Source organism: Pseudomonas sp. CCC4.1, from assembly GCF_035019225.1.
GTDB classification, from domain to species: Bacteria; Pseudomonadota; Gammaproteobacteria; order Pseudomonadales; family Pseudomonadaceae; genus Aquipseudomonas; species Aquipseudomonas bubulae.
In genome coordinates this window covers 115,344-171,979 of sequence record NZ_JASJWL010000001.1, presented here as the reverse complement: position 1 = coordinate 171,979, position 56,636 = coordinate 115,344, and the positions used below count along the sequence as shown (strand labels likewise).

General features: G+C 57.7%; 54 protein-coding genes and 2 pseudogenes (2 of these 56 cut by a window edge). 23 read left to right on the top strand and 33 right to left on the bottom strand.

What is annotated here, in order from left to right:
- Positions 1–1,066, top strand: the 3' portion of a protein-coding gene (locus tag QN377_RS00750; RefSeq protein ID WP_322212854.1) for a dienelactone hydrolase. The gene continues 5 nt to the left of window position 1, outside the view; 1,066 of the gene's 1,071 nt are visible here — the last part of the coding sequence; its start codon lies off the left edge, out of view; the stop codon is at positions 1,064–1,066.
- 2 nt (positions 1,067–1,068) lie between these two features.
- Here QN377_RS00750 and QN377_RS00745 read toward each other — a convergent pair whose 3' ends face one another.
- From QN377_RS00745 to QN377_RS00720, 6 genes and pseudogenes are all read right to left on the bottom strand, one after another.
- Positions 1,069–1,458, bottom strand: coding sequence for a tail fiber domain-containing protein (locus QN377_RS00745; protein ID WP_095000160.1), 390 nt, complete (start codon positions 1,456–1,458; stop codon positions 1,069–1,071).
- Between the two features lie 147 nt (positions 1,459–1,605).
- Positions 1,606–2,793, bottom strand: coding sequence for an MFS transporter (locus QN377_RS00740; RefSeq protein WP_095000161.1), 1,188 nt, complete (start codon positions 2,791–2,793; stop codon positions 1,606–1,608).
- Between the two features lie 231 nt (positions 2,794–3,024).
- On the bottom strand, positions 3,025–4,611 hold the full coding sequence (locus tag QN377_RS00735; protein WP_029611422.1) for an ABC-F family ATPase: 1,587 nt from the start codon (positions 4,609–4,611) through the stop codon (positions 3,025–3,027).
- Between the two features lie 20 nt (positions 4,612–4,631).
- A pseudogene (locus QN377_RS00730) lies at positions 4,632–4,850 on the bottom strand (hypothetical protein); the annotation flags it as partial.
- Between the two features lie 470 nt (positions 4,851–5,320).
- On the bottom strand, positions 5,321–5,488 hold the full coding sequence (locus QN377_RS00725) for a hypothetical protein (RefSeq protein ID WP_165446468.1): 168 nt from the start codon (positions 5,486–5,488) through the stop codon (positions 5,321–5,323).
- Between the two features lie 178 nt (positions 5,489–5,666).
- Entirely contained in the window at positions 5,667–6,638 is a 972-nt protein-coding gene (locus QN377_RS00720) for a LysR family transcriptional regulator (RefSeq protein ID WP_095018540.1), read from the bottom strand.
- Positions 6,639–6,764: 126 nt separating this feature from the next.
- On the opposite strand from QN377_RS00720, the gene QN377_RS00715 reads away from it, so the two are divergent.
- The 6 genes from QN377_RS00715 to QN377_RS00690 all read left to right on the top strand — a co-directional run bounded on the left by QN377_RS00715 (position 6,765) and on the right by QN377_RS00690 (position 10,923).
- Positions 6,765–7,040: a DUF2798 domain-containing protein gene (locus QN377_RS00715; protein WP_095000163.1), complete on the top strand. Its 276-nt coding sequence runs from the start codon at positions 6,765–6,767 to the stop codon at positions 7,038–7,040.
- A gap of 142 nt (positions 7,041–7,182) precedes the next feature.
- Positions 7,183–8,223 carry a zinc-dependent alcohol dehydrogenase family protein gene (locus tag QN377_RS00710; protein WP_095000164.1) on the top strand — a complete coding sequence of 347 codons (1,041 nt, stop codon included), beginning with the start codon at positions 7,183–7,185 and terminating at the stop codon, positions 8,221–8,223.
- A 78-nt stretch (positions 8,224–8,301) separates the two neighbouring features.
- Positions 8,302–8,616: an acid-activated periplasmic chaperone HdeA gene (gene hdeA, locus QN377_RS00705; RefSeq protein ID WP_095000165.1), complete on the top strand. Its 315-nt coding sequence runs from the start codon at positions 8,302–8,304 to the stop codon at positions 8,614–8,616.
- A gap of 246 nt (positions 8,617–8,862) precedes the next feature.
- Positions 8,863–9,321, top strand: coding sequence for a hypothetical protein (locus tag QN377_RS00700; protein WP_232527584.1), 459 nt, complete (start codon positions 8,863–8,865; stop codon positions 9,319–9,321).
- Between the two features lie 81 nt (positions 9,322–9,402).
- Complete coding sequence (locus QN377_RS00695) at positions 9,403–9,645, top strand: hypothetical protein (RefSeq protein ID WP_322212856.1); 243 nt, start codon at positions 9,403–9,405, stop codon at positions 9,643–9,645.
- Between the two features lie 180 nt (positions 9,646–9,825).
- Positions 9,826–10,923 (top strand): PQQ-dependent sugar dehydrogenase, encoded by a 1,098-nt coding sequence (locus tag QN377_RS00690; protein WP_416194596.1) that lies wholly within the window; start codon positions 9,826–9,828, stop codon positions 10,921–10,923.
- A 114-nt stretch (positions 10,924–11,037) separates the two neighbouring features.
- Here the strand turns inward: QN377_RS00690 and eco are convergent, their stop codons facing one another.
- Complete coding sequence (gene eco / locus QN377_RS00685; RefSeq protein WP_095000169.1) at positions 11,038–11,520, bottom strand: serine protease inhibitor ecotin; 483 nt, start codon at positions 11,518–11,520, stop codon at positions 11,038–11,040.
- Between the two features lie 197 nt (positions 11,521–11,717).
- Here eco and pgm point away from each other — a divergent pair, with 197 nt between their 5' ends.
- Positions 11,718–13,358 carry a phosphoglucomutase (alpha-D-glucose-1,6-bisphosphate-dependent) gene (gene pgm / locus QN377_RS00680; RefSeq protein WP_095000170.1) on the top strand — a complete coding sequence of 547 codons (1,641 nt, stop codon included), beginning with the start codon at positions 11,718–11,720 and terminating at the stop codon, positions 13,356–13,358.
- A gap of 61 nt (positions 13,359–13,419) precedes the next feature.
- Here the strand turns inward: pgm and QN377_RS00675 are convergent, their stop codons facing one another.
- The 4 genes from QN377_RS00675 to QN377_RS00660 form a co-directional block, all read right to left on the bottom strand.
- Positions 13,420–15,297, bottom strand: a complete 1,878-nt coding sequence (locus QN377_RS00675; protein ID WP_322212860.1) for a DUF3857 domain-containing transglutaminase family protein — start codon at positions 15,295–15,297, stop codon at positions 13,420–13,422.
- Between the two features lie 173 nt (positions 15,298–15,470).
- Positions 15,471–15,944 carry a YbaK/EbsC family protein gene (locus tag QN377_RS00670; protein WP_095019903.1) on the bottom strand — a complete coding sequence of 158 codons (474 nt, stop codon included), beginning with the start codon at positions 15,942–15,944 and terminating at the stop codon, positions 15,471–15,473.
- A gap of 80 nt (positions 15,945–16,024) precedes the next feature.
- Entirely contained in the window at positions 16,025–17,035 is a 1,011-nt protein-coding gene (locus tag QN377_RS00665) for a zinc-dependent alcohol dehydrogenase family protein (RefSeq protein WP_095024649.1), read from the bottom strand.
- 54 nt (positions 17,036–17,089) lie between these two features.
- Positions 17,090–17,386 carry an ArsR/SmtB family transcription factor gene (locus QN377_RS00660; protein ID WP_019822791.1) on the bottom strand — a complete coding sequence of 99 codons (297 nt, stop codon included), beginning with the start codon at positions 17,384–17,386 and terminating at the stop codon, positions 17,090–17,092.
- Positions 17,387–17,636: 250 nt separating this feature from the next.
- On the opposite strand from QN377_RS00660, the gene hemB reads away from it, so the two are divergent.
- Complete coding sequence (hemB, locus tag QN377_RS00655) at positions 17,637–18,611, top strand: porphobilinogen synthase (protein WP_095000174.1); 975 nt, start codon at positions 17,637–17,639, stop codon at positions 18,609–18,611.
- 81 nt (positions 18,612–18,692) lie between these two features.
- Positions 18,693–19,469, top strand: coding sequence for a 5'/3'-nucleotidase SurE (gene surE, locus QN377_RS00650; protein WP_095000175.1), 777 nt, complete (start codon positions 18,693–18,695; stop codon positions 19,467–19,469).
- On the opposite strand, the gene QN377_RS00645 is transcribed toward surE, so the two are convergent.
- Positions 19,466–20,401, bottom strand: a complete 936-nt coding sequence (locus QN377_RS00645; protein ID WP_095024650.1) for a LysR family transcriptional regulator — start codon at positions 20,399–20,401, stop codon at positions 19,466–19,468. The genes surE and QN377_RS00645 overlap by 4 nt on opposite strands.
- Before the next feature lie 349 nt (positions 20,402–20,750).
- Here QN377_RS00645 and QN377_RS00640 point away from each other — a divergent pair, with 349 nt between their 5' ends.
- A complete protein-coding gene (locus QN377_RS00640) occupies positions 20,751–22,049 on the top strand; it encodes a Wzz/FepE/Etk N-terminal domain-containing protein (protein ID WP_095000177.1) in 1,299 nt (432 codons plus the stop codon).
- On the opposite strand, the gene modC is transcribed toward QN377_RS00640, so the two are convergent.
- The 6 genes from modC to QN377_RS00610 form a co-directional block, all read right to left on the bottom strand.
- Entirely contained in the window at positions 22,024–23,112 is a 1,089-nt protein-coding gene (gene modC, locus QN377_RS00635; RefSeq protein WP_095018545.1) for a molybdenum ABC transporter ATP-binding protein, read from the bottom strand. The two genes, QN377_RS00640 and modC, sit on opposite strands and share 26 nt — an antisense overlap.
- A 2-nt stretch (positions 23,113–23,114) precedes the next feature.
- Positions 23,115–23,795, bottom strand: a complete 681-nt coding sequence (modB, locus tag QN377_RS00630; RefSeq protein WP_322212865.1) for a molybdate ABC transporter permease subunit — start codon at positions 23,793–23,795, stop codon at positions 23,115–23,117.
- Positions 23,796–24,563, bottom strand: coding sequence for a molybdate ABC transporter substrate-binding protein (gene modA / locus QN377_RS00625; RefSeq protein ID WP_095018546.1), 768 nt, complete (start codon positions 24,561–24,563; stop codon positions 23,796–23,798).
- A gap of 124 nt (positions 24,564–24,687) precedes the next feature.
- Positions 24,688–25,338, bottom strand: a complete 651-nt coding sequence (gene alkB / locus QN377_RS00620) for a DNA oxidative demethylase AlkB (RefSeq protein WP_095018547.1) — start codon at positions 25,336–25,338, stop codon at positions 24,688–24,690.
- Positions 25,339–25,341: 3 nt separating this feature from the next.
- Positions 25,342–25,509 (bottom strand): hypothetical protein, encoded by a 168-nt coding sequence (locus tag QN377_RS00615; RefSeq protein WP_095000182.1) that lies wholly within the window; start codon positions 25,507–25,509, stop codon positions 25,342–25,344.
- A 19-nt stretch (positions 25,510–25,528) separates the two neighbouring features.
- Entirely contained in the window at positions 25,529–25,831 is a 303-nt protein-coding gene (locus QN377_RS00610) for a DUF1883 domain-containing protein (protein ID WP_048379727.1), read from the bottom strand.
- Positions 25,832–26,040: 209 nt separating this feature from the next.
- Here QN377_RS00610 and QN377_RS00605 point away from each other — a divergent pair, with 209 nt between their 5' ends.
- From QN377_RS00605 to QN377_RS00595, 3 genes are all read left to right on the top strand, one after another.
- Complete coding sequence (locus QN377_RS00605) at positions 26,041–26,394, top strand: hypothetical protein (RefSeq protein ID WP_095000183.1); 354 nt, start codon at positions 26,041–26,043, stop codon at positions 26,392–26,394.
- Positions 26,395–26,576: 182 nt separating this feature from the next.
- Entirely contained in the window at positions 26,577–27,227 is a 651-nt protein-coding gene (locus QN377_RS00600; RefSeq protein ID WP_271350445.1) for a c-type cytochrome, read from the top strand.
- Positions 27,224–28,147 carry a c-type cytochrome gene (locus QN377_RS00595; protein WP_095019133.1) on the top strand — a complete coding sequence of 308 codons (924 nt, stop codon included), beginning with the start codon at positions 27,224–27,226 and terminating at the stop codon, positions 28,145–28,147. The genes QN377_RS00600 and QN377_RS00595 overlap by 4 nt, the downstream gene beginning before the upstream one ends.
- Before the next feature lie 40 nt (positions 28,148–28,187).
- Here QN377_RS00595 and QN377_RS00590 read toward each other — a convergent pair whose 3' ends face one another.
- Positions 28,188–28,469, bottom strand: a complete 282-nt coding sequence (locus tag QN377_RS00590) for a hypothetical protein (RefSeq protein WP_095000186.1) — start codon at positions 28,467–28,469, stop codon at positions 28,188–28,190.
- Between the two features lie 31 nt (positions 28,470–28,500).
- Entirely contained in the window at positions 28,501–28,683 is a 183-nt protein-coding gene (locus tag QN377_RS00585) for a hypothetical protein (RefSeq protein ID WP_095000187.1), read from the bottom strand.
- 225 nt (positions 28,684–28,908) lie between these two features.
- On the opposite strand from QN377_RS00585, the gene galU reads away from it, so the two are divergent.
- Both galU and gorA read left to right on the top strand, forming a co-directional pair.
- Positions 28,909–29,748: a UTP--glucose-1-phosphate uridylyltransferase GalU gene (gene galU, locus QN377_RS00580; protein WP_016780941.1), complete on the top strand. Its 840-nt coding sequence runs from the start codon at positions 28,909–28,911 to the stop codon at positions 29,746–29,748.
- Between the two features lie 134 nt (positions 29,749–29,882).
- Positions 29,883–31,241, top strand: coding sequence for a glutathione-disulfide reductase (gene gorA, locus QN377_RS00575; RefSeq protein WP_095000188.1), 1,359 nt, complete (start codon positions 29,883–29,885; stop codon positions 31,239–31,241).
- 107 nt (positions 31,242–31,348) lie between these two features.
- On the opposite strand, the gene bcsC is transcribed toward gorA, so the two are convergent.
- Genes bcsC through bcsE form a run of 9 tightly spaced genes read right to left on the bottom strand, consistent with a single transcriptional unit; the run spans position 31,349 to position 45,206 of the window.
- Positions 31,349–34,879 (bottom strand): cellulose synthase complex outer membrane protein BcsC, encoded by a 3,531-nt coding sequence (bcsC, locus tag QN377_RS00570; RefSeq protein WP_322212872.1) that lies wholly within the window; start codon positions 34,877–34,879, stop codon positions 31,349–31,351.
- Positions 34,867–35,979: a cellulose synthase complex periplasmic endoglucanase BcsZ gene (gene bcsZ, locus QN377_RS00565; RefSeq protein ID WP_095019135.1), complete on the bottom strand. Its 1,113-nt coding sequence runs from the start codon at positions 35,977–35,979 to the stop codon at positions 34,867–34,869. The genes bcsC and bcsZ overlap by 13 nt, the downstream gene beginning before the upstream one ends.
- Positions 35,980–35,983: 4 nt before the next feature.
- The gene (gene bcsB, locus QN377_RS00560; RefSeq protein ID WP_095000191.1) at positions 35,984–38,311 is read right to left on the bottom strand and encodes a cellulose biosynthesis cyclic di-GMP-binding regulatory protein BcsB; all 2,328 of its coding nucleotides are present in this window, start codon (positions 38,309–38,311) and stop codon (positions 35,984–35,986) included.
- Entirely contained in the window at positions 38,308–40,908 is a 2,601-nt protein-coding gene (gene bcsA / locus QN377_RS00555) for a UDP-forming cellulose synthase catalytic subunit (RefSeq protein ID WP_095000192.1), read from the bottom strand. The genes bcsB and bcsA overlap by 4 nt, the downstream gene beginning before the upstream one ends.
- Positions 40,793–41,626 carry a cellulose biosynthesis protein BcsQ gene (gene bcsQ / locus QN377_RS00550; protein ID WP_322212875.1) on the bottom strand — a complete coding sequence of 278 codons (834 nt, stop codon included), beginning with the start codon at positions 41,624–41,626 and terminating at the stop codon, positions 40,793–40,795. The genes bcsA and bcsQ overlap by 116 nt, the downstream gene beginning before the upstream one ends.
- On the bottom strand, positions 41,623–41,859 hold the full coding sequence (gene bcsR / locus QN377_RS00545; protein ID WP_095000194.1) for a cellulose biosynthesis protein BcsR: 237 nt from the start codon (positions 41,857–41,859) through the stop codon (positions 41,623–41,625). The genes bcsQ and bcsR overlap by 4 nt, the downstream gene beginning before the upstream one ends.
- On the bottom strand, positions 41,829–43,475 hold the full coding sequence (gene bcsG, locus QN377_RS00540; protein WP_322212877.1) for a cellulose biosynthesis protein BcsG: 1,647 nt from the start codon (positions 43,473–43,475) through the stop codon (positions 41,829–41,831). Before bcsG ends, bcsR begins: the two co-directional genes overlap by 31 nt.
- Positions 43,462–43,662, bottom strand: a complete 201-nt coding sequence (gene bcsF / locus QN377_RS00535; protein WP_095000196.1) for a cellulose biosynthesis protein BcsF — start codon at positions 43,660–43,662, stop codon at positions 43,462–43,464. Before bcsF ends, bcsG begins: the two co-directional genes overlap by 14 nt.
- Positions 43,659–45,206: a cellulose biosynthesis protein BcsE gene (bcsE, locus tag QN377_RS00530; RefSeq protein WP_095019137.1), complete on the bottom strand. Its 1,548-nt coding sequence runs from the start codon at positions 45,204–45,206 to the stop codon at positions 43,659–43,661. The genes bcsF and bcsE overlap by 4 nt, the downstream gene beginning before the upstream one ends.
- Before the next feature lie 517 nt (positions 45,207–45,723).
- On the opposite strand from bcsE, the gene QN377_RS00525 reads away from it, so the two are divergent.
- Both QN377_RS00525 and QN377_RS00520 read left to right on the top strand, forming a co-directional pair.
- On the top strand, positions 45,724–45,960 hold the full coding sequence (locus QN377_RS00525) for a YdcH family protein (RefSeq protein WP_095000197.1): 237 nt from the start codon (positions 45,724–45,726) through the stop codon (positions 45,958–45,960).
- A gap of 26 nt (positions 45,961–45,986) precedes the next feature.
- The gene (locus QN377_RS00520; RefSeq protein ID WP_095038784.1) at positions 45,987–46,283 is read left to right on the top strand and encodes a putative quinol monooxygenase; all 297 of its coding nucleotides are present in this window, start codon (positions 45,987–45,989) and stop codon (positions 46,281–46,283) included.
- A gap of 66 nt (positions 46,284–46,349) precedes the next feature.
- On the opposite strand, the gene QN377_RS00515 is transcribed toward QN377_RS00520, so the two are convergent.
- A complete protein-coding gene (locus tag QN377_RS00515) occupies positions 46,350–48,122 on the bottom strand; it encodes an acyl-CoA dehydrogenase C-terminal domain-containing protein (protein ID WP_218723464.1) in 1,773 nt (590 codons plus the stop codon).
- A gap of 139 nt (positions 48,123–48,261) precedes the next feature.
- Positions 48,262–49,884, bottom strand: coding sequence for an acyl-CoA synthetase (locus QN377_RS00510; protein WP_095000200.1), 1,623 nt, complete (start codon positions 49,882–49,884; stop codon positions 48,262–48,264).
- 180 nt (positions 49,885–50,064) lie between these two features.
- Between QN377_RS00510 and QN377_RS00505 the strand changes: the two genes are divergently transcribed.
- On the top strand, positions 50,065–51,870 hold the full coding sequence (locus QN377_RS00505) for a PAS domain-containing sensor histidine kinase (RefSeq protein ID WP_095038787.1): 1,806 nt from the start codon (positions 50,065–50,067) through the stop codon (positions 51,868–51,870).
- A gap of 2 nt (positions 51,871–51,872) precedes the next feature.
- Entirely contained in the window at positions 51,873–52,508 is a 636-nt protein-coding gene (locus tag QN377_RS00500) for a response regulator transcription factor (protein WP_095000202.1), read from the top strand.
- Here the strand turns inward: QN377_RS00500 and QN377_RS00495 are convergent.
- Positions 52,495–53,897: pseudogene (locus tag QN377_RS00495) on the bottom strand (PLP-dependent aminotransferase family protein). The gene QN377_RS00500 and the pseudogene QN377_RS00495 sit on opposite strands and share 14 nt — an antisense overlap.
- A gap of 129 nt (positions 53,898–54,026) precedes the next feature.
- Here QN377_RS00495 and QN377_RS00490 point away from each other — a divergent pair.
- The gene (locus tag QN377_RS00490) at positions 54,027–54,665 is read left to right on the top strand and encodes a LysE family translocator (RefSeq protein ID WP_095000204.1); all 639 of its coding nucleotides are present in this window, start codon (positions 54,027–54,029) and stop codon (positions 54,663–54,665) included.
- A 21-nt stretch (positions 54,666–54,686) separates the two neighbouring features.
- Here QN377_RS00490 and QN377_RS00485 read toward each other — a convergent pair whose 3' ends face one another.
- On the bottom strand, positions 54,687–55,163 hold the full coding sequence (locus QN377_RS00485; protein WP_095019143.1) for a hemerythrin domain-containing protein: 477 nt from the start codon (positions 55,161–55,163) through the stop codon (positions 54,687–54,689).
- A gap of 269 nt (positions 55,164–55,432) precedes the next feature.
- Between QN377_RS00485 and QN377_RS00480 the strand changes: the two genes are divergently transcribed.
- Positions 55,433–56,401: a site-specific integrase gene (locus QN377_RS00480; RefSeq protein ID WP_178110299.1), complete on the top strand. Its 969-nt coding sequence runs from the start codon at positions 55,433–55,435 to the stop codon at positions 56,399–56,401.
- 83 nt (positions 56,402–56,484) lie between these two features.
- Positions 56,485–56,636, top strand: partial view of a PLDc N-terminal domain-containing protein gene (locus QN377_RS00475; protein ID WP_095000205.1) — the 5' portion only. Its footprint extends 46 nt past the window's final position; 152 of the gene's 198 nt are visible here — the first part of the coding sequence; the start codon lies at positions 56,485–56,487; its stop codon lies beyond the right edge, outside the window.

Here is a 56,636-nt window from a genome sequence, read left to right as displayed (position 1 = left end):
GCGTCTGTGTGCGGTACTGGTGTTGTTGATCGCAGGTTGCCCTGTCATGGTGCAAGCTGAGCCCGTATACCCCTGGAGCGTGGGTTTTCATCGCCTGAGCTTTCTCGATCCGCTGGACGATCAGCCCATGCGCGCCATTGCCTTTTATCCTTCCACGGATCCCGAAGGCGTCAGCAAGATGGGCAGCTACGAAGTGCAAGCCACCGAAGACGCGAAAATCGCCATGGGCCGTTATCCGCTGCTGATGCTGTCCCATGGAAACACCGGCACGCCACTGGCGTTGCATGACCTGGCCACCTCATTGGCGCGCAAGGGGTTTGTAGTAGTCGCCGTGCTGCACCCTGGCGACAATTACAAGGATCACAGCCGTCTGGGCACACTGAGTAACCTTTATGGGCGGCCGATGCAAATATCTGCTGCGATCAGCGCGACTCTGGCCGATCACGGTTTGTCACCCTATGTGCAAGACGATCAAGCAGGGGTCATCGGTTACTCGGCAGGGGGCGAAACGGCGTTGATCCTGGCCGGCGCCCAGCCTGACCTGGATCGACTGCGCCGCTATTGCCTGGAACGCCCTGAAGACCGTGATGCCTGTACTACCAAGGGCGAGTTGATCGCCGATCGTGATGACTTGGTAGCTGTCTCGGACCCTCGCGTAAAAGCCCTGTTGCTGATGGCGCCTTTGAGCCTGATGTTCGGCCGGCAAACCCTGGCTGATGTGAATGTGCCTGTGCTGCTGTACAGCGGTGACAACGATCAGTTGGTGTTTCCCGATAAGAATGCCGATGCCCTGGCGCGCAAGCTGCCCGTGGAACCTGAGTTCAAGATGATCCCCGGTGCCGGGCACTTCGTCTTCATGGCGCCCTGCAGCGACGAGCAAATGGCGGTTATGCCCGGTTTATGCACGGATGCTCAAGGGGTTGATCGAGAAGACATCCATCGTGACCTGATTTATGAGGCGGGGAGGTTTTTCAGCAAGGTCCTGGAACCTGCAGCACAGGGCAGAACCGCTTCAACCGACCACCAGACTTGCCCTGTTGGCCGGTTGGGCGCTCGCCACTGTTAGTTCTATTTTTGCGCGGCTTCAAGTTGTTTGATACGCGCATCCATTTCGCGCACTGATTCGATCAGGGGGGCGACAAGTTTCTCGTAGTCGACGCGTAACTGATTGTTATCCTCGCGCACCAACTGCGGATAAACTTTTTGTACGTTTTGGGCAAGAACGCCGATATCTTTACGGCCACCGTCCTTCCAGTCGAAAGTTACGCCCTGAATTTGCAGTAACGTGTCAGTGGCATTTTTCATTGGCTGAATATTGGTTTTAAGGTTCGCATCACTGAACGGGCAGCACGGCCATCCCGGCGGGAAGTCATAAAAATCTTTGGACTCCGCGTGGGCTGTTGCTTGCAGGCCCATGAACAAAAAAGGTACTGCCATTATCGTTAGATACTTTTTCATATGATACTCTGCAGTGTTATCCAAAATAATTGGTATTACAGCGCAGAAAATAATATCCCTAAGTGCTCTTCGCACAATGATGGCTAAACGATTTAACTTTTTCCGATTATTACTGAGCGTAATCAGTTCGCCATGTCAGAAGAAGTTTTAACGCGTTTTTCGGTTTGACAACCAAACGCTCAACAGTAATCCCAGAATGCACATCACCGCTGCACTGAAGAATATCCACGGGTACCCCATGTTCAGCGCAATAACCCCCATGATCGGCCCCGCGATGGCCAGTGCCAGGTCAAAAAACACGGCATAGGCACTTAACCCGGCGCCGCGGCTGGAAACAGGCACTTGCTTGACCGCTTCGACACCCAGGGCCGGGTACACCAGGGACAAGCCAAAGCCGGTCAACCCTGCCCCTGCCAGGGCAAATGCGGTGCTGGGTGCCAGCCACAGCATGACCAGCCCCAGCGTTTCGATGCTCATGCAGGCAATCGCCACGTTGTAGCCACCAAAGCGGCTGATGCTGTTGGTAAAGATCAGGCGGCCCAGGATAAAACACACACCAAATACTGACAGGCAATACGCAGCCCCGTCCCAGCCCTGGTCAATATAAAACAGGGTGATAAAGGTGGTCAGCGTGCCATAGCCAATAGAGGCCAGGGTCAGGCTGATGCCATAGGGAGCAATCAGGCCAAACACTGACCAAAAGGGCAGGCGCACGCCAGCGACCGCCGGGATTGCCGGTTTTTTGCGAATCAGCCCCAAGGCTGCCAGCGCCAGCAGCAACAGGGTTACACCCAGCATGGCAAAGCCCAGCCGGTCGACCATCACCACGCCCAGAGGCGCGCCAATGGCGATCGCGCCATAGGACGCAATGCCATTCCAGCCGATAGCCCTGGCGGTATGTTGAGATCCCACCTGGGCAATGCCCCAGGTGATGGTGCCGACACCGATCAGGCCCTGGGCAATGCCGAGAAATACCCGGCCGACAATCAAAACGCCCAGGCTCAGCAGTGGCCAGTCTTGCAGCGCTACGGCCAGGGACGTGAGCACGCCGCTGATGGCGATGCCGGTCAAGCCATACACGATGGCGGGCTTGGTGCCGATGCTGTCGACCAGTCGCCCGGCTGAGGGGCGGCTCAGCAGGGTGGCCAGATACTGCGACGCAATGGCCAGCCCTGCGACGATCGCACTGAAGCCCAGTTGGTCATGCACATAGCTCGGCAAAACGGCTATCGGCAAGCCAATACAGATAAAGGCAATAAAGGTGTAGAACACGATCGACAGGATCTGCAGGGTGATCGACAGGGAGCTTGCAGGGGAAGGGTGTTGCGCGGGCATTAGCGGGGAGTCCGGCTGGCGATCGGTAACCGACATGATGGCGCGGCCCCGGGATAAAAGAAAGCAGGCTAACGGTAATATTGGCCCACGCACACAGCCTGTGGGAGCGGGCTTGCTCGCGATAAAGGCGCTGCGCTGTATCAGGCCTCACGCGAGTGGCTAAAGGCCAGAAACGAAAAACCCCATCACCAGGACGGGGTTTTCGTTATAGCTGATCAGGCAGTGCCTGAATCAGAACGTAACGCCCTGGCTGCGCAGGTAGTCATCGTAGGTGCCGCTGAAGTCGATCACGCCGCTTGGGCTCAGCTCGATAATACGAGTGGCCAGGGAGGATACGAACTCACGGTCATGGCTGACGAATACCAGGGTGCCCGGGTAGTTCTCGAGTGCCAGGTTCAGCGCCTCGATGGATTCCATGTCCAAGTGGTTGGTCGGTTCGTCCATGACCAGCACGTTGGCCTTTTGCAGGATCAACTTGCCGAACAGCATGCGACCTTGCTCACCACCGGAAATAACCTTGACCGACTTGAGGATGTCATCGTTGGAAAACAGCATGCGGCCCAAAGTACCGCGCACCATTTGTTCGCCCTGGGTCCATTGGCCCATCCAGTCGAACAGGGTCATGTCGTCTTCGAAATCGTGAGCGTGATCCTGGGCGTAGTAGCCCAGTTCGGCGGCTTCAGTCCACTTCACCGTACCGGCATCCGGGGTCAGTTCGTTGACCAGGGTGCGCAGCAGGGTGGTTTTGCCAATACCGTTCGGGCCAATGATCGCAACGCGCTCGCCGGCTTCAACGGTGAAGCTGAAGTCCTTGAACAGAGTCTTGCCATCAAAGCCTTTGGCCATTTGCTCGACAATCACAGCCTGACGGTGCAGCTTCTTGTTCTGCTCGAAGCGAATGAACGGGCTGACACGGCTCGAAGGCTTGACCTCGGCCAGGGTGATCTTGTCGATTGCCTTGGCGCGGGAGCTGGCCTGCTTGGATTTCGAGGCGTTGGCCGAGAAGCGGCTGACGAACGCTTGCAGTTCGTTGATCTGCGCTTTCTTCTTGGCGTTTTCCGACAGCAGTTGCTCGCGCGACTGGGTCGCGACGGTCATGTACTCATCATAGTTGCCCGGGAACAGACGCAACTCGCCGTAGTCCAGGTCAGCCATGTGGGTGCACACGCTGTTCAGGAAGTGACGGTCGTGGGAGATGATGATCATCAGGCTGTTGCGCTGGGTCAGAATGTTTTCCAGCCAGCGGATGGTGTTGATATCCAGGTGGTTGGTGGGTTCGTCGAGCAGCAGTACTTCAGGATCGGAGAACAGCGCCTGAGCCAGCAATACGCGCAGTTTCCAGCCTGGCGACACTTCGCTCATCGGGCCGAAATGCTGCTCGATACCGATACCCAGGCCCAGCAACAGCTCGCCGGCACGGGATTCGGCGGTGTAACCGTCCATTTCAGCGAACTCGGTTTCGAGTTCGGCTACGGCCATGCCGTCTTCTTCAGTCATTTCCGGCAGCGAATAAATGCGATCGCGCTCGGCCTTGACCTTCCACAGCTCTTCGTGACCCATGATCACGGTATCGATCACGGTGAATTCTTCGTAGGCGAACTGGTCCTGGCGCAATTTACCCAGACGCACGTTCGGCTCCAGCATGACCTGGCCGCCGGACGGCTCAAGGTCATCACCGAGGATCTTCATGAAGGTGGACTTGCCGCAACCGTTGGCACCGATCAGGCCGTAGCGGTTGCCAGCGCCAAATTTTACTGAAACGTTCTCGAATAGCGGCTTTGCGCCGAACTGCATCGTGATATTTGCTGTGGAGATCAATTACTTTACCTATCAATAGCTTAGAGTTCGCTGGTTTCAGCCGGTACCCATATGGGACCAATTTGGAGCTTTTCCAGCTCGCTCCAATCTGAGCTTGAGTCGAACCAATGCGCATACGTTGACAGCAACATTTGGACGCTATGGCCAAGCTGCTGGGAAATGAAGGCGGGATTCAAACCGGACATTGAGCGTATTGTCTCATAGGTATGGCTACAGTTGTATGGCACCGGGCATCTGATTCAGTGTGTTTGCTGGCTGACTGCACAAAACCCTGGTTTGGTATGACAGGTACCTCTCTTTGAAGCGCAAGCGGCCCAAGGATTTCGCCTGGCCCGTGAGAAGCCTGCTTTTAATGGAGGCTATGAGAAGCCGTCAGCGGCAAATACGAATTTGCATAGGGTTTTTTTGCAGGCCAATCTGCCGGTATTTCCGCGTATGGCCTACAGGGTTGCCCTGTAGAAAGCCGATGTGAATGAGCGGCGCATCTTGCGAAAGGCCCATATTCAATCATGGTGGGCAGCGTCACTCATAGGGTGCTTTGTGCACACCTTGGAACTGCAAGCCCCGGTAGTCGGGCGAAGTTCGTGCAGAGGTCAATCATTCAAAGAGACAATGAATGCCTTTGATTTGTAGGGATGAACAATTTAAAAGCCACGCCCTGAATTGCAGTGTTAGTAAGCAATGCTGCAAGTTTATAAAGTGGGCAGCATCAGCGGCTGATGCGGATTTTTTTACGGGTGAGTTCACACATAAAGGTCCCCGTATCGCCGCGCAGTACGTACAAGGTCGCTCGGTAGAAGGCCGAAGGCCGCGTGCAGTGCAGGTCGCGCATCTTGCGATAAGCCCATTTCCAGCCGCGCTTAGTTACAGCACTCATCTTATTCATCCTTGAAAGATTTTATATTTTGAGTGTATCAGCACTTTTGGATAAATGGACTACTCCGTATGAGGGTGTTTTTCTGGCAAGGAATGTCGCCATGCTCAAGTTTTAGCTGCACTAAATTGTTTCGAATGTATTAAATTTAGATGGTCATCTAAACGAGTTTTGCACTTTTTTAGTGCGCAGCTGAAAGTGAGTGCAAGTTGGCGGTTGTTATTGGGATGGTGGCACTAAGCCATCTCTTGTCCAGGTTCTCCGTCAAATAATCCATGAACGCTTTGACCTTGGCCGTCAGGGCAGAGCGATCCTGTACGCAGGCATAAATATCCAGTGGCTCGACGCAGGACTGGCTTGAGTCGTGACTGTGTTTGAGCAGTGCAATCAGCCGGCCTGAATCGACATGGGGGGCAGCCACGAACTCTGCCAGGCGGGCAATCCCGGCACCGTAAATGGCCATTTGGGTCAGTGCGTCGATATCGTCACTGATAGCCGTGAAGTTCAGCGCTACATAGTAATGCTCCCCCTCGCGGAAAAACCCCCAGCGCAACAAGCGCCCGTCAAGCGGGTAGCGAAAGGCCAGGCAGGCATGCCTCTGAAGATCTTCAGGGCTGCGCGGGATACCGGCCCGCTCCAGATAGGCAGGGGAGGCGCACACCACAAAAGGTACTGAAGCGATCTTTCGCGCAACAATGCCTTCTTCCAGCTGCGGCTTGATCCGCAGGCTCAGGTCAATGCCGTCCTGGATATGGTTTATTTTGCCGTCAGTGGTGCACAGTTCAAGGCGCAGGCGCGGGTGGCGTGCCGCAAAACCGGCAATCAAGGGAGCCATTACATGGCGGCCGAACGCGGAGGTCGATGCAATGCACAAACGCCCTTGCAGTTCTGTCTCGCCAGCGCTGATGGCCATTTGTGCAGACTCAAGGTCTGCAGCGACGCGTCTGACTCTTGCGTAGTACAACGCACCGCTTTCTGTCAGCGCCATACTGCGCGTGGTGCGGTGCAGCAACCGAGCGCCAAGGTGCTCCTCCAGGCGGTTGATGGTCTGGCTGACGGCGGCGGCACTGAGCCCCAGATTTTTTGCCGCGCCCACGATGGACCCTGTTTCGACCACTTTAATAAAGCTGGCAATCGCCGCGAGCAGATTCATGAGGGGCTCTACAGGTTATTCGTAAGATTTTCTTTATAAAGTAAGTGCTCTAGAACGTCTAGTTGACCGTTTTTGATCTTGCTAAGGTGCGTCATCTCTTTATTACATGCTCAAAAAAGGCCTTTTATGACCTCCAAAACATCCAGCGCCGTACTTTCGTCGAAGCGCATGAAGCTCTCCGCGCGGGCTACGCCTTATGTCTTTGCTTTCTACATGTCGACGATCATGGCCTTTCTGATGTCGTTGGTAATCACCGCAGCCAACTCCGGCATTGAGGAAGATTACCTGAGCAATGCGCTGCATGCTTATCAGCTGGCAATGCCGGTTGCGTTCCTGTGCATCCTGGTGGTGCGGCCCATTGTAGTGAAACTGGTGTCATTTACCGTGCACCCGCACCGTTAGTCCGAAAACCCTTTTTGTGACCTGTGGCAAGGGCGCAGCAGAAAAAGGCTGCTTAACTGCATCAGTGATTTTGGCGGCTGCCAGACAGGGGGACCTGAGTGGCAGCCACGGATGATTTTTGATCAGGTAAAGGAAGGCCATCATGAAAGCGCTCACCTACCAGGGGCCCGGCGAAAAAGCCTGGGCCGAGATCCCCGATCCGGTCATCGACAAGCCGACCGATGCCATTGTGCGCATCCTGCACACCACCATTTGCGGCACCGACCTGCACATTCTCAAAGGCGATGTTCCCGAAGTGACCCGCGGCACGGTTTTGGGGCATGAAGGTGTGGGGGTGGTTGAAGCGGTCGGCTCGGCCGTGCGCAATTTCAAGCCCGGCGATCATGTATTGATATCCTGCATCACCTCGTGTGGCAGCTGCGCCAATTGTCGACGTCAGATGTATTCCCACTGTGCGGATGGCGGCTGGATTCTGGGGCACTTGATTAACGGAACCCAGGCCGAAAAAGTACGCATTCCCCACGCAGATAACAGTCTGTACCCGGTTCCCGCCGGGGCTGATGAAGAAGCCCTGGTGATGCTCAGTGACATCTTGCCCACCGGTTTTGAAATTGGCGTGCTCGCGGGCAAGGTCAAGCCCGGCGACAGTGTAGTGATCGTGGGGGCAGGGCCGGTTGGTATGGCAGCGCTGTTGACCGCGCAATTTTACTCGCCGGCCCAATTGATCATGGTGGATGGTGATACAAACCGGCTTGAGGTCGCCAAGCGTTTTGGGGCCACGGATATCATCGATATCAATACGCAAAACGCGGTTGAACGTATTTTTGAGCTGACCCATGGCGTCGGGGTGGATGTTGCGATTGAAGCGGTGGGTATTCCTGCCTCGTTTGACACCTGCCAATCAGTGATAGCCCCGGGCGGCAGCATCGCCAACGTGGGCGTACATGGCAAAAGTGTCGAGTTGCACCTTGAAAAATTGTGGATCCAGAACGTCACCATTTCAACCGGGCTGGTCAATACCAATACCACCCCTCTGCTCCTGAAAACCGTGCAGTCCGGAAAAATCGATGCGGGCAAGCTGATTACGCACCGCTTTGCGCTCACAGACATCCTCCAGGCTTACGAGGTGTTCGGGAACGCAGCCAAGGAGAAGGCAATGAAGGTGATTCTGTCGCAACAATAGACAGATACACCATCCACTACTATGTTGTTTGCGGCAGAACTAATGTTACTTAATCGTTGATAATAGGGATATTGGCATATGAAAAAGCACATTTTGTTAGTTGGCGTTGTGGGTTTGGCGGCACTTTCCACACTTGCACAAGCTGAAACCAAACAACCCGTCGCAAAATGGACGTGCGCGGATTTCCTGGCCGTGGATGAGAGCTTCCAGCCGACCGCCGTTGGCCTGGGCGAAGCCATCAACAAACAGGGCAAAGTTGAAGATGCGGTGCTGGATGTAGACGGTATCGCCAAAATCACTCCTTTGGTGGTGACGGCCTGCAAGGAAACCCCTAAAGAATCCTTCGTCTCCAAGCTCAAGGCTGAGTGGGCAAAAGTCAAAAAAGACGTTTAACCCAAACCCGGCCTGTACTTCACGCGAGTACAGGCCTCTGCGGTGCAATCCTGGCCCGTATGCGGCCAATAACCTCCTCGCCGTTGTGAATTTCCTGCGCTGTAACCCCTCTACATAAAGACAGGCCTGCCTTACTGGTCAAAAGGGCGTAGTAGACTAGGCTTTTTTTATCTCTATCTGTCGGGGAACCCTATGTTAATCAAGTCATTAGCTGAGCTTGACCGTATTCGTGACGAGTGCCGTTCCATGGTCACCAAGCGCTCGGCCGTCTCGGCAGGTGCGGCTGCGATCCCCATCCCGGGGCTTGATATCGGTACGGATGTCGCGTTGCTGGTTGAAATGCTGCCGGCCATCAACAGCAAGTTCGGCCTTACCCCACATCAGATCGAACAGATGGACTCACGTTCCAAGCGTCTGATCGTGGTGGCTGTCAGTGGTATTGGCAGTGAAGTGATCGGCAAATTCATCAGCCGTACGCTGGTCATGTCCCTGGTCCGCAAGATGGGCACCAAAGTGGCGACCAAATCCGTGGTTCGCTTTGTCCCTTTTGTGGGGCAGGCCGTGGCGGCAACCATCAGTTTTGGTGTGATGAAACTGGTGGGCAATGGCCATATCGAAGATTGTTATCAGGTTTGCCGCGAGGCATTGCTGGCGCAAGCCAGAGACTCGACGGTGATTGTGATCGGCCCTGAAACCGATAGCTGACACGTTTTGTACACCTTGCAATCGAACCTGTTACGCGCAGGGCCCTCAAAGGTTCAAGGTCGATCAAAAACGGAGGGCGTGATGAACACGTTCAGAACCAGTTTTGCATTCCTGCTGCTGGGGGGTGTACTCGCCACCCAGCTACAGGCGCAACCCCTTTCAGAACCTTTGCCGGCTCAGTATCAGCAGCTGGCGCAAAACACCCCGATCACCAACACCCCGCCGGTTAACAACCCCATCCGCCGTATCAACCCCAACAGCCGTCAGGGCACCGGTGCTTCCGTGCCGGGGGCAAGTGGCCCGGGTATTGCGCCTGCGGTGTAGCCCAAGGGCATTGATAGCGGCAAAATAGGCAATGGTTACCCGCGTAACCCGCCAGTGCCACCGACAATCAAGCCGACCGCACCCTCGTTGCAGCCGCGGGACAAACCTTAAACGAACAAGGAATAGTTGATGTTGAGAAAAACCCTGCTGGCCACAATGTGTGCCACTTCGCTGCTCGGTATGGCGTTCACGGCCCATGCCGATGGGCAGAATACGTTTGTTTCCGAGTCCGGGGCCGTTACCGTCACGCCGGTGGTCGAAGGGCTCGATCATCCCTGGGCACTGGCCTTTTTGCCCGACAGGCAAGGCATGCTGATTACCGAGCGGGCGGGCAATCTGCGAGTTGTGAGCCCTGACGGTAAATTGTCCGCACCGCTTTCAGGTGTGCCGCAAGTGTGGGCCAAGGGGCAGGGTGGCCTGCTCGATTTGGTGTTGTCGCCCAGCTTCGGTGAAGACCGGTTGGTGTATCTGTCGTACGCCGAAGGTGGTGCAGACGGCAAGGCCGGTACCACGGTGGGCCGTGGGCGCTTGTCGGATGATTTGACCCGATTGAGCAACTTTGAAGTGATCTTTCGCCAGCAGCCGAAGCTCTCTACCGGTAACCACTTCGGCTCACGGCTGGTGTTCGATCGCGATGGCTACTTGTTTATCGCCCTTGGGGAAAACAACCAGCGTCCGACCTCACAGGATCTGGACAAGCTGCAAGGTAAGATTGCGCGCATTTACCCTGATGGGCGTGTGCCCAAGGACAACCCTTTCACAGGGCAGCAGGGGGTAAGGCCGGAAATCTGGTCATACGGCCATCGCAATCAGCAAGGCGCGGCGCTGAATCCCTGGACCGGGACCCTGTGGACCCACGAACACGGGCCAAAGGGGGGCGACGAAATCAACCTGATCGAGCGCGGTAAAAACTACGGTTGGCCGCTGGCAACCCACGGGATTGACTACTCTTCCAAGCCGATTCCAGAAGCTCAGGGCAAAATCGTGGAAGGCACTGTGGTTCCGCACCACATATGGGAAAAATCCCCGGGTATCAGCGGCATGGCTTTTTATGATTCAGATCGCTTCAAACCCTGGCAGCACAGTCTGTTTATTGGCGCCCTGGCAGACAAGGACCTGATACGCCTGCAACTGAGCGGTGACAAGGTGGTGCATGAAGAGCGCATGCTCGGCGATCTCAATGCCCGTATCCGCGATGTGCGCCAAGGCCCTGATGGCTATTTATATGTATTGACCGATGAGGATGACGGCGTGCTGTATCGCGTGGGGTTGCAATAACACTCATCAATGTGGGAGCGGGCTTGCCCGCGATGGCATCAACGCGGTCTGACCGTTCAGCCGCGTCGTCTGCATCGCAGGCAAGCCCGCTCTCACAATGAAAAATAAAAGCGCTTACTCGCTCACAGCCTGCTTGATCTGCTTGGAGGCCGACCAGATACGGTAGCGCACTTCAATATCCTTGGGCACATACACCACGATCGGCAGTTTGCTGTTGTAACGCAGCATAAAGCCTTCACCGACCACCGGCACAAACTCGGGGTGCGCCTTGCCTTCAGGGCAAGCCATCATTGTGCTCATGGGCCCGCTGACCTTGTTCAGGCGATACATCGGGTAGCCCCAACCCTTGAGGGTTTTTTCTTCCAGCTTACCGCCAAGACGCTGCTGGTTGCAGTCAACCTGCAGGGTCTTGCCCGCGATGATCTGTACCTTGTAGTCGTCTTCATTCTTTTGCTTGGGCAAATGAATGACCTGACGGCTAAAGCCTGCTTCGGCTTTTGGATAGGGAGCGACATCTTCCAGTTTGGCGGCGTTGGCCACGCTGCACAGCGTACTCAAAGACAGTAATACGGCTGCGCTGATCACCAGTGATTTCATGGTGCTTTCCTTATTTCAGAGCTAAAAATATACCTACAGTTGAATTAAACAACCTGCCCGGGATCAACTTCAGACAACTAACAGTCGATTAAAGTGCCCGTTCGGCCACCGGGTACGGATAGATTACTTCGCACCAGGGTCGAACAGCCAGTAAACTGCTTTTTTTCCTGCGAATCATTAATTTACCGAGGTTTTGCATGACACTCAGTCCTCTTGCGGGCAAGCCGGCCCCGGCTCAGTTGCTGGTCGATATTCCGCGACTGGTGACCGCTTATTACACCGGTCAACCCGATGCAGCCATTACGACCCAGCGTGTCGCCTTTGGTACTTCAGGGCACCGCGGCAGTTCATTTGAACTGAGCTTCAATGAGTGGCATGTACTTGCTATCAGCCAGGCCATTTGCCTGTATCGTCAAATGAAGGGAATCAACGGGCCGCTGTTTGTCGGTATCGACACCCATGCGCTGTCTACCCCTGCCGGCGCCAGTGCTCTGGAAGTATTTGCCGCCAATGGCGTCGAAACCATGATAGCCGCTGACGACGAATACACCCCGACGCCAGCGATTTCCCACGCAATCATTTGCTACAACCGTGGCCGCACCAGCGGGCTGGCTGATGGCGTGGTGATTACGCCTTCACACAATCCGCCAGAAAGCGGCGGTTTCAAGTACAACCCGCCCAATGGCGGCCCGGCTGATACCGATGTCACCAAGTGGATTGAAGCCAAGGCCAATGAACTGCTCGCGGCCCGGCTGGCCGGGGTCAAGCGCATAAGCTACGAGCAGGCCCTTAAAGCCAGCACTACCCATCGTCATGATTACTTGAATACCTATGTTGCCGATCTGAAAAACGTGATCGACATGGACACCCTGCGCGGCGCCAATCTGCGCCTGGGCGTAGATCCGCTGGGTGGCGCAGGTGTGCGCTACTGGTCGGCGATCGGCGAACACTACGGCCTTGATCTGGACGTGGTGAACACCTCGGTCGACCCGACGTTCCGCTTTATGTGCGTGGACTGGGATGGCCGGATCCGCATGGACCCGTCTTCCAGCTACGCCATGCAGGGCCTGATCGGCCTGAAAGAACGCTTTGACGTGGCGTTTGCCTGTGACCCGGATCACGACCGTCACGGCATTGTTACGCCATCGGGCGGTCTTTTGGCCCCGAACAACTACCTGGCTGTGTCCATCGACTACCTGTTCCGCAACCGGCCGCAATGGCGCGCCGATGCCGCCGTGGGCAAAACCGTGGTTAGCAGCGGCTTGATTGACCGGGTAGCCGCGCGTCTGGATCGTCGCCTGTATGAAGTGCCGGTAGGCTTCAAGTGGTTTGCCGATGGTCTGTTTGAAGGCTCGCTGGGGTTTGGCGGCGAAGAAAGTGCCGGCGCCTCGTTCCTGCGTCTGGACGGCAGCGTCTGGTCGACCGACAAGGACGGCCTGATTCCGTCGTTGCTGGCTGCTGAAATGACGGCGCGTACCGGTCGCGACCCTTCCCAGCTGTACCAGAAAATGACCGAAGAGCTGGGCCAGCCATTCTCCACCCGTGTCGATGCCAAGGCCACCCCGCAGCAAAAAGCGCTGTTGGGCAAGCTGTCGCCCGGGCAGGTCAAGTCGACCACGCTGGCAGGTGAGCCGATCACTCAAATCCTCAGCCATGCACCGGGCAACAATCAGGCCATCGGCGGGCTCAAGGTCATGACTGAAAACGGCTGGTTTGCTGCACGCCCTTCGGGCACTGAAGATATCTACAAGATCTACGCCGAGAGCTTTATCGGCGACGAGCACCTCAGCCGTCTGGTTGAGGAAGCGCAGGTACTGGTCGATACCGCCATCGCCTAAGCCAATAAAAAGCCCGACCCCGCAATGGGGTCGGGCTTTTTTGTGGCTCAGCGCAAAGCACTCAGCTGCGGGTGACCAGTTGCACCACTTGCTGCATGTTTTCGTTGCAGGCACGGGCTTGCTGGAGCATTGCTTCGAATGGCGCGCTCATGATTTCGTCATGGCTCAACCAGCTGTGCTTTTGCGTCATGGAGTACAGGTAACGGTACTCCTCTTTGCTGCGCTTGCTGCTCAGCTCCATATCAAACCACGGCGAGTTCACCTTGCAGGTCTTGATCTCCTTGCCAACCTCGGCCCCTGACAGGGTGATGTCGTAGGTGACTGTCTCCGGATCGGCCATGTACAAATCCGCCAGCTGACCGGTGCGGCGATAGTTCATCAGGCTGTCCCAGCGCTCGCTCGCAAAGGCGGGTTTGTATACCTGCTGCCCGGAGAGGTTTTCCAGTGGCCGAAGGTTGGTCAGCGTGGCCTGCACCTTGTATCGCTCGGGTACGACAAAGCCGGTTTTCTCGCGACTGATCTTGCAGTCGCCGATTTCCTTGCCGAAATGGTTGCACAGGTTCAGGTCGGTGGCACTGACCCCGGAGTCTGTGTCGGCGTAGCTGAGCTGCATCAGCGTCATTTGCCCCATCTGTACTTCAGCCGTGGTGCGGGCCTGGCCATCGCGATTGAAGTGTTCGAACTTCTTCACGCCCATGCTCAGGCTCGGCTGTTCTTCCGGAATATGATCCTGGTACACCTTGCCTTCGGCATCGATGACCAGTGCCCAGCGATTCTGGATATCGGGCATGCTGCGCCCCGGCATAAACACCGGGTTGGTAGGGTCCAGCCACCAGACCTGACCGTTGACTTGAGCCTTGACGATGGCGTGATTGGCTGCGCCTGTGCCAGGCAGCAACAGACCAAGCGGGTTGCTGCCACGGCTGACCCAGGCGGTTTGCGCGTTTATGTCGCTGGCCTTCAACATCGCAGTCAGCAATACGGACAGGTCTTTGCAATCGCCGTAACCGCGCTCTTCGATCTCGCTCAAGGTAAAGGTAAAGGGTACATAGCCACGATCTGTGGCTCGCCAGTCACCCATATAACGGTATTGCTCGTGGATGTACTGCATCACGCCTGACACTCGCCCGGCGGCAGGCAAACCCATGAGGCCCGAAACAACCTTGGCGGCGCCCGCAGGCAGGCTGGCGCCGAGGATTTGCTGATACCGCGCGGCGAGGTTGCCGAAGTGATCCTGCACCTGGCTGGAACTGGCGATTTCAACCCGTGGCATCTGGCGGATATAGGCGTTGCCGGCTTCGTTGATGTAGTTCACGAAGCGCGGTTTTTGCTGCTCGATCACCAGGGTCTTGTTGTCGGAAGAGGGGTTGAAGGTAAAGTCCTCCATCAACTCACTGCGCCAGACCATCGGCTGCTCAGCGGTGAACGTGCTTTTGAAGGCATCCGAGCGCACGGGGGCAGGGCCGAACATCATCGGGTAGTGGAAGTGCTCCATCAGCGGTTTCGCCACCGTATGCTCACGCACGGTGTACATGATACGGGTGCCGATGCGCAGGTTGGGGAAAGCGATCGATGTTTGCCGCGCTCGCTGAAAACCCTGGTCGGGGTTGGGGGCCATGCGCGTATCGATTTGCGAGGGGGCCAGCGCGACCGGTTTGCCACCGGGTTGTGTCGACTGGGCGTCAATGATCTCCAGCCGATCCGTTTCGGGGAAGCTGAAGTCGATGCGCGACAGCATCTCGCGGCCATTGTTGGTCAGGATGGTATAGCGGTACGTGGTAGTGCAGTCGGTGCTGGTGTCTTTGTTGAAATGGCAGTTTTTTGCTGTTTCGCCAGCCAGAGCAGCCTCTGACGCCGGTTGCAATGCCGCGTAAGACGGCAGGCTGACGATCCCCAGTGTTGCGCAAATCAATGATTTGCTGAAAGTAAAGCGGTGCATGAGCGCCTCAGGTCGTTCCCTTGAAACAGCACCCTGCGACGTTTTAGTTATGTTGATAGACGGTTGCAGGATGCTGCGCGAACAGCGGATGATAATCGATCGCAACTGTATTTTCTACATTGTCAGACAATCAACCTCGCGCAGATGCCCGTTCCAGAGCCTTTTCCTGGAATTCAGGCGGCAGGTAGGGGCTGACACACATCGACCCATTTCGCGTTAACCAGATCCGCCATGCGTGTCGGGCAAATTTTCACCGCCGTATGCGTGGCCCCGGCTGCAGGCATGACTTCGCTAAAGCTTTGCAGGGAAATATCGCAGTACACGGCAAGATCGGTGGCCAAGCCGAATGGGCAAACACCCCCCACCGGATGGCTGGTCAAGGCAACGACGGTTTCGGCATCGAGCATTTTGGCTTTGCTGCCCAGGGCATCCTTGATTTTTTTGTTATCGATACGTGCATCGCCGCGGGCCACCAGCAGAACGTTGCGTTCGCCGACGCGAAAGGCCAGGGTTTTGGCGATTTGACCAGGTTCCACCCCATGGGCCTCGGCCGCCAGAGCGACCGTCGCGGTGCTGGTGGCCAATTCGATAATGTGCAGGTCAGGGGCGTTGGCGTGAAAAAATGCGCGTACGGATTCAAGGCTCATCAGACTCGGCTCTCTGGGCAAAAGCCTGAATCTAGAGAAGCCGATGACGCACTGTCAATGCGCCATCGGCGATGTCGCGGTTAGATGTCCAGAATGATCTTGCCGAAATGCTGGTTGGTTTCCTGGTACTTGAAAGCCTCGACAATGTCCGTCAGGGGGAAGTGGCGATCTATTACAGGGCGCATGCCGTTGGCATTGATGGCGCGAATCATGTCTTGCTGCTGGCTGCGGCTACCGACCAGCACGCCTTGCAGGCGGGCTTGCTTGACCAGCATCGGGACAAAGTTCATTGCGCCGCTAACGCCGCTGAGGATGCCGATGATCGAGATATGCCCGCCCACACGGATGGCAATCATCGACTGTTCAAGTGTCGCAGGGCCGCCGACTTCAATAATGTGGTCAACACCGCGCCCGCCGGTGAGGGCCAGGGCGGTTTCACCCCAGTGGGTGTCCTTGCGGTAGTTGATCACGTGGTCTGCGCCCAGCGCTTTGAGGCGCTCCAGTTTTTCATCGCTGGAGGAGGTGGCAATGACCGTTGCACCGGCCATCTTGGCGAACTGCAGGGCGAAAATCGAAACACCGCCGGTGCCTTGCACCAATACCGTGTCGCCCGGCTTGAGCGAATCGTCGGCCATCAATGCGCGCCATGCGGTCAGGCCGGCTGTAGTCAGGGTTGACGCTTCGGCATGGCTCCAGCGGGTGGGTGCCAGGGTGAAGGACGTGGCTTTGGCGGTTACCTGCTCGCGGGCATAACCGTCGATGCCATCACCGGGTACGGTAACAAAACCTTCAACCAGAGGGGTGCCGTCGATCCAGTCCGGGAAGAAGGTGCTGACCACCGAATCTCCCACCTTGAATTCGCTGACATCGGCGCCAACGGCAATTACTTCGCCTGCGCCATCGGCCATGGGGATGCGATTTTCGCTCGGACCCCACATGCCGCTTACGACAGCAAAATCATGGTAGTTCAGTGAGTTGGCGTGCAAACGTACAGTGATTTCGCCGTTCCCGGGGGCGCGCGCTTCACTGCTGCCAACCACTACATTGTCATAACCGCCGCCAGGTTGGACGAAAATCGCTTTGGTGCTCATGGGGCTTCCTCATATTTTTACATTGCGCGAAATAACGAAATGTATAATTAAAAATTACAACTCGATTTTCAGCCTAGCCGCAAAGTCATCGATCGCCTGTTCATTGCGTCGGTAGTAGGTCCACTTGCCGATGCGGGTGGTCAGGACGAAGCCGGCGCGCTGCAAGATAGCCAAATGCGCCGAAGCAGTAGAAGGCGACAACCCGGCCTTGTGCTGCAGATGGGTCACGCACACGCCGATGGCAGGATCACCGTGATCCTGAGGCGGGAAATTGCTGAGCGGGTCTTTGAGCCACTCCATCATTTGCATGCGAGTGTCATTGCCCAGGGCTTTGAGCTGTTCGAGTATCATGGTCGGCAATGTTACGCTTTTTAACGAAATGTTCAAGCATATGACCGATTGCCCTGGCCTGTGCGCGGGCTTGCTCGCGATACAGGTAATGAGGTGTAGCTGTCAGCCCCGGCATTTCCCTCAAGAAACACCCCGCGACCACCGGCCGCAGGCCGGGCGGATGTTTTGCAATTGCAGGATCAATCCTGTATTTGTTGCGCCATTGAGCCAAGGCTCGTCTGTTTTTTGAATCTGCCCATCAGGAACCATGATGCCTAACCAGTTCCCCGCTGTACGTCCGCGCCGCCTGCGCCGCTCCCAGACCCTTCGCGACATGTTTCAGGAAACCGAATTCAGCCTGAATGATCTGGTGCTGCCGATTTTTGTCGAAGAAGAAATCGACGATTTTGTGCCGATCACCAGCATGCCCGGTGTGATGCGTATTCCCGAGTCAAAACTGGCCGGTGAAATCGAGCGTTACGCCCGTGCGGGTATCAAGTCGGTGATGCTGTTCGGTGTTTCCCATCATCTGGACGCAACCGGCAGCGATGCCATGCGTGAAGATGGCCTGGTGTCGCGCATGGTGCGTATCAGCAAGGATGCCGCGCCGGACATGGTGGTGATGAGCGACACCTGCTTTTGTGAATACACCTCCCACGGCCATTGCGGCGTGATGCATGACCACGGCGTCGACAACGACGCGACCCTGATCAACCTGGGCAAGCAGGCAGTTGCCGCTGCAGCGGCCGGTGCCGACTTTATCTCGCCATCAGCGGCCATGGACGGCCAGGTGCAGGCCATCCGCAGCGCCCTGGACGGTGCAGGGTTTACCGACACCTCGATCATGGCGTACTCCACCAAGTTTGCCTCGGCCCTCTATGGCCCGTTCCGTGAAGCTGGGGGCAGCGCGCTCAAGGGCGACCGCAAGTCTTATCAGATGAACCCGATGAACCGCCGTGAAGCAATCCGTGAGTCATTGCTGGACGAGCAGGAAGGCGCAGATGTGCTGATGGTCAAGCCTGCCGGTGCCTATCTGGACATTATTCGCGATATCCGCCAGGCCTCGCATCTGCCATTGGCGGCTTACCAGGTGAGCGGCGAATACGCGATGATCAAATTTGGCGCCCAGGCCGGGGCCATCGACGAGGCCCGCGTCGTTCGCGAGAGCCTTGGGTCGATCAAGCGTGCCGGTGCCGACATGATCCTGACTTATTTCGCGATGGATCTGGCCCTGCAGGGAATTTAAGGGATAGTTGCAAGCTGCAAGCATCAAGCTAGTTTTATCTGATAGCTTGCAGCTGCTTCATCCCACTCAAGGAGCCCCCTCATGCCAGACGCTCGACTCGAACGAATCTTGATCACCAACGACGACGGGATCGACGCTCCAGGCCTTGCAGTGCTGGAAGCGGTGGCCCGTGAGTTGGCGGACGAAGTGTGGGTCGTGGCGCCTGACCATGACCAGAGCGGTATATCCACGGCAATCAGTATTCACCACCCCTTGCGCGTCACAAAACGTGGCGAGCGGCGTTTTTCGGTTTCAGGAACACCGGCAGACTGTGTCGCGATGGCCTTGCAGCAGTTGTTGGATAAACCCCCGCAGCTGTTGCTCTCCGGCATCAACAAAGGTGCCAACCTTGGGGTTGAAACCCTGTTTTCAGGAACCGTGGGTGCTGCCATGACGGGCTTGTTGATGGGCGTTCCATCCATCGCCTTGAGCCAGTACTTTACCCGCCGCAGCTCGGTACGCTGGGAAACGGCCCGTGCACTGGCCCCTGGTGTTATCCGGCAACTATTGGGCAAGGGCTGGGAGCAGTCGGCGTGCCTGAACATCAACTTCCCTGACGTGCCTGCCGATGAGGCCGGCCCGATCCAGATCACCCGCCAGGGCGCCGGTCGCATGGACGGGGTGGAAGCCATCGAGCGTACCGACTTTCGCGAAGCCAAGTATTACTGGCTCAGCATCACTCGCCACCAGCACCCGGAAGCGCTGGATACCGAAACCCGCGTGGTCACCCAGGGTGGTATTTCAGTGACACCACTGGAGTTTGATCGCACCGCCATCGCCTTGCGCGAGCATCTGCGTACGGCGGTTCAAGTCGTCTAAGCCCAGTGCGCCGGGTCATCGACGATGGCCTGGTGTCTTTCAAGCACTTTGGGTATCTCCTCTTTCAAAAACTCGACCCAAGTCTTGACCTTGGCATCCAGAAATCGCCGGGAAGGGTAGAGTGCATAGATGTTTTTTTCATGCAGCCGATAATGCGGCAGCAGGCGCACCAGTGAGCCGCGCTGGTAAGAACCCACCGCCACATAATCAGGCAGCAGGCAGATTCCAAGCCCGGCCTCGGCGGCCTTCGCCATGGCCTCGGCCACGTTGACCTGAAATACGTTACCGGGGCGGATGACTTGCTCGCCCTCATCATCACGAAAGGTCCAGCTGTCGGTAAACAATGGGTCAACCAGATGCAGGCAGCGGTGTTGGTGCAGATCCTCAGGAACCTTCGGGATGTTCCGACCCTCGAGGTAGGAAGGCGCAGCACTGATGACACTGAAAATGCTGCCCAGCGGTTGGCCGATCAATTCCGAGTCCGGCAGGTGGGCCGACAGGGTAATCACCAGATCATGGCCCTCCTCAAGCAGATCGGGCTGGCGTTGTGACAGTGTGAGATCGACATGGACTTGCGGATACAGCTCCGTGTAACGGGCTACCAGCGGTGCCAGTAGCTGGATCCCCAGGCCTGTAGTTGATTGCACACGCAAATGGCCACGGGGGATCAAGTGCGCCCCCGCTGCTTCAGCATTTGCATCTTCAATCTCGCTCAGTATCAACCGGCAGCGTTCCAGGTAACGCGCACCCACCTCGGTCAAGGCCAGGCGCCGTGTGCTGCGCTGCAGCAACCGTGCTTGCAGCGAGGACTCAAGCTCTGACAGCAACCGTGAGGTTTGCGCCGTTGAATAACCCAGAGCCTGCGCCGCAGCGGTAAAGCTGCCGGTTTCGACTACGCGGACAAACACCCGCATCGCCTGAAAAATATCCATTCTGATTATTACCCCACACGTAAGCGTGCTTTCTTGTGGCGGCAATAATTACACAGTCCAGGAAGCTGTGCCGTCCTGGCGTGGAGATTCGATGAAAACGGCACAGACACATTGTTATTTTGCCTTTATTTTTTGTGAGGCAATTCTCATTAGAAACTAGGGTGCATCCTATTTTTAATAAAGATGTTGGATATCATTTTCTAATTACTTGCTTTTGTTGTTCTATGTGCTTGATTTATAAAGATGCGAATTTTTCTAGGAATTGCCTGTCAAACACATTGCGTCATCATGTGATCGATACGCCCTCAGTAGCCAGCTTGACTAAGCTTTATTTACAAGGTGCATTCATTTGACTATTCATCAGTACCCACAAGGACGTAAAGTCGACGCTGAGATCGATTTTTTTGACTTGATCCATTCTTTTTGGCGACAAAAAAAACTGATTGGCGGCACCGTAGTCATTGCCGGATTGATGGCACTTGGCTATGTGTCGTTTGCGCAACAGGTCTATCAAACCAGCAGCCTGCTGCGCCCTGCAGCTATCAATGAGCTTGATGCCCTTAACCGCTCCCAGGTTTATACCCTGCCTGCTGCTGATGCCTTGCTTAAAGTTGGCCTGGCACTTGAGTCTTATGAAAACCGGTTGAGTTTTTTTCGCGACCACCAGGACTTGTTCAAACCTTTGGTACAACCTGGCAGAAGTCTGGAGCAAAGCTTCGAAGTGTTTAACCGGGATGCATTCAATCTGGTTCAGCCTGCGCCCAATAAGGCCAGTTCAGATAATCCTTATCTCAAGCTGGAGCTAACATACCCGGCCTCCCTTGATGGGGTTGCGATTCTCAATGGTTTTGTTGACTACGCGATCACCAAGCAGCGCGAGCAAATCAGTGCCGACCTCAAGGTTATTATTGGTAACCGGCTCAGAGAGCTGGACGCCCAGATAAATGCCGCACGCTCAAGCTATACATCTGATAAAGAAGAAAAAATTGCCACATTCCTTGAAACTGACAGCCTCCAAAAGGCGCAGTTGGAGGATGAGCTGAAGGCCTTGCGCCTGCAGCTGAAAATCGAGCGGGAAGCGCGCATACAGCAGCTTGACGAAGCTATCGCCATTGCCAAATCCCTGGGTATTACCCGTCCGACCACACCGTCGGCGATGGCTGATGCGGCGCAGGGCTCATCGGCCAGGCTGGTGCGCACCGAAATCACTTCGCAAAGTATCCCCTTGTACTTTATGGGGTCCCAGGCCTTGGAGGCCGAGCGTGCAGCCTTGCTCAAGCGAACCACGGACGATTTTACCGATAACCGTATCTCGCAGATCCGCAAAAAGATTCAATTGCTTGAGGTCAATCGCCAGGTCGAAATGCTTGGTAAACGCTCAAATGAGGATGTATTCCTCAATGACATCGAGCCCTTGCGTGCCGAAGCCGTGCGCCTTGGCCGCCTGAATACGGATATGAGCCAGCTTGGGTTGGTCAGTATTGATCGCAAGGCACAGATGCCGACTGATCCGATCAAGCCGAAAAAGGCCCTGATAGTCGCTCTGGCACTTGTTCTGGGCCTGTTGGCGGGGCTGACGATTGCGACCGTGCGCTTCCTGCTCCAGCGGCGCAAGCAAGGCATCAGGCCAGAACAGCCACCGATTTGATCTGCGCCCATAGTAATTGCCCGGGGTGCAGGCCCAATTGGTCCCGGGAGTAACGGGTTATCCGGGCGAGCAGGGGAGTGCCGTCGGCATCCAGGCGTATCAGCACATGAGCCTGGTTGTCGGCGGCCGTTTCGCTGACCACCCTTGCATGCAAGCTATTAAGGATGCTGCTTTGCTCCGACGGGGCCAGGGTCAGGCTGATATCCCGGGCTTGCACTTTGACGCGCAACGGCTGGCCGATGGCCATTGAGGCATGGGCAACCCTCAGCTGCTGGGCGCTGCCGGGCAGGTGCAGAGTCAACAGCTGGTAGTTTAGGTTGTAATCGCTGACCCGGCCCTCAATCACCACTGCGGCATCATTCCCGCGCGCCAGTGGCAGGTCGAGCCTGGCAAGGGTTTCACTGACAGGGCCGCTGGCCAATACCTTGCCCTCGCTGAGCAACACAATATGATCGGCCAGGCGCGCAACTTCGTCCAGAGAATGACTGACGTAGAGCACGGGGATATCCAGTTCGGCGTGCAGGCGCTCAAGGTAGGGCAGTATTTCGCCTTTGCGCTGGTTGTCCAGTGCGGCCAGGGGCTCGTCCATCAACAGCAGTTGCGGGCTGGTGAGCAAGGCCCGGGCGATACCGACCCGCTGGCGTTCGCCGCCGGACAGGTTGTGCGGTGCACGCGTCAACAGGTGGGTGATGCCCAGTAGTTCGGTGGCATGGGCAAGATCCACTCGACGTTCCTGATGGGCAATGCGCTTGAGGCCGAATTCAAGATTGGCCCGCACCGACAGGTGGGGGAACAGGCTCGCTTCTTGAAAGATATAGCCCAGCGCCCGCTGGTGCACCGGTACGAAGTGATTGCGCTGGCTGTCTTGCCAGATGTGATCATTGACCTGTACATAGGCCTGGCTGGCGCGTTCGAGACCGGCGATACAACGCAGACAGGTGGTCTTGCCCGAGCCGGAGTGACCGTAGAGGGCGGTGACCCCCTTGCCCGGCAGTTGCAGGTCCAGGTCGAGAGCAAAACCGGGGTAGCGGTGCTGCAACCGAAGGTTGATCTGCGACGTCATCTTCAGCTCCAGCCGGTTTGCGATTTGCGGCTTGAATACAACGCCAGCAGCACCAGAAAGGAAAACACCACCATCGCCCCTGCCAGCCAGTGTGCCTGAGCATACTCCAGTGCCTCGACATGGTCGTAGATCTGCACCGAGACCACACGGGTTTTTTCCGGGATATTGCCGCCGATCATCAGTACCACGCCAAACTCACCGACCGTATGGGCAAACCCTAAAATAGAGGCCGTTATAAAGCCGGGTCGGGCCAGAGGTACAATGACGCTGAAGAAGGTATCCCACGGGTTGGCCCGCAGAGTCGCGGCGACTTCAAGCGGTCTGGGGCCAATGGCCGTAAATGCATTCTGCAAAGGCTGCACGACAAAGGGCATGGAGTAGATCACCGAACCGATCACCAGCCCGGCGAAACTGAAAGTCAGTGTGCCCAGACCCAGGTACTGGGTGAGCTGGCCAACATAACCATTGGGCCCCATCGCCAGCAGCAGATAGAAACCTATGACAGTGGGCGGTAAAACCAGTGGCAGGGCCACAATCGCCCCGATGGGGCCGCGCAACCGCGAGCGGGTGTGCGTTAACCACAGGGCGATGGGAGTGCCGACCAGCAACAAAATGAGGGTGGTCAGCGACGCCAGTTGCAGAGTCAGCCAGATGGCTGCGAAGTCAGCACTCGTGAGCGGCATTTACAGGTGGTAACCATAGGATTTGATAATGGTGGTGGCCTTAGGACCTTTAAGGTAGTCGGCAAGGGCCTTGGCAGCAGGGTTGTTTTCGCCTTTTTTGAGGATAACGGCATCTTGCCGGATCGGGTCGTGCATCGCCTCGGGCACAATCCAGGCCGAACCGTCGCTGACTTTGCCGTTTTTGTAGATCTGCGACAGGGCGACAAAGCCCAGCTCGGCATTGCCCGTGGAAACGAACTGGTAGGCCTGGGTAATGTTCTGGCCTTCAACGATCTTGTTCTTGACCTTGTCAGTCAGGTCCAGTTTGGCCAGCACTTGCGTTGCTGCCAGGCCGTAGGGCGCGGCTTTGGGGTTGGCGATCGACAGATGCGTGTACTGATTGGCCAGCAGCGCTTTGTCGGTGCCATCGATATAACCCTCTTTGGCTGACCACAGCGCCAGGGTGCCAATGGCGTAGGTGAAGCGTGAACCGGGAACGGTATCGCCTTCTTTTTCAAGTCTCTCGGGGGTGGTGTCATCTGCGGCCAGAAACACTTCGAATGGTGCACCGTTCTTGATCTGGGTATAGAACTGGCCTGTTGCGCCATAGGCCGCTATCAACTTGTGCCCGGTGTCTTTTTCAAAGTCGCTGGCAATGGCCTGGATTGGCGCCGTGAAGTTGGCTGCCACGGCAACCTGCACTTCATCGGCCTGGACCGAAGTGAATGCGGTACATCCGATCAGAACAGCCAGCGCGGCAGGGATAAAGGGGCGGGCACGAACATTCATGGCAAAACTCCGTTTTTATTAGGCCGTGTCAGGCGTTGGCAAGATATCCGCTATATAGAAATATTTACAGCGCTTTGTCAGCGTGCGTGCGAGGAAAGGGGGAAGTGAAGCAGGTAACTGCGGCTCAGCCTGCCTGACGCAGGGTGATATTGATCCGCTGTTCGCCCAACAGTGAGTGATGCCCGGGCTTGATGGGCATTACTCCGTGATACCGCAGGCGGTCAACGCCGCCCCAGACCATGATGTCGCCGTGAAACAATGCTATTCGTTGAGTCGGGTCACTTCGTTCGAAACCGCCAAACTGAAAAATCGCCGGCAGCCCCAGAGAAATGGAAACAATCGGTGCGGTATGGCAGCGCTCGTTTTTATCCTGATGCAGCGACATTTTTGCGCCTGGCGCATAGGCATTGATCAAGCAGGAATCAGGGACAAAACCGCTAAAGCCTGCGCTGCTGGCCGCCGCTGCAGCCAGCGCCAGGAAGACGCCGGGCATGGCTGGCCAGGGTCGGGCACTTAGCGGATCGAGCGGACTGTAATGGTAACCATCGCGGTCAGTGGTCCAGCCCAGAGCACCGCAACTGCTCAGTCGGGCGGACATGGTGTAGCCACCGGGCGTCTGCATCTGGCGCAAGGGTGCCTGCAGCAGAACGCTATCAAGGGCTGCCAGCAGCTCCTTGGCCTTGGGCAAGGCAAACCCGCGAAGCGCAAACGCCTGGTCGCTGATACGCTCGACACGGGCGGGCTGCTGCAGGTCCTGCTCGGCAAACAAGTCCACGGCTTAAAGTGCCTTGCTTGCCTTGATGTCGGTAATTACTTCGTCAGCATCGCCATGGATCTTTTCAAGTGCTGCGCGAGCTTCTTGTTCCGATCCCGACTGGAGCTGGGCAAACTCGAAACGACGCTCGCCGTTGAGCTTGTACTTGATCACGTACTTGGTGGTTTGCACGGTAATTCCTGCTTTGGGTTTAGCGAAGTTTGGAGCTTGAGCGACGCACGATTTTAATGGTCGGCTTGAAGCTTGGCTTGCGGGTTACGCTGATGGCACGGCTGGTCACGGTATCGATGGTGATGTTCCAGAAACCGGTGCTCGGCGCGGTGATGCGGGCCGGGAAGTCCTTGAAGGCGCCGCCATGGTAGGAGTGGCGGCCACCATTTTTAAAACTGCGGAAGTGCGCATCGCTCATCAGGCGGATGTTGCAAGGCTGGGAGCACTCGATGACGACGATGTCGTCTTCGTTGAGGTGCTCGCGCTGGTGAATAAATTTCATGGTGTCTCCAAAAACGTGAATCTGCTGAATAATCAGCACGATAGCATGTGCTTCAGCCCTATCAGGGGGCTAAAGCCGAGTATTATGCCGTGATGCGGGTGAGTTTGACGTAAAACGTGGATAATCCGCCACTATTGAGTATTTATTCACTATGGCCCGGGAGAAATTCCGCATATCCATTGTCGTAGTGTCTTTAACGGAGAATGTCTATGAAGTGGGGCGTATTAGCGGCGTTGCTGGCCTTGGGTGGCTGTGCATCCGTTACCGATATTGAGCAGACGCTGCCCACCATGAGTGTGATTTCGGGCAAGAAGCCCGACGCCTATGCTCAATGTGTGGTGCAACAACTGTCCAGCACACGCAGGGCACCTCAGATTGAACCGCATAAAGACGGTTTTCGGATTATCGTCCCGCAAAAGCTGACCTCCAATCCAACGGCGGTCATTGATATTGAAGAGCGCTCCGGCGGCAGCAGTATCAAGGTGTACGAAAGCATGTCCAATGTACCGGTGCGCCCGGGCGATATTCGCAAAGCCGCCACTCACTGTATTTCCGGTGACTGACGCCTTATCTCAGTCAACCGGCGGCAAGACCCCAACCTGACGTTTGCCTTGCGCACGTCAGGTTTTTTTTGTCCTGCTTTACCATTGGATCCGAAGCAGTGTTGTGACCAGGTAAGAATTCTCCTAGGATCTGTAGGCTTATATTTTATAGGCCTAAGCATATAACAATAATGGAGCTGGTCATGATTCCACTCAAGCGAACGCTATTGAGCAGCCTCATGCTGCTCGCCGTGAGCAATACCCAGGCACAACCGATCCCCAACATCTACCTGCAGGGCGGTGCCCAACCGGGTGCCACGGCCTGCGTGGCGTGCCACGGTGCGGATGGCATGGGGCTGGCACCTGCCGGGTTTCCGCGATTAGCCGGTCTTTCTGCCGATTACCTGAGCAAGCAACTGCACGACTTTCAAAGTGGCAAACGGGTCAGCCCGGTGATGCAACCCCTGGCCAAGGCCCTGAGCGACCAGGAAATTGCCGCGGTCACCGCCAGCATTGCCGCCATGCCGGCCCCTGCGGTGCCTGCCATCAACCGCAGCAACATGCCTTCAGGCCCTGGAGAAAAGTTGGCCTTGCGCGGCGCCTGGGAGCGTCAGATACCCGAGTGCGTCAGCTGTCATGGCCCGGGTGGGGTGGGGGTGGGAAGTGCCTTCCCGCCCCTGGCCAATCAACCGGCGCTGTACCTGACGGCGCAGCTCAATGCCTGGCGCGATGGCACCCGGCGCAACGATCCCAATGACCTGATGGGTCATATCGCCAAGGCCATGAGCGAAGACGAAATCAAGGCGGTTGCCGACTATTTCAGCACTGTAGGGCACAAGGAGGTCAAACCATGAAACGTCTGATATCAACCTGTGCGGCATCCTTCCTCTTTGGCAGCGCGGTCCATGCAGCGCCCATTGCGATGGAAGACCAGTCGCAGATCAAGGTGCCTGCACCTGCCGATAACATCACCTACTTTCAGCCGCCGCAACAAAGCGATTTGCCCGACAACGCCTACGGCAAAATGGTGATGGACGGCTATGCCCTGTTTGTTGACACCAAACGCCAGGCCCCGAAGTTTGTCGGCAATGGCCTTAACTGTACGAACTGCCATCTTGATCAGGGTCGTCTGGCCAACTCAGCCCCGCTGTGGGGGGCGTATCCCATGTACCCGGCGTACCGCAAGAAAAACGACAAGGTCAATACCTTTGCCGAACGCCTGCAGGGCTGCTTTCAGTTCAGCATGAATGGCGGTACGCCACCGGCTGCCGATAGCCGCGAGATCACGGCGCTCTCAACCTATGCCTATTGGTTGTCGACCAAGGCTCCTACGGGGGTTGAGTTGCCGGGACGAGGGTATCCCGATGTGCCCGAGCCCAAGGCTGGGTACAACTTGAGCCGTGGTGCTGCGCTGTACAAGGACCAATGTGCCGTCTGTCATGGTGACAACGGGCAGGGGCAAAAGGTGGGGGAGGACTATGTGATGCCGCCATTGTGGGGCAAAGATTCCTACAACTGGGGAGCCGGCATGCACCGGATCAATACCGCGGCATCGTTTATCAAGCACAACATGCCACTGGGCAAGGCCAACAGCTTGAGTGACGAGCAGGCCTGGGATGTGGCGGCGTACATCAACACCCACGAACGGCCACAGGACCCTCGACTGGTCGAAGGTTCAGTGGAAAAAACCCGGTTGAAGTTCCATGCCAATGACGGCGTCAACGTTTATGGGCAAACCGTGAATGGCGTTTTGGTCGGCCAGGGCACCCGGTAATTGCAGTTACCGCTAAAGTCATGCGCTTTAGCGGTATCCCTTACTTGCAGGCCACTACGACAGTGCGACTTTTAAAATTACCTACATCTGCGCCCAGGGTTTTCTCGCTTTGCGCAAGCGCAGGCGAACCATCCGTGGCAATGATGGTATAGCCAGTACCGGCACATGAGGCCTCGGCTTTCTCATAGCACTTGGCCCAGGACATGGCCTCGCCAGAACAGTCTATGCTCAACCCTTGTTTGCCATCGGCCAGGTAAGTGCTGGATGCCGTCGCGCACCCACCCAGAGTCACCAATGCGAGCAGTGTCAGAACTTTCTTCATCCGGGTAACCATCACATAAGTGGAGTTGCTGTTATTTTTTGCTGCGTCGGGCTGCTGGCTCAGGTTGGTCCTGAAATACCGAGGCGACTTCTGCTGCGGCCTGTTGCGAGCTGAATGGTCCGGCAACGTTTTCACCCGAGGCAGCAAACACGCACCATTGGCCCGATTCATCGGGTTTGATCTCATAACCGTTAACGCTGATTGTTGCTGACATCGAAAAGCTGCCTGATTGGCTGGATTAATGGCGTGATAATAGCGCAAGGGCATCACGGGTAGTGGTAAACACGATGGGTGCCAATCAAATTCAATCGCAAAGGAACTAACGGGCTAAATATTTATCTAGGTTGGCATCAGTTTGCTATCGAGAAGCATTGTAACGTCGATGCTGCCTGATTAGACTGCGCCAAATTTGGAACGTACAGCCCTTTAAAGGACTCATATGATCAAGAAATGCTTGTTCCCAGCAGCCGGTTACGGCACTCGCTTTTTGCCAGCGACCAAGGCCATGCCAAAAGAAATGCTGCCGGTGGTGAACAAGCCACTGATCCAGTACGGGGTTGAAGAAGCACTGGACGCTGGCTTGACTGAAATTTCCATCGTGACGGGCCGCGGCAAGCGCGCTTTGGAAGACCACTTTGACATCAGCTACGAGCTGGAAAACCAGATCAAGGGTACTGATAAAGAGAAGTACCTGGTCGGTATCCGCCGCCTGCTGAGCGAGTGCTCGTTCTCGTACACCCGTCAAACCGAAATGAAGGGCCTGGGCCACGCAATTCTGACTGGCCGCCCGCTGATCGGCGACGAACCCTTTGCCGTGGTTCTGGCAGACGACCTGTGCGTCAACCTGGAAGGCGACGGCGTCCTGACACAAATGGTCAAGCTGTACAATCAGTACCGCTGCACCATCATCGCGATCCAGGAAGTTGATCCGGCAGAAACCAACAAGTACGGCGTGATCGCTGGCGACCTGATTGGTGACGACCTCTACCGCGTGCGCAACATGGTTGAAAAACCTGCTCCGGAAGATGCACCTTCCAACCTGGCCATCATCGGCCGTTACATCCTGACTCCGGATATCTTCGATCTGATCAAACAGACCGAACCGGGCAAAGGCGGTGAAATCCAGATCACCGACGCGCTGATGAAGCAGGCGCAAAACGGTTGCGTGATTGCTTACAAGTTCAAGGGCAAGCGCTTTGACTGCGGTGGCGCCGAAGGCTACATCGAAGCAACCAACTTCTGCTTCGAAAACTTCTACAAAACCGGCAAAGCTTACTGATAGCGGCCCGTTGTAGATCGCTTCAAGAGAAAGCCACCCTCGGGTGGCTTTTTCGTTTTTTTGCTGTCGGCAACTTCCAGCGCTGGTCAATCGCGCAGGAGCGATTATGCTGATGGCCTGCCTAGGAGAGAGAAATGGCCTACGAATTTGATCTATTTGTCATTGGTGCGGGTTCTGGTGGCGTGCGTGCTGCACGTTTTGCCGCAGGTTTTGGCGCAAAAGTGGCTGTAGCAGAAAGCCGCTATCTGGGCGGTACCTGCGTGAACGTTGGCTGCGTGCCGAAAAAGCTGCTGGTGTACGGCGCGCACTTTGCTGAAGATTTCGAGCAAGCCTCGGGGTTTGGCTGGAGCCTGGGTGAGGCCGACTTTGACTGGGCGACCCTGATCGCCAACAAAGACCGCGAGATCAATCGTCTCAACGGTATTTATCGCAACTTGCTGGTCAACAGCGGTGTGACCCTGATCGAAGGTCACGCGAAAATAACCGGCCCCAATGAAGTTGAAATCAACGGTCAGCGTCATACCGCCAAACATATCCTGATCGCCACCGGCGGCTGGCCGCAGATTCCCGACATCCCGGGCCATGAACATGCAATCAGTTCCAACGAGGCATTCTTCCTCAAAGAGCTTCCCAAGCGTGTGCTGGTGGTGGGCGGTGGCTATATCGCCGTCGAGTTTGCTGGGATTTTCCACGGTTTGGGTGCGAAAACGTCCTTACTCTATCGTGGCGAGATGTTCCTGCGCGGTTTTGATGGTGCAGTGCGCAAGCACTTGCACGAAGAACTGATCAAGCGCGGCATGGACGTACAGTTCAATGCCGATATCGAGCGGATCGACAAGCAGGCCGATGGCAGCCTCAAAGCCACACTCAAGGACGGTCGCGAGCTGATCGCCGATTGTGTGTTCTACGCCACGGGCCGTCGGCCGATGCTCGATAACCTGGGCCTGGAGAACACCGGGGTCAAACTCGACAAGCGCGGTTTTGTCGAAGTGGATGATCTGTACCAGAGTGCCGAGCCATCGATCCTGGCCATTGGCGATGTGATCGGTCGCGTGCAGTTGACGCCCGTGGCGCTGGCCGAAGGCATGGCCGTGGCGCGCCGCCTGTTCAAGCCCGAGCAATATCGGCCGGTGGATTACCAAATGATCCCGACGGCTGTGTTCAGCCTGCCTAACATCGGCACGGTGGGTTTGAGCGAAGAACAGGCCATTGAGGCGGGACACAAGGTGCAGATTTTCGAAAGCAGCTTTCGCCCGATGAAACTGACACTCACCGAGTGCCAGGAGCGTACGTTGATGAAGCTGGTGGTGGATGCCGACACCGACAAGGTGCTCGGTTGCCATATGGTCGGGCCGGAGGCGGGGGAGATCGTGCAGGGACTGGCGATTGCCTTGAAGGCCGGGGCGACCAAACAGCACTTTGACGAAACCATCGGCGTACACCCGACGGCTGCTGAAGAGTTTGTGACCATGCGCACGCCGGTAAAACGCTGATTTTCACTGTGGGAGCGGTCTTGCATCGCGATGCAGACGGCGCGGTCTATCTGTTAAACCGCGTCGCTCCGATCGCGAGCAAGCCCGCTCCCACACTGATTTGCCAATTACCTGAAATCGGCATACGGAATCAACGGTTGCACCGGCATCGGCAAGTTGCCCTGCCACACGTCGAAGGTATAACGCAGGTAGAGCATCGCCCGGCTCGGGGCATAGTCATCGCTGTGCTGATAGAGCACTCCGCCGCCCAGTACCAGATGATCCGACAGCCTGCGCTCTACCAGCCCCTGTACGCGGTAACCAATGCCAGTGCTGCTGCCGCCCGAGGTCTGCCCCAGACCGTCGGCAAGCTGGTAGCCAGCATCATCGAGCCGCTGCAGCAGTTTGCTGTTCAGTCCGTCCAGCGGGTAAAGGTCATTGGCATCGGTTTTCGCATACGACCAGCTCACCGAGCTTTCCAATGCCACCGACCAGTTGGCGGTACGGAAGGCGTAGTTCAGCGGCACACCAATCGAATAGTACTTCTGCGGGCTGTAGTAACCGCCCTGGCCGAGAGTGTATTCACTCGAGTCCTTGTCATACCCCCAATACATCAGTGTCAGACCGGTGCGCAAACGTTCGTCGGCGCGCTCCACCAGACGGTAGTAATAACCGGCCATGGCCGTGCTCTTGTGGTTGTCTTCGACGTTTTTGCCGCGCAACCAGTGCTGGCCGAAACTGGCCCATACACCGTCTACGCCCCCTTCGTCGTGGCTCAGGCTCAAGGTCACACCGTTGGACGTGACGCCGCCCCAGGTCACACCGGTGTTGGGATCGGTAGCCCCGGCATAGGACAGGATCGAGTTGCTCAGCGGGCGACGTGAACCGGTCAGGGTCCAGCCCAGTGAGCCGATCTTGCTGCTGTAGGCCACACCGCCCAGCCAGTTGGGTACCTTGAAGTTATCCGGTGTACGACCGATATCGATGTTCCACACCTCGTTTTTCCAGCCCGCCGCCATCATCGTGCCGTTGACCGATTGCGAGCGGTCATCGCAGCCAGAGAAGTCAGGGCCATTGGTACCCTTGCGATTGACCTCCACAGCACAGGTGCCGTAGTTCTCGCGCACGAGTCCGTCCGGGTCGGCATCGAATTTTCCTGCATCCATATTCAACTGTTCTGCGCGCAGAAAACCGCTGCCATCGGCCACCGGCAGGTCCAGTTGCAGGATGGTGGTTCGGGTGTCGGTGTCCGAAGTGCCGGCGGAAGCATCGTCCGAACGCCAGCCATAGTCGGTATACAGATGAACTGTCGGATTTTGCCGCTGGTAGAGTTCGTCCACATCACTGCGCAAGCTACGGGCCAGCCACTCGTCATCGTCCTTTTCACGACTGGCCATGGTCATGGCGCGATTGTCCCGGGGGTTGCCTTGCTCAGGGGTAATCAGCCCTGCGGCGGCCATGCTTTTGGCATAGTAGTCCAGTGCCTTTTGCGGCTCCCTGGCCGACATCAGCCGCGCCGCGTCGCGATACATCAGGGGGTCAGCCTGCGGTGATTGCAACAATTGGGCATAGATGGCCTGGGCCTTTTCAGGCTCACCCACGGCGGCCCAGGCATTGGCTACCCGACGTTGCTGTGAAGGGGTCAATGGCGTGCCGGGGGCAGGGGTAAACTGTGTCAGTTGCTGACGAGCCGAAGGCAGCTGTTTGCTGGCAATCAGGGTTTCGATCTGGCCCAGGCGCGCATCGGTGTTGCCCGGTTCTTTTTTCAGCACCTGGCTGTAGAGGTTTTGCGCCTGTTCATAGTCACCACGCTCCTGGGCCCAGCCAGCGATGGTCATCAGATCGTCGTTGTCCGAGTTCTGCATCAACAGGGCAATCGCTTGCGGCTCTTGCCCGGCGGCGCGCAGACTTTCAGCCCGGGCCACCAGTACATTGCGTTGCAGCCGCGTATCCAGCTCACGCATGGAGTCGCTCCATTGCGCCTTGGGCAGTTGTTCCAGAACGCTCAAGGCACTGGCATCGCGCTCGGTACTTGATAGGTACAACGCGTAGGCATAAAGCGCTTCAGGGTTGCGACCCTGACGAGTCATCAGCTGTTTGAAGCTGTCATCAGCGGCGCCCGGCTGGTTGATTTCGCGCTGGGCGTTGGCCAGACGATAAGTGACCCAAGGCTCATCGGGGCTGAGGTTACGGATTTTGCTGAGCAAGGCGACCACTTGCGGCCAGTCCTTGCGCTCGGTAGCGGCATCGGCCTGACGGTTCAGTTCGTCAAGTTCGATGCTCTGGCGCAGGCTGGCAAATTCCTTCTGGCTGGCAGGCGGCAGGCGATCAAGGAAAGCCTTGGCCTTTTGCGGGTCTTGCGCGCTGTACAGACGCATCAGCCCACGTACCGCACTGCCATTGCCGGGCTCAAGACGACGGGCCTGCAACAGCAAGGCTTCGGCCTGGATATCGTCGTGCTCGGCCTGGGCCACGCTGGCCAGGCCTATGAGTGGGTCGGCATCGCCGGGCTTGGCCTTGCGTGCCTGGGTAAAGGCCGTGCGCGCCGCTGCCGGGTTATTTTGTTCAAGGGCCTTGTCGCCCTGACTGAGCAGCATGCGGTAGCGGCTGGCGTCCATCAGGTCTTGCCACTTGCTGATATTGGATGTGTCCTGTTCTTTGCTGCGAGCGGTGGCAAAGTTGCTGTTGGCTTCGGCATAGCGGCCCTGGCGAAACTGCGCCATGCCCAGGGCACCGTAAAGGGTCGGGTCGTCGGGGTATTGTTTGAGAGCGCGGCGCAGCAGGCCTTCGGCGGCTGCCGGGTTGCGCGACTGGTCGATCATTTGCTTGCCCTGGGCGCCGGCGGTCCATGCCGGGTCATTCAGCAGGCTGTGCTGCTTTTGCAGGTTTTTATTGGCCTCGCCAATCAGCGGCGAATTTGGATAGCGCGCAATAAAGCCCTGCCAGGCCTGCGCCGATGTGCGATCCACCGGCAATGTGCTGAGGTAGGTGTATTCACGCTCAGCCGCAGCATTACTGGCGACCGGGTCTTTGGCCAGTTGCTGCAGGACGATCAGGGCTTCTGGCGCACGGTCTTCGCGGAACAACAGGTCGGCCAGGGTTTGACGCAGGCCGGGGTTGCCCGGGTACTGTTTGTCCAGGCTGCGCAGTTGCTCGATGACCTGTGCACGCTGGCCCTGGATATTGCTGCGGATGCGCAGGTATTCCAGTGCCGTGGCAAAATCCGGCGGGGCATTGCCAAACAGTCGCTCGAAAATCGCCACGGCTTCTTCAGGACGACCGGCCGCAGCAAACAGGCGCGCCTGTTGCAGGTCTTTCTGGCTTTGTGGGTTTTGCAGCTTCATCAGGCTCTGGGCCTGACGCAGTGCCGCCGAATCAGGGGCAACATTTTGCAACTGGGCCAGACGCTGCCTGGCCAGCTCCGGGTTTTTCTCCAGCAATGCCTGGCGTATCGACGCCACCAACGCTTGCGGGTTGTTGGGTGAGATCAATTGCAGCCGTGCCAGCGAGTCACGCACCAGGTCTTCGCGGTACATGGCTTCGCCGATCCGAACCTGCTCCAGCAGCCATTGTTGCTGCTCCTGCACCGTGCTCGGCTGTGCAATGGCTGCAGTGGACAACCCACCGAGCAGGAACGCCCACGTTGTTATTTTTGGCATGTTTTGATCCACGAAGGTAAAAGCTGCCCATCCTTGTCAAAGCGATAGCGTTGTTCATCCCAGCCCTGGCCGAACAGCAGCAGTGACTGGTTGTAATAGGCATCGGCCGCAGGCGGCTGTTGCTTGATCCGTTCCTGTTGAACCGCCAGCGCGGGGGAGTCCAGGCTGGACAGTAACGGCAGCATGGCGGCGGAAAACCCTACCGGCCCCGTGCCGGTGTATTTGCCGGTAACGGCATTGACGCTTTCTGGCACATAGCTCAGGGTTTGGGTGAGGTTGGCCATGGGCGCAAAATGTTCTTGCAGTGGCTGGCGACCGGCCGCGTCCTGGGCCAGCATGCCAACCCACAGGTAGACGCGAATGGCATCGTAGTCCCCCAGCGAACCCTCCTTGCTGTCCGGTGCCCAACCGCCACCGGCTTTCCACTGCAGCCAGTCCGGGGCAAAGCCTTTGGGCGAAGTCTCTATCAGCATGCGTTGCTGGTTGCTCGCCAGTTCGGCCCAGATCGGTGATATACGCGCAAAACGGGCCAACAATTGCGGTGGCAAATAGCTGGGGTTCAGGCGCCAACCCTTGGGGCTGTCAAAACCCACATCCCCGGGCAACAGCATCAGGCCCAACCCGGGCAGCTTGCGCAGGCTTTGCGCAGCGCTGCGCCAGAGCATGTTCTGCCCAAGCGCGACATACTCGGGCCACTGCCACAGCCTGCCGGCTTCGAGCAGGCTGTAGGCGATCCACAGGTCGGCATCGCTGGCATTGTTGCTGTCCAGGATCTGCCACTTGCCGTTTTTTGCCAGACCCCATTGCCAGGCTGGCAGATGAGCCTCAAGGCTGCCACCGGCGAGGTTATTGCGGGTCCACTCGAGAATCCTCGCAAAACTCTTTTTGTCGTTGCCCAGCAAGGCAAAAAACAACCCGTAGCTCTGACCTTCCGAGGTGGTGATCATTTGCGCCGACGAGCCATCGATAATGCGCCCGTCGCTGCTCATCATGGCCTTCTTGTAACTGTCCCAGGCGGGCCAGTCACAGGATTGCGCACTCGCCACCTGAGGCAATAGCCCCAGGGTCGAGCTCAGGGTAAGTGCCGCCAGTCGCTTCATGGCGTTAGTCATGCTTGTTCAGGCGACGGTTGGCCGCCCAGCTCAAGGCACGCCACAGCAGGAAGGCGCTGAGCAGAACGCTGATCACGGCCAGCACGGTGAGCAGCACCGGGTGCTCGGAGAGCTGGTACCACAGCAACAGGTACCATGGCAGGTTGCCAACAAAGTACTGGTCACCCACCAGTTGGCTGTAAACACCGCTGCTGCGGATCAGTGCCGCGGAGCCCGCTACTGCGTCCAGCTTGCCGCTGTCACCGAGGACTTCGCGCAACAAGTTGTAGTCTGCATCGTCATTGGCCAACATTGCCACGACACTGCGCTGGTTATGGGTCGGGGACTGCATGCCCAGGATAGCTGCAATCGGGGCCTGCGCTGTGACTTCCACCTTGTTGGCTGGCACGTTGCGTGCGTCGGTCGACGGCGTGCGACGAATGTTGGCATCAATACCGGTGGTGCCATGTGGCTGTACCAGCATGTCACGCTGGCGTTGCAGCAATACGCTCAAGTCCGGGTTATCGCGCAGGTCTGGTGCCATTTGTCCCAGTACCAGCAGGTCGGCATCTTCCTTGGAGGCGGATTGCCAGTCATCGGTCAGGCGCAAGCCGAACGCCGGGTAGCCGGAACGCGCAGAAATGCTGGCCACGGTTTCAAGCAGGGTGCTGATTTGTGTCGGTGTGGTGTCTTTGGGTACGACAACGATGGATTCGGACATGTCGGCCATGCGGCTGAACGGGAAACCACTGCGGGCAAAGGCCTTGAGGTCCGGCATGCTGATGTAGTGGTAGTAGCCGGACATATCGATGGTGGAGTCCTCATCGATAATTGCCTGGGTGTTGGCCGGCAGGATGGTCTGGCAGCGATCTTTCTGTGAACTGCCCATGGTGCTGGCAAAGTTGAAGTCGAAACGCAGACGGTTACGGTCGCCAATTTTCAGCGAAGGCACGATCAGTTTGTCATTGACGTTGGCTGAGTCGTTGGACAGCACCGACAGGCGCAGTTCTTCGAGGTTGCTGGTGTCTTTGCGCAGCAATGGCAGGCTGGTGAGGAACTGGTCATTGAGGCTGATATTCAAGCGCGAATCATCATTGGCCGACGGCGCGGTGTAGCGGTACTGGGTGCGCAGCGGAATACCCTGGTTGCGCCACACAAACAGGTCAGGCGGCAGGTTGACGTCCAGGGTAATGGCGCGAGGCACCAGCCCGCTGACTTGCAGTTGTTGCGGGTAACTGACCAGTTCGGCAAAACGCACAGGGCGGTCGGTACGCATCCACGCCGGAGCATCGTAGGGTTTGCGCGGTTGCAGTTCCTGGACCTTGTCGATGGTCACACGGGAACCGCGCATCAGGTTGCCGCCCAGGGCCAGGGCCTTGGCGGCTGTAGCCAGGTCTTCTTCGTTGCGACCCATGACCAGCAGGATTTTGCTGTAGGGCGCATCCGGGTGATTGATCATTTCGACCACAGGCGCGGTCACGGCCGGGAATTTCTCCAGATCGCTCATAAATGCAGGGCGGTGATCGTTGGTGGCAAACACCACGGTGGGCTGGACGGCATCCTTGTCCTGCACGCCGGGCAGGGTATCGAACACGACCGGGAAATTGGCCCCGCGCCAGTTGGACTGGCTACCGAAGTAGGAGGCCAGAATCGCGGCAGCTTTCTGTTCGCCCAGGGTCGGGTTGGCCGCGAAGACAAACGGCAGTTCGAGTTTGCCGCTGTTGCGCGGGTCGAAAAACGGTAGCGGGAAAAACGCCAGATCGTTTTGCAGGCTCAGCGCCTGTTCCTGCAGGGTAATGCTGCTGCCACGGCTGATATTGACCCACAGGGTGCTGTTGGCCGGGTCTTCGCAGAATTCGGTGTAATGGCCGACAAACTCCAGGCGTACGCGGTTGAAGTCCGAAATCAGTCGCGGATCAAGGGCCATCTTTTGCGTGGTTTTACGCCCCAACTGGTCCTTCTCGATCGGCAGCACGCCCATCAGCACATCGTTGAGGTAAACCCGGATATGGGAAACCGTCGGGATCAGCGAAGGCGAGGGCGTGTATTCCAGCTGCAGGCTGGCGTCGCTGGCAATGCGGTCCCGGCGCATGCCGAATTCCACCTGGTCGGCGCTGTTGATACCCAGCAGCAGGGAGTCACCGGGGCGCCCCAGTTGCTCAAAGGTATAGGTCACCGGCCAGCTTGGCAGTACCTGATCGGTTTGTGCAAATGCAGGTTTTGGCAGCGTTTCGGCCACTGGTGAGCTCCCCGGCAAAGGCAGGGGGGCCGACATCAGCTGTGAGGCGAAGGTCATCAGCGCTAGGCTGGCGAAAATGGTTTTTTTGGTTATACGACTCATGATCTGCTCACTGGCCGGGAAATAAGAGGGGTGGAGGTGGGCATGCGCGGCAAAAAGCTGCCCAGCCACTGAAAGATGTGCAGGAAAGGTTTTGCCAACACGCGGACCCACGCCGGCAGGTATTCATACAGGCGGTAATAGCCCTTGATGCCCAGGGCCAGGATCTCCTTGAGACTCTGGATCGGCTTGTCGGCTTCAAAACCGCTGTTGTGATCAAGCCAGGCATCGGCGCGGCCAAAGGTGCATTGCACGAAGGCAATTTTTTCTTCGGCCGGTAACCGGGCAAAGCTGAGACCAATAAAACGTTCGCTGGAACGGGTCAGGGTGCCGGTGAATACAAACTCGCGGTTGCCGCGTTGCAGAATCAGTGAAACCGGCGTGCCGACGGGCAATTGCAGAGCCTGGCTCAGTTGCAGGCCGACGCCACCGTCGGAGTAGTCCACCAGCTCACAAGGGTAGCTGTGCCCGTCAGCCAGTTTCACCGCCCCCGGCAAGCGCGCGAGTACCCGGTGGGTGTTGCGCACCTGGCGTACTTCCGCGGCAACTGCAACCGCAGCCCCGATGATCAGCAGGTTGTAGATCACCCACAGGACGCTGACGATCACGGTGAAGATTTCATCCCTGGGGCCATAGAACAGGCGCCAGACGGCAAAGCCCAGGCCGAGGATGTTCAACACCGACAAAATCAGATAGGGCTTGGCGGTCTGCCAGTCGAACTGGTTTTCCTCCATCATGCCGCCCTTGGCCGTGACGTTGAATTTGCCCCGTGACGGGCTGAACAAGGCCACCGTGGTCGGCCGTGCGATGTACCAGGCCAGCACGGTTTCATACACCTCGCCCCAGAATGTCTGGCGGTAGGCGCCTTGCATCCGCGAGTTGGTCAGGCTGGCGTGGATCATGTGCGGCAGCACATACAACAGGATCATCGCCGCCGGGGCGTAGATGATGTAAGCGTGGAAGAACAGGAATGCCAGGGGCGCAGTGAGGAACACCAGCCGCGGCAGCCCCACCAGAAAGTGCATCATGGCGTTGGTGTAGCAGATGCGCTGGAAGATCGTCAGGCCCTTGCCCAACAGCGGGTTGTCAGTGCGGAAAATCTGCACCATGCCCCGCGCCCAACGGATGCGCTGGCCGATATGCGCCGACAGGCTTTCGGTCGCCAGCCCCGCCGCCTGCGGAATACGCAGATAGGCCGAGGTCCAGCCATTGCGGTGCAGGCGCAAGGCGGTATGGGCATCTTCGGTCACGGTTTCGACAGCAAAACCGCCGATGGAGTCAATTGCGGTACGCCGCAGTATGGCGCAGGAGCCGCAGAAGAACGCGGCGTTCCACATGTCGTTGCCGTCCTGGATCAGTCCGTAGAACAGCTCGCCTTCGTTGGGGCGGTTACGGAAAGTACCCAGGTTGCGCTCGAACGGATCCGGCGAGAGGAAGTGGTGCGGGGTTTGCACCAGCGCCAGTTTCGGATCGCGCAGAAACCAGCCAACCGTCAATTGCAGGAAGGAGCGGGCAGGCATGTGGTCGCAGTCGAAAATCGCCACCAGATCGCCGTCGAGCAATTTCAGGGCATGGTTGAGGTTACCCGCCTTGGCGTGACGGTTGTCGGTGCGGGCGATGTAGTTGATACCCACTTCCTCGGCGAAGGTCTTGAAACTTGGGCGGTTACCGTCATCGAGCAAATGGATGCGCAGCTTGTCTTTCGGCCAGTCGATACCCAGCGCCGCATACACCGTGCCACGGGTAACCGACAATTCTTCGTTGTAGGTGGGAATCAGCAGATCCACTACCGGCCACTGATCGGTGTCTGCCGGCAGCTGTGCCGGTTTGCGATTGAGCGGCCATGAGGTTTGCACATAACCCAGCAACAGGATCAGCCAGGTATAGGTTTCGGCCACCAGCAAGGTCAGGCCGCAGACCAGATCGAAGGTGTCGTTCCAGTTCAGGGTCGAGGTATAGCGCCACCACAGATAACGGCACGACACGATGACCGAGAGCACGATCAGCAATAATGTAGGGAAGCGCCCCGGCATGCGCCGGACCAGCATGGCCAGCATCCACAGCAAGACGACAAACACCAGTTGCGCAAGGAAACCGAACGGTTCGGTAATGCACAGCACAATCAACGCCAGGGCCAGTACGCCCATGGCGATATACAGGCCCTTGCGCAGCGGCCATTGAATGTTGTCCCACCAGTGCGAGCCTTTGGTGACTTGCGGGCTGAGGGTGGTGGGCAAGCGGGCAAAGGCATTGGACAGCAGGTTCCATGGCCGTTGCACGATCATCAGCAAGGCCGAGAAAAAGCTGGCCGTGCGCTGGCGGAAGCGTTGCCGGCCGATCTGGTCCTGGTTGGGCGTTCGCACCAGCAGTAGCCACAGGGTTTGCACCGTGTAGCGTAGCGGGTCACCGATGGTCGAGGGCTTGTCCGCCAGGTGCGGATACAGGCGCCGGTGCTGTTCGCGCAAGGCTTGCCAGCGGGGTGATTCAAGGCGCAGGAAGATCCAGCCCAGCGCTTGAATCAGCGCCAGGGTGAAGGCGGTAAAACGGGTGCAGTTCTGCTCCCGCCGCAATCGTGTATAGGGGAACCAACGCCTGATCATTCAAGCCTCTGCCACGCAGCAGGCACCAACTGGCCAGGCTGATAATGTCCAGGGCAATCAGGCTGGAGGGCGCATAGCGCCCGGCAGGCTCGCTTCTGGCCAGGGCCTCGGCCATGGCTTCATCTGCATGCAGGTTGACTGGCACCAGTGCATGGGCATAACGCTGTTGCCAGATCAGCAGCAGATCGCGCTGCAACTGGCTGGCGGCATCGAAGCGATTGACCAGAAACAGCGGGGTCTGCGTCAGCTGCGGTTGCAACAGCACATGGCAGGCAGCATCGGCGTTGGTAACCATCATCGAGAGTGCGCAGTGCGGGTTGGTCATATGCCCAGGCAAGCGTTGCGGCAGGTCGAAGAGTATCCAGTCAAACGCGTTCGCCAGCGCAGCCTGGCGCTGGCTCCAGAGCTTTGGCTGTTCAATCAGCAGGGCATCGAGGGCAAAAAGCTCGCTCGGCTTCAATTGGCCATAGGGCAGCACGCACAGGCCTGGCTCTACCACCCAGGCGTGTTCGTGCCAGGGTTGCCGGTCAAGGGTCGCCCGCGCCCAGCCTTCACGCGGGGCAAGGTCCATATTGAAATGCAGGCCCAGGGAGTTCTCCGGGCACATGTCCACCAGCAGCACTTTCTGCCCCAGCTCATGCAGCGCATGGCCCAGGGCCGCCAGGGTTGAGCTGGTGCCCACGCCACCCCGCACGCCACGCAAACTCATGCTGATCATGGGGTTTGCTCCGTGTCCTTGGCCAGCAACGGGGGCTGCTTGTACTGCGCCTCTAGATAGGCCAGCAACGGCCAGCGCTCAAAGGCCTGCAACAGCTCCATATGTGCCGAGACATCGACATATTCCAGGGCATGCAGCTCCATCATGGATTTAAGCCGGGCAATATCATCGGCCCGTTCTTTGCGCGAAAGGATATCGGCGCTTATTTGAACCGCTGTGGGTAAGGCAGCCATCCGCCGTTCTCCTTGATTCGCACATAAGGTTTGCCGTTGTAGTCGAGTACTACGGTCCCTGAGTTTTCCGATACTTTCGCGGTTTTCGGCAGATCGGTGAGCAGCCTGGACCAGTCCACGGTCTGGCCATTGCTCAGCGCCGGATCGGCGTACAGGCGAGCTATGATTTCTGCCACGGCCAGGTAGCTGCTGGGTTCACTGACGTGGATAGGCTGGGTTTGCGCGTTGTCGCCCATATTGATCAGCTTGATACCCACCGGTACATGGGTGATGGAGTCACTGGGGATTTCGCGCATGCCGGCTATCTGCATGCGGTCACCGTGCAGCGCTGCGCCATGCTCAGGGACGATGGCTACCACGACGCGACGGCCACTTTTTTCCAGCTCTTTAAGGAAGGCATTAAGATCGTCGAGAAGGATCTGCGCCCGGCTGCGGTAGTCAGCGGCCTGGGTGCCGCCATCGGACTGCACCTGGCGGTTACCGTCGTGCAGGCTGGTGGTGTTGTAGAACAGCGCCATATTGGGTGAGTCTTCAGTCATGCGGTGCTGCCACCACTTGCTCAGCACATCACGGTCGCCCCAGATCGGCGAGCCGTCAAAACCGACATAGGTACGCGGCAGGCCTGCGGGTACAACACCCAGAGCCGGAGGAGGCAACTGGCCCTGTTCACGCACTTCCTGCAGGAAACCGTCGAATTCACCGGTGTGGTTAAGCATCAGCTCATTGGAAAAGCCCAGCTTGCGCAAGTCATCGAACAACAGGCACTGATCCGCCGGTTGTTTGTACAGCTGCGCATGGGAGGTCTGACCGCAACTGGCGCGCAGCAAGCGAATGGCTGCGGGGCCGCTGTAGGCGGTGGCCGAGTTGAAGTTGTCGAATATCACGTCCATCTGGCTGAACAACGGGTTGTCACGCAAGCCCACGGCATCCAGGTCGTCCCAGGCCATGGAACAAATATTGATCACCAGCAGATCGAACGGGGGCGGCTTGACTGCCGGTTCCTTGAACTCGACCTTGCGCGTGGATTCGTTGAGATAGAACTTCTCCAGGTAGCCATTGAGCGTCGCGTCGTCGGGCTCGCCTGCGCTGACGGTCGGCACGCCCGTGGCAGTCTGTGCGCCGGCCATTTGCGGTTGCACGGAAGGTGGCAACAGCCACTGCAGATTGCCCATGCCCAACCAGGCAAAGCCCAGCAGGGTGAGGGTGGTCAGGCGCAGCCACTGGTTCAGGAACAGGTAGCCGACAAACAGCAACAGCAACAGGGCGCACACTTGCCAGTCGATAAAACGCCCCAGCAGCTCGACGATATAGTCGAACGAAAAGTTCAACACCCCGGGTTGTGCCAGCAGGCGGCTGAAGGGCGGGAACCAGGTGTCCTGGTACAGAAGGGCCACGGCCACCGGAATGGCAATCAGGGTGCGCAAACGGCGTAGCGCCGGGTTGGCGATCGGAATCAGCAAAACGGCAGCAAATATCAGGTTGGGCAAAATCTGGATGTTCAGATGCCCCGTCCAGGCCAGCAGGAACTTGGCCAGGAAATACAGGTTCCAGGCGCCCAGGCCGCTCCAGGATCCGGCAATTTTGTGCGCCGGTGCGTCAGACTTAAACAGACTCATCAGGCGTTCTCTGAGCAGGGCTGGCTGGCATGCGACGGCGAACGCCGCACGATTTCAAATAGCGGGGAGAGAGGTACTGCTCGAAATGACTTTTCAAGTACATCCGCATGCGCTGCCAGAACAGCGTCAGCAGTACGGTCACCACACAGGTCAATGCAATGACATCGATTAGCTCAAGGAACGTCATGACTGTGGCTCACTGATAGGCAGGGTGAATCTTTGCGGATTTAACGGCGCACGTTCACCCGTAGCAGATACCGCTTGCGTCGCATGGGTCTCGACGGGGATATGCAAGTGTGCAGGCACGGCGCCAGCTTTCATAAAGGCGTCAGCCGGCAGATCGGACAACCCGCTGAGCATGCGGCGCTGGCTGAACATGTCGCGCCAGGGCAGGCGGCAAACATTGCCCAGTGCCGGTTCCAGTCCGTCAGCGCGGCAGGCAAACAGAAAGAGGTAAAGCTCGCCATCCAGCAGGCAGGCAAAGTCGCCGAATCGACGCAGGCACATCTGATTGAGGAACAGTTCCTCACCAATGCCGGGCACCGGTTCGAACTTCATCAACTGGTGGGTTACCTCACCCGAACTGTCCTGGTAGATCTGCGCAACGGCTTCGAAAAAATCACGGGGGCTCACCAGCCCGCGAATTTGCGGCGGGCGCTGACGTTCCAGAAGGGTCTTGAAATCAATGTTCTGCGTGTACTGCCAGCGCTGCCCCTGAATGCTTTCAATCATGCTCAGAAAACGTGAGAGCAGGGTGCCGTCGGGAACGATCAGGTTGGCCCCGCAGGCCAGCAACAGACGTTCATCGCGGTAGCGCACCGACGGTTCCATTTCGCGCACAACGATCTTCAACTGCGGCCCGCAATGTTCGCGCAAGTCATGCAACTGCTGTGCAAGCTCAAGTAACTGGTAGCTGTTGTCGATGCCGACAATTACGGTCGCGGCGCTGGCTGACTGGGCTGCTTCGAGCAATGCATCACGGTTTTCGAACAGGTACCAGTGCTTGGACATTGACGGCGCACCCTCCAGCACGGAGCGCTCGGCAAGATAAACGTGCTGATCGTCCGCTACCCGGGGCTGGGTATCGACCTCGGTTTGCGGGATCAGGCGCAAGGTCGCGTCCTGGTCCGACAACTTGAACTCCTGCCCGGCGCTAACGCCCAGATCGCTGTGCCAAAAGTGCAACTGATAGCGCAGGTCGCCGTTGTAGCGGTACAAGCGACTTAAACCGGAGAGGGTTTGATTGAGTTGCAGCAACTGCGCATGCAGCAGCGCTGCCTCGCCATGGGTAATCACCAGCAATGTGGCGTTGCGCTCCAGCAGCCAGGAACGCATGCGCTCGAACCAGCGTTGCAATTGGACCGCTGTGGTGGTCTCAGCCCAACTGTTGGCAGGCAGCACCAGCAGGATCTGGCTTGAAGGGGCGGTACCGGCACGCGCAAGGTCGCGGTTCAACGTGGCCAGCCCAGGCACGATGACTCTTGGTGCGATCTCGAACAGCTTGAGTTTTTCCGGCCCGCGATCGGGCGCCATGTCGTTGACCAGGCCTTGTGCGTAGCCGGTGCTGGCAATCAAGGTTGCCGGCACGCTTTCGGGTATGTTTTCAAGAAATTGCCGAGCAAGCAGTTTTGCGTCAGCGGAGTGATCGACCGTGACCCAATACAAGCCGCCTGCGCGCAACACAATGTGTTGATCCGGCAATCCGCCTATGGCCAAACTGATATGAACCAAGCGTAACGTCCCCCAAGGATGAACAGGTGTTAAGGCGTTCGGGTACTGCCAGCCATCACCTGTCTATTTCTTTAGGTGTCAATAGAATGACTGTCAACATTTAACCCGTTACGTCTCAGTTGTTTCTTCTTGTACTGTGTGCTGTGCATCATTTATGACAAGCGTAGTACTACACTCGAATGAGTGTAAGAAAGCGCGTACTTTATCATCTGAAACATCTGGTTGAGTGGCTTGAGACTGAGGATCGTCAAAAAAATAACGGCAATATGATTGTAGTCATTAAATTGGCTACTCGCCTGGAAAGGCTGATATTCGAGGGCTCGGCACCTCAGGCCAAGGTATTTGTAGGTAACGCTCGCGAGAAAACCGGCTAAAGGGAGAGGAAAGTACGCGCCCGGCTTTCTGAGAGTCCCATTGCGTGCTATTGCTTACGCGGGTTCATTGTGAACAGAGCCATTGTGATCAGGTTCGCCCTCAGAACCTGAACCTGCCACTGAAATAGCCATGAGGTGCAGATATGCCAGTCAAGCACGACTTGTTACAGGACTTGGGGCTCACTAAAGAGGCCGTCAGCAAGTTTCGCAGCGAAAACCCGCATCTGAATCAGCTGTTTGTACAGTACGGCGAAAAAGATGCCGAGGTCGTTGAAGCTGAAGCCAACGACGCCATAGGCGTCCCTGATGATGTACTGCGCACGCTCAAGGAGCAGCGCTTGCAGATCAAGGATAAAATCGCGCAGATCCTCAGCGCTTAAGTCACCGCAAGCTGCAGGAAGTAGATATGTCCCGAATCATCAAAATTGTTGCCACATTGCGTGCCAAGCCTGGTCATGGCAAAACTGTCGAGCAGGCACTGCGCGCCTGTGTCGAAGGCTCACGGGCCGAACCGGGCTGCCGTTTCTATGACTTGCACGTGGATCGTACCGACCCCGAGCGTTTTGTCTTTATTGAAGGTTGGGCGGACATGGAGGCGATCGAGCATCATAAAACCACCCCGCACTACCAGGCGATGGCCCATGCCGTGGGCGATCTATTGGCGCATCGCGAAGTGTTGTTGCTTGACGAACTGAGCGTTTAGGCCCGGTTCAAGTGCGCAACAGCCTGCGGCGGCCCTGAACAGGCCGCCGTTTTTATTGGCGGGCGTTTAAAAATGTGCGGCATCGATCTGGAACAGTGATTCGCTGCCAGCCCGTATTCCTTGCTCCAGGCTCAGTGTGCGAGGCAACAAGCGGGAGAAATAGAACTGTGCGGTCGCCAGCTTGGTGTCATAAAACCCGGGGTCGGTACTCCGCGAGCGCTGCGCCACATCGGCCATGCGTGCCCATAGCCAGGCATACGCCACATAACCGAACAGGTGCAGATATTCGACGCAGGCGGCGCCTGTTTCATTGGGGTTGGCCCTGGCCCGTGCCTGCAGCCAGTCACTGACATCCTCAAGACGCTGCACTGCGTCCAGCAGTTCGCTGGCATAAGGCTTGCCGGGCCGGGTCGCGAAGTCACGGATGTGTGCGGTAAACAGGCGCAGGCTTGCACCGCCATTGGCGATCACTTTTCGGCCCAGCAAATCCAGCGCCTGGATGCCGTTGGTGCCTTCATAAATCTGCGCAATGCGCACATCGCGAACCAGCTGTTCCTGGCCCCATTCGCGGATATAGCCATGACCACCAAAGACTTGCTGGCCCAGCACGCAACTGTCGAAACCGGTATCGGTAAAGAAGGCCTTGGCCACTGGGGTCAGCAAGGCTACAAGCGCAGTGGCTTGCTGCTGCTCCTGCGGCTCGGTAGAGAACTTGGCCAGATCCAGTTGTTGGCCCACATAGCTGGCAAATGCCCGTCCACCTTCGGTCATGGCCTTCATGCTCAGCAACATGCGTCGCACATCGGGGTGGACGATAATCGGGTCGGCAATCTTCTCCGGTGCCACGGCTCCGGTCGGGGCACGACTTTGCAGGCGCTCGCGGGCATAGGTGCGGGCATTCTGGTAGGAGGCCTCGGCGCAGCCAATGCCCTGGATGCCGATCGACAGACGCTCGTAGTTCATCATGGTAAACATCGCGGCCAGGCCCTTGTTGGCTTCACCGATCAACCATCCCTGTGCGCCGTCAAAGTTGATCACGCAGGTTGCCGAAGCCTTGATCCCCATCTTGTGCTCGATGGAGCCGCAGCTCACCGCATTGCCTTGTCCGAGTGAACCATCGTCATTTACCAGCACCTTGGGAACCAGAAACAACGAAATGCCCCTGGGCCCTGCTGGCGCATCCGGCAGCTTGGCTAGCACCAGATGGATGATGTTTGCGGTCAGGTCCTGATCGCCGCCGGTGATGAATATCTTGCTGCCGCTGAGGCTGAAACTGCCGTCAGACTGCGGTTCGGCGCGGGTGCGGATAATCCCCAGATCGGTGCCGGAATGGGCCTCGGTCAGGCACATGGAACCGGCCCAGCGGCCTTCGTACATCGGTGGCAGGTAACGGCTTTTGAGGGGTTCGCTGGCGTGGGCATCGATGGCAAGGCAAGCACCGCTGGTGAGCGCCGAATAAAGGGCAAAACTGGAGTTTGCGCCGTAGAGCATTTCTTCAAATTGCACGGCGAGCATTTTCGGCATGCCCAGGCCGCCAAATTCAGGATTGCCCGACAGGCCTACCCAGCCGCCTTCGATGTAGGTGTTGTAGGCTGACTTGAAGCCTTCAGGTGTGGTGACCTGGCCCGCCAGCCAGTGTGCGCCTTCTTCGTCGCCACTGCGGTTGAGCGGGGCGATCAGTTGGCCGGTGACCTTGGCGGCTTCCTCAAGTATGGCGTCGGCGGTATCGGCGTCGACGTGGTCGGCCAGGGCTGGCAGCCTGGCCCAGAGTGCGGGGGCTTCGAAGACTTCGTGCAGGACAAAGCGCATATCGCGCAGGGGGGCGTTGAATTCAGGCATGAAAAACCTCGTTTTTTGCAGCTGAAGGCATTCTGTGGGAGCGGGCTTGCTCGCGATTTGGGCGCCGCGGCCTGTCTGGGTAACCGAAGCGACACCTTCGCGAGCAAGCTCGCTCCCACAGTGGGTCTATAGGGGGCAGTTACAGTGCTTTGGCCATATCACGCAGCACGAACTTCTGGATCTTGCCCGTGGAGGTCTTGGGCAGCAGGGTGAACACCACCGTACGGGGCACTTTGAACCCGGCCAGGTGATCGCGGCAAAAGGCAATGATCTCGGCCTCGCGCACCTGCTGATGATCGGCCTTGAGAGTGATAAAGGCGCAAGGCGTTTCACCCCACTTTTCACAGGGCCGCGCCACCACGGCCGCCTCCATGACGCCCGGGTGTCGGTAGAGCACACCCTCGACCTCGATGGTGGAAATGTTCTCGCCACCGGAAATGATAATGTCCTTGAGCCGGTCGCGAATTTCGACGTAGCCGTCCGGGTGGCACACGGCAAGGTCACCGGTGTGGAACCAGCCGCCTTCGAAGGCTTCGGCCGTGGCGCTGGGGTTCTTCAGATAGCCCTTCATCACCGTATTGCCGCGCATGAAAATCTCGCCCATGGTCTCGCCGTCACGGGGCGTCGGTACCAGGGTTTTCGGGTCGGCCACCATCACGCCTTCCAGCGTCGGGTAGCGCACGCCCTGGCGGGACTTGATCTGCGCGCGTTCGGCCAGAGGCTGCGCATCCCACTTTTCATGCCAGGCACAAATCGTCACCGGACCATACACCTCGGTCAGGCCATAGACGTGGGTGACCTTGATGCCCATTTCTTCCACGGCACCAATCACCTTGGCCGGTGGCGCAGCGCCTGCGACCATCGCATGCACCGGGTGGTCGATGGCAGCCTTGGCGGACTCGGGCATATTGACCAGGGCGTTGAGCACAATCGGTGCACCACACAGATGGGTGACCTGATGCTCGCGAATCAACGTGAGGATCTTTTGCGGGTCAACCCGGCGCAGGAACACATGCACGCCAGCCAGCGCGGTGATGATCCATGGGTAGCACCAGCCGTTACAGTGGAACATCGGCAAGGTCCACAAATACACCGGGTGATTGCCGATGGCCCAGACCATCTGGTTGCCCAGGGAATTGAGGTAAGCACCGCGATGGTGATACACCACGCCCTTGGGGTTGCCGGTGGTGCCGGAGGTGTAATTGAGGGCAATGGCCTGCCATTCATCTGCGGGCCATTGCCAATCAAACTCGGGATCGCCTTCGGCCAGTAGCGCTTCATAGTCCAACTGGCTGACCGGCTGGCCTTCACCGTATTCGGGGTCATCCACATCAATGATCAGCGGGGGGTGATCGAGCATGGCCACGGCCGCATGCACTACGTCATGGAACTCGCGATCGGCAATCAGCACCTTGGCTTCGCCGTGGGCGAGCATAAAGGCGATGGCTTCAGCATCGAGGCGAACATTGAGGGCATTGAGCACCGCGCCGATCATGGGCACGGCAAAGTGCGCTTCAAGCATCGCCGGGATATTGGGCAGCATCACCGCTACCGTATCGCCCTGGCCAATCCCGCGCCCGGCCAGGGCACAAGCCAGGCGGCGGCAACGACTGTAGGTCTGCGCCCAGGTGCGGCGGATGGCGCCGTGAATCACGGCAGGGTAATCGGGGTAGACGCTGGCTGTACGTTCGATAAAACTCAGCGGAGACAGGGCAATATGGTTTACGGCAGTCGGCTCAAGGCCGTGCTCAAAAATCGACATGAAGGTCATTCCGGTGGCTGATTGTTAGCTCTATGGCTGCCTGCTCTGCCGATGGCGAGCGGGTCAGTTTTATGTCCGGTCTGACTTATAGCTCACTCCGGGTTTGATATGGAAGTAATACCTAAGCAATATAGTAGTTGTACTATATAAAGAAAAATTCGCTCAAGTCCTGGATGCCCAATGCCGATCGCGCTGCTTCCCCATGACCCTCAACCCTCTGTAGTGCTTGATAGAGACGGCTTGGCGCTGGCAGCCAACGACGCACTGATCCGCCTGCTGGCGGGCAAGGGGTTGAGTCATGCGAGTGCTCTATTGCCGGGCAATCTGCCGGAGCTGGTACGCGCCTGCCTCAAGCAGGGCAGAGCCATCGAGCAGGTAGAGGCGCAAAGTGCTCAGCAGGTCTGGCTCTGGACGCTTATTCCCGACCCCGACAGCCAGTGTGTGCTGGCCCGCGGGCGTGAAGCGAGTACAGAACTGCTGGCCGGGCGAGAGGCGGCCAAAGCCCGACGCCTGTACCGGCTGATTACCGAAAACACCACGGACCTTATCTCGCGCCATACGCCTGATGGGCGTTTTCTGGATGCCTCGCCGGCGTCCTGGACCCTGCTTGGCTACTGGCCCGAAACGCTGCGCGGGACCCTGGCCCAGCGCCTGTTTCATGCTCACGACCTGAAGCTGGCGCTGCGTCAGGCCCGTGATGCCCTGCAACTCGACGGCTATCACACCATGACCTACCGCATTCGCCATCAGGCAGGGCATTACCTTTGGTTTGAAACAGCCAGCCGGGCAATTCGTGAAACCTACACCGGGGCGGTCGTCGAAGTGGTCAGTGTGTCGCGGGATATCACGGCCCGCGTCCAGGCTGAAGAGAACAAGCGGCGTCTGGCTGAAGTGGTGGAAGCCAACCCTGATCCGGTGCTGTTTATCGACCCGGCTGGCGGGGTGTCGTATCTCAACCCGGCAGCACGGCGTCTGCTGGGTCTGCTGCCCGCAGAAGGCATGCCCGCATTGGCTGATTTTTTGACCGCGCAAGTCTTGGCTACCCTGGAGAGCAACGGCTGGCACAGTGCAGAGGCGCAGGGTTTGTGGAGTCACGAGACCCGTTTGTTACCCTTGAATGGCGAGCCTTCGGTGCCGGTGTCGTTACTGCTGCTGGCTCATCGCTCGACTGCCGGAGAGCGGTTTTTCTCGCTGGTGGCACGGGATATGCGCGAGCGTGAACTGCGCGAAGCCCAGCAGCGCCATCATCAGGATGAAATGGCCCATACCGCGCGCCTGGTCACACTGGGCGAACTGGCATCGGGGATTGCCCACGAAATCAATCAACCGCTGGCGGCAGTGGTCAATTACGCCAATGCCAGTCAACGTTACCTGCAAAGCCTGGACAGTAATCCTGCCGCAGTCGAGCGTGTGGCCCAGGGACTGGAGCGGATCAACCTGCATGCCAATCACGCCGCGCAAGTGATCAAGCGCCTGCGCGGTTTTTTGCGCAAGGGGCGGCGTAACCTGCAAGCGCTGGATATCAGTGAGGTGGCGCGCCAGGCCGTCAGCCTGTGTGCCTGGGAGGCCGGGGAACGAAATGTCACTATCGAGCTGCAGTTGCCGGAGTCCCTGCCATGGGTATACGCCGACCGGGTGTTGCTGGAGCAGGTGCTGCTCAACCTGTTGCGCAATGCCATAGATGCCAACAACGAGCAATTACCGGGTCAGCTTTCGCGGATCATCCTGCAGGCTCAAACCCTTGATGGCGCCACCCTGCAAATCAGCGTGCAGGATCAGGGGCCGGGGGTAAGCGCCGGGGAGCTTGAGCAGTTGTTCACACCGTTTTACACCAGCAAGGCAGAAGGTCTCGGGCTGGGTTTGTCGATGAGCCGCAGCATCGTCGAAGGCTTTGGCGGTGAACTCAATGCCCGACCACAAACCAGCGGCTTGCTGATGTGCTGCTGCCTGCCATTGATGGCTTCACTCAACACGACAAGAGAGTAACGATGACAACCCAAACCCGGCCTGTGGTGTATGTGGTGGATGACGATCAGGGCATGCTCGACTCGACGGTCTGGTTGCTCGAGTCCGTGGGCCTCAATGCGCTGGCGTTTACAAGCGGGCAGGCCTTTCTTGACGCTTGCGACCCGACCTTGTGTGCCTGTGTGGTACTGGATATCCGCATGCCGGCCATGGGCGGCCTGAATGTTCAGCAGGCATTGCGTGAACGAGGGATCAGGATGCCGGTGATCTTTGTCAGCGGGCATGCCGATGTGCCCATTGTGGTACGGGCTTTCAAGGCCGGTGCCCATGATTTTATCGAGAAGCCCTATAACCAGCAGTTGTTGCTCGACAGCGTACAGCAGGCCCTGAGTGGCGATACCGCGCAGCAAAGCGCCAGCCAGGAACAGACCGAACTTGAGGCCCGTCTGCAAAGCCTGACACCGCGTGAGCAAGATGTATTCATGCCTTTGGTCAAGGGCTGCACCACCCGTGAAATTGCCGCGCTGCTGGGGGTGAGTGCCAAGACTATCGACCTGTATCGCTCCCGGGTGATGAAGCGCATGCAGGCCCGGCATTTGCCCGATCTGGTGGGCATGGCCATTGCTGCCGGGCTAGTTGATCCGCTCAGGTTGGGTTAGTCAGTAATGCCTCGACGCCAGCCATGACGGCAGGCGTGTCGGTGTGGGCGACGTTGAAGCGCATGCAGCGGCGCAGTTGCGGATCGAAACCGAACAGGATCCCGGGCGCGAGCACCAGGCCACGGGCAAGCGCCTGCTGGGCGAGGGTTTCGCCATCCAGCCCGGCAGGCAATGTGGCCCAGATAAACATGCCGCCGGCGTAGGGCACGCTCAACCTGAAGCCCAGGCCCTGCAACCAGCCCGAAACCCGTGCACCACTGGCCTGCAGGCCTTGCACCACGCGCTTGCGGTGTTTGTGATAAGTGCCGTCATTGAGCATCGAGCACACCAGTTGCTCAAGCATTTCCGAAGTAATCCCGCCGCACATCAGTTTCATCTGGGTCAGCTCGGCGGCCATCTGCGCAGAGGCCACGACAAAGCTCACCCGCAGGTTGGCACTGAGGGTTTTCGAAAAACCGCTCAGGTAGGTCACTTGCTCCACGCCTGCCAGCGCCACCAGCCGGGGGGGGGGGCTGGGTGCAGGTCGCCATAAAGATCATCTTCGATAATGGCGCACTCATAACGCTTGGCCAGCTCAAGCAGTCCGTAGGCCTGCCCGGGTGTGAAGGAGTGCCCGGTGGGGTTATGCAGCAGCCCGGTGGTGAGGTAAAGCGTTGGCCGGTGCTGGCTGAACAGGGTTTGCAGCGCTTGCAGGTCCAGCCCTTGGGCGGTGCGCTCCACAGTGATCACGCGCACGCCATGCAAGGCCAGGTTGGCGTGAAAATTGAAATAACAAGGCATGTCCAACAGCACGGTATCGCCAGGGCGCACGCGCAAGCGCAGCAGCATGTCGAGCCCCAGCACGGTATTGGCCGTGGTGATGATCTGCTCGACCCCCACATTCAGGCCCTGGCTCAACAGTTTCTGCTGCAAGGCCTGACGCAGCGGCAAATAGCCCGCCGGGTCACCATAACCGGTCAGTCGCAGGGCTGGCGAGCGACTGAGCTGGCGCATGTTGCCACGCAGGGCGCTGGCTTCCAGCCAGCTTTCCGGTAAATGCCCGCTGCCGGGGCGCAGGGCACCGCTGGCACCGGTCAGGGAGCGGCGCAAGACGCTGTGCAAGTCTTGCGGCAGCAGGTCAAGGGCAGTGGCGCGTCCGCTCTGCAGCGTTTTCGTCGCAACAAAGTAGCCCAGGCCCTGACTGGATGTGATTCTGTCCTGCCCGCGCAAGCGATCCAGGGCTTCGATCAGGGTGAATTTGCTGACGCCCCAGTGAGCAGTCATCTCGCGTGCCGAAGGCAGTTTGCTGCCGGGGTTGAGCAGACCCTGATCAATGGCCTGGCTCAAGGCATCAACAATCTGCTGGACCTTGGACAGGCCGGGTTGAAACGCAACGGTAGGTAAGTGCATGCAGGGCCTCGTACTTTACCGGTCATGCTACCAGTAAAGGTCGGTAAAGTTTGTCAGTGCTTGCTCTGCCAATAGCCAGCAGGGCCTGCCTAGACTGCGCGACCGTAATTTCTGGATTCAACCACCGTCATGGCCACGCAACTGACACTCGCTTCATTTCTGTATTTTCTGATGTTTTGCGCCACCATGACCTTCAGCCCCGGGCCCATGACCCTGCTCTTGATGGGGTTCGGCATGCAGCAGGGGCTCAAGCGTTCCATGCCGGTACAACTGGGAGCCAGCGCAGCGTATCTGGTGTCGATTCTTGTATTTGCCGTAGGCTTCGCCGAACTGATCAAGGGCAACCCATTAATCAGTCGCGGGATCCAGTATGTGGGGGTTACGTACTTGCTGTACCTGGCGTACCGGCAGTGGACCAGCACCGGGTTGAAACTGGACAGTCCCGACACACTGCACAACGATTTTACAGGGCGCTTTGGCAAGGGCCTGCTCACCGGTTTCTCCAACCCGAAAACCATCGTCATGTTCAGCGCCGTATTCCCGCAGTTCGCCGGGCAGGGCAGTGATTCCCGAATGCTGGATCTGGCGGTACTGGGGCTGGCTTTTTTGCTGCTGCAGTTTGCCAGTGGTTGCCTGTATTGTTACTTCGGTCAACGTATTCGCCGGGTGCTGCAAAGCCCGTCGCGACAAGTGTTGTTGCAACGGGCTACAGCCTGCATGTTGCTGGGGGTTGCAGTGATGCTGGCGCGAGGCTTTACCCAGGGCTGAACCTGCCGGGCGCTGGTGCCATCACGCCGCCAGGGGCTTGCTGTTCAGGGACTTTTTGTATTCGGCTTTCATCGCTTCCATCTGTTTTCCCAGCTCATCGAGCACCGCTTTACCGAGCAACTTGCGGGCCTGGGGAAACATCTCGGTTTCTTCCTCTTCGATATGGTGCTCGAGGAGTTCCTTGACCACCTTTGCACGACCGGAGAATTCCAGAGAATCGGGGGCAGTTTTCTTAAGGTCAGGCAATACCAGGGAGTCCACAGTGCGGTGTTCTTCCTTCGCTTCGTGGTACATGACGGCTTGCTCTTTACCACCGGCTTTCTTGAAGACCGGGTAGAGGATTTCCTCTTCAAGGCGGGTGTGGATAGTAATTTCCATTTCCAGTTTGTTGAGCAGTTCAGTGCGTTTTTTCACGGCGCGCTCGGTGGAGTCGCTGAGCTGGCTCAAGATGGCCTTGACTCGTTTGTGGTCTTCCAACAGCAAATCGATGGCATTCATATTCACTCACCTGTCTCTTTCACGGATAGGGATGGGCCTTTGTGCATACGACCCTCAGGGGTGAATATTGCATTAGCTGTACCAACTTGAACGAACGATATAAAATTAATAAAAATCAATTAGTTAAGTTTTAAAGCTGACGTTTCTATTCGTGCAGAATGCATGCATGCCGCGACCAGGTCATGCAATTCGCGAGTAGGTTGGCGTTAATGCGCTAAACGCGGAAATCCCCGCCGCATGGGGTATATTGCGAACTGTTTCTGCCTGTAATGAGATTGGTTTTGTCTACGATTGACTCCCCGCTACCGCCGCTTTCTTCCTTGGTGTTAAACCCGGTGCAAACGCCTGTGGCGCTTTATCTTCAGCGGCTGGCGCCGTCCAGCCGCCAGACCATGCGTTATGTATTGCAGGAAGCGGCAGACCGCCTGGGCGCTGAAGACGTGGCGATTGATGAATTCCCCTGGCATCAACTGCAACCGGGGCATATCACCGCACTGGTGGCGGCGTTACGTGAAGACGGTTACGCGCCAAATACCTCATCGCTCTATGTCAACGCCATTCGCGGCGTGATGAATCAGGCCTGGCAACAAAACCTGATTACTCAGGATCATTTGCTCAAGATACGCGCAGTCAAGGCGGGAGGCGGTTCGCGGCTGGTCAAGGGGCGTAACCTGCGGCGCAATCTGATTCGCGAGCTGATGGACGTCTGTGCCGCAGACCCCCGTCCGCAAGGGCTCAGGGACGCGGCGATCATCGCAATTCTGTATGGCTCGGGGATGCGCAAGTCCGAGTCGGTGAATATGGACCTGTGGCAGGTCGATGTAGAACAGCGCAGCTTGCAGGTGCTGGGCAAGGGCAACAAGGAACTGATCAAGTTTGCACCGGCCTGGGCTTTCGAAAAACTGGAAGAGTGGCTGGCGTTCCGCCGGGCGAACCTGCCGGACGGGGTCAGTGATGACACCTTTTTGTTCAATCGCATCCGCCGCGGCAACCACATCACTCGTGATCGCCTGACCAAACATGCGATCTATTACATCGCCAAGCAGCGGGGCAGGCAGGTAGGGGTCGACATCATGCCCCATGATTTTCGTCGCTCGTTCATTACCCGGGTGATTGAAGAGTACGACGTGTCGATCGCACAGAAGCTGGCGCACCACGCCAACATTGCCACCACCGTCAGCTATGACGTGCGCGATGACAACGAGCGGCGCAATGTGACCGACCGCTTCCTGTTGTAAGCGCAAGGGTTGGCGGTTTTAAGAATTAATGAACCCTCGCGCCATCTCCCCGCCTAACGTTTAACAACCACAGGAGGTCGCGCATGCAAATCGAAACCATATGGGTGGTACTGGCTATTATTCTGGTGCTGCTGGAGCTCTGGGCAATCCGCGGGGTGATGAAAAGCGGGGCACGGTCAAGCAGCCGGCTGATGTGGATTGCCATTATCATCTTCGCGCCGTTGCTGGGCATGCT

Excerpts from the sequence above, each read along its gene's own strand:
- QN377_RS00745 (WP_095000160.1), bottom strand. The coding sequence starts at position 1,458 with ATGAAAAAGTATCTAACGATAATGGCAGTACCTTTTTTGTTCATGGGC.
- QN377_RS00740 (WP_095000161.1), bottom strand. The coding sequence starts at position 2,793 with ATGCCCGCGCAACACCCTTCCCCTGCAAGCTCCCTGTCGATCACCCTG.
- QN377_RS00725 (WP_165446468.1), bottom strand. The coding sequence starts at position 5,488 with ATGAGTGCTGTAACTAAGCGCGGCTGGAAATGGGCTTATCGCAAGATG.
- QN377_RS00720 (WP_095018540.1), bottom strand. The coding sequence starts at position 6,638 with ATGAATCTGCTCGCGGCGATTGCCAGCTTTATTAAAGTGGTCGAAACA.
- QN377_RS00715 (WP_095000163.1), top strand. The coding sequence starts at position 6,765 with ATGACCTCCAAAACATCCAGCGCCGTACTTTCGTCGAAGCGCATGAAG.
- QN377_RS00710 (WP_095000164.1), top strand. The coding sequence starts at position 7,183 with ATGAAAGCGCTCACCTACCAGGGGCCCGGCGAAAAAGCCTGGGCCGAG.
- hdeA (WP_095000165.1), top strand. The coding sequence starts at position 8,302 with ATGAAAAAGCACATTTTGTTAGTTGGCGTTGTGGGTTTGGCGGCACTT.
- QN377_RS00700 (WP_232527584.1), top strand. The coding sequence starts at position 8,863 with ATGGTCACCAAGCGCTCGGCCGTCTCGGCAGGTGCGGCTGCGATCCCC.
- QN377_RS00695 (WP_322212856.1), top strand. The coding sequence starts at position 9,403 with ATGAACACGTTCAGAACCAGTTTTGCATTCCTGCTGCTGGGGGGTGTA.
- QN377_RS00690 (WP_416194596.1), top strand. The coding sequence starts at position 9,826 with ATGGCGTTCACGGCCCATGCCGATGGGCAGAATACGTTTGTTTCCGAG.
- eco (WP_095000169.1), bottom strand. The coding sequence starts at position 11,520 with ATGAAATCACTGGTGATCAGCGCAGCCGTATTACTGTCTTTGAGTACG.
- pgm (WP_095000170.1), top strand. The coding sequence starts at position 11,718 with ATGACACTCAGTCCTCTTGCGGGCAAGCCGGCCCCGGCTCAGTTGCTG.
- QN377_RS00675 (WP_322212860.1), bottom strand. The coding sequence starts at position 15,297 with ATGCACCGCTTTACTTTCAGCAAATCATTGATTTGCGCAACACTGGGG.
- QN377_RS00670 (WP_095019903.1), bottom strand. The coding sequence starts at position 15,944 with ATGAGCCTTGAATCCGTACGCGCATTTTTTCACGCCAACGCCCCTGAC.
- QN377_RS00665 (WP_095024649.1), bottom strand. The coding sequence starts at position 17,035 with ATGAGCACCAAAGCGATTTTCGTCCAACCTGGCGGCGGTTATGACAAT.
- QN377_RS00660 (WP_019822791.1), bottom strand. The coding sequence starts at position 17,386 with ATGATACTCGAACAGCTCAAAGCCCTGGGCAATGACACTCGCATGCAA.
- hemB (WP_095000174.1), top strand. The coding sequence starts at position 17,637 with ATGCCTAACCAGTTCCCCGCTGTACGTCCGCGCCGCCTGCGCCGCTCC.
- surE (WP_095000175.1), top strand. The coding sequence starts at position 18,693 with ATGCCAGACGCTCGACTCGAACGAATCTTGATCACCAACGACGACGGG.
- QN377_RS00645 (WP_095024650.1), bottom strand. The coding sequence starts at position 20,401 with ATGGATATTTTTCAGGCGATGCGGGTGTTTGTCCGCGTAGTCGAAACC.
- modC (WP_095018545.1), bottom strand. The coding sequence starts at position 23,112 with ATGACGTCGCAGATCAACCTTCGGTTGCAGCACCGCTACCCCGGTTTT.
- modB (WP_322212865.1), bottom strand. The coding sequence starts at position 23,795 with ATGCCGCTCACGAGTGCTGACTTCGCAGCCATCTGGCTGACTCTGCAA.
- modA (WP_095018546.1), bottom strand. The coding sequence starts at position 24,563 with ATGAATGTTCGTGCCCGCCCCTTTATCCCTGCCGCGCTGGCTGTTCTG.
- QN377_RS00610 (WP_048379727.1), bottom strand. The coding sequence starts at position 25,831 with ATGAAATTTATTCACCAGCGCGAGCACCTCAACGAAGACGACATCGTC.
- QN377_RS00605 (WP_095000183.1), top strand. The coding sequence starts at position 26,041 with ATGAAGTGGGGCGTATTAGCGGCGTTGCTGGCCTTGGGTGGCTGTGCA.
- QN377_RS00600 (WP_271350445.1), top strand. The coding sequence starts at position 26,577 with ATGATTCCACTCAAGCGAACGCTATTGAGCAGCCTCATGCTGCTCGCC.
- QN377_RS00595 (WP_095019133.1), top strand. The coding sequence starts at position 27,224 with ATGAAACGTCTGATATCAACCTGTGCGGCATCCTTCCTCTTTGGCAGC.
- QN377_RS00590 (WP_095000186.1), bottom strand. The coding sequence starts at position 28,469 with ATGAAGAAAGTTCTGACACTGCTCGCATTGGTGACTCTGGGTGGGTGC.
- QN377_RS00585 (WP_095000187.1), bottom strand. The coding sequence starts at position 28,683 with ATGTCAGCAACAATCAGCGTTAACGGTTATGAGATCAAACCCGATGAA.
- galU (WP_016780941.1), top strand. The coding sequence starts at position 28,909 with ATGATCAAGAAATGCTTGTTCCCAGCAGCCGGTTACGGCACTCGCTTT.
- gorA (WP_095000188.1), top strand. The coding sequence starts at position 29,883 with ATGGCCTACGAATTTGATCTATTTGTCATTGGTGCGGGTTCTGGTGGC.
- bcsC (WP_322212872.1), bottom strand. The coding sequence starts at position 34,879 with ATGCCAAAAATAACAACGTGGGCGTTCCTGCTCGGTGGGTTGTCCACT.
- bcsZ (WP_095019135.1), bottom strand. The coding sequence starts at position 35,979 with ATGAAGCGACTGGCGGCACTTACCCTGAGCTCGACCCTGGGGCTATTG.
- bcsB (WP_095000191.1), bottom strand. The coding sequence starts at position 38,311 with ATGAGTCGTATAACCAAAAAAACCATTTTCGCCAGCCTAGCGCTGATG.
- bcsA (WP_095000192.1), bottom strand. The coding sequence starts at position 40,908 with ATGATCAGGCGTTGGTTCCCCTATACACGATTGCGGCGGGAGCAGAAC.
- bcsQ (WP_322212875.1), bottom strand. The coding sequence starts at position 41,626 with ATGATCAGCATGAGTTTGCGTGGCGTGCGGGGTGGCGTGGGCACCAGC.
- bcsR (WP_095000194.1), bottom strand. The coding sequence starts at position 41,859 with ATGGCTGCCTTACCCACAGCGGTTCAAATAAGCGCCGATATCCTTTCG.
- bcsG (WP_322212877.1), bottom strand. The coding sequence starts at position 43,475 with ATGAGTCTGTTTAAGTCTGACGCACCGGCGCACAAAATTGCCGGATCC.
- bcsF (WP_095000196.1), bottom strand. The coding sequence starts at position 43,662 with ATGACGTTCCTTGAGCTAATCGATGTCATTGCATTGACCTGTGTGGTG.
- QN377_RS00525 (WP_095000197.1), top strand. The coding sequence starts at position 45,724 with ATGCCAGTCAAGCACGACTTGTTACAGGACTTGGGGCTCACTAAAGAG.
- QN377_RS00520 (WP_095038784.1), top strand. The coding sequence starts at position 45,987 with ATGTCCCGAATCATCAAAATTGTTGCCACATTGCGTGCCAAGCCTGGT.
- QN377_RS00515 (WP_218723464.1), bottom strand. The coding sequence starts at position 48,122 with ATGCCTGAATTCAACGCCCCCCTGCGCGATATGCGCTTTGTCCTGCAC.
- QN377_RS00510 (WP_095000200.1), bottom strand. The coding sequence starts at position 49,884 with ATGTCGATTTTTGAGCACGGCCTTGAGCCGACTGCCGTAAACCATATT.
- QN377_RS00505 (WP_095038787.1), top strand. The coding sequence starts at position 50,065 with ATGCCGATCGCGCTGCTTCCCCATGACCCTCAACCCTCTGTAGTGCTT.
- QN377_RS00500 (WP_095000202.1), top strand. The coding sequence starts at position 51,873 with ATGACAACCCAAACCCGGCCTGTGGTGTATGTGGTGGATGACGATCAG.
- QN377_RS00490 (WP_095000204.1), top strand. The coding sequence starts at position 54,027 with ATGGCCACGCAACTGACACTCGCTTCATTTCTGTATTTTCTGATGTTT.
- QN377_RS00485 (WP_095019143.1), bottom strand. The coding sequence starts at position 55,163 with ATGAATGCCATCGATTTGCTGTTGGAAGACCACAAACGAGTCAAGGCC.
- QN377_RS00480 (WP_178110299.1), top strand. The coding sequence starts at position 55,433 with ATGAGATTGGTTTTGTCTACGATTGACTCCCCGCTACCGCCGCTTTCT.